General features: G+C 46.9%; 54 protein-coding genes (2 of these 54 running past the window's edge). 24 read left to right on the top strand and 30 right to left on the bottom strand.

From position 1 onward, the window contains the following. Window positions 1-903, top strand: partial view of a Tex family protein gene (locus tag OX890_RS01205; protein WP_107402935.1) — the 3' end only. Its footprint begins 1461 nt before the window's first position; 903 of the gene's 2364 nt are visible here — the last part of the coding sequence; its start codon lies off the left edge, out of view; it ends in the stop codon at window positions 901-903. A 217-nt stretch (window positions 904-1120) separates the two neighbouring features. Then, on the top strand, window positions 1121-3085 hold the full coding sequence (locus OX890_RS01200; RefSeq protein ID WP_115335808.1) for an LTA synthase family protein: 1965 nt from the start codon (window positions 1121-1123) through the stop codon (window positions 3083-3085). A gap of 97 nt (window positions 3086-3182) precedes the next feature. Here the strand turns inward: OX890_RS01200 and OX890_RS01195 are convergent, their stop codons facing one another. Then, window positions 3183-3740 carry a hypothetical protein gene (locus OX890_RS01195; protein WP_268649961.1) on the bottom strand — a complete coding sequence of 186 codons (558 nt, stop codon included), beginning with the start codon at window positions 3738-3740 and terminating at the stop codon, window positions 3183-3185. Window positions 3741-3801: 61 nt separating this feature from the next. Further along, window positions 3802-4596, bottom strand: coding sequence for a pimeloyl-ACP methyl ester esterase BioH (bioH, locus tag OX890_RS01190; RefSeq protein ID WP_268649960.1), 795 nt, complete (start codon window positions 4594-4596; stop codon window positions 3802-3804). A 32-nt stretch (window positions 4597-4628) separates the two neighbouring features. Between bioH and OX890_RS01185 the strand changes: the two genes are divergently transcribed. The 7 genes from OX890_RS01185 (at window position 4629) to nfuA (ending at window position 11886) form a co-directional block, all read left to right on the top strand. Further along, complete coding sequence (locus tag OX890_RS01185; RefSeq protein ID WP_268649959.1) at window positions 4629-5420, top strand: ComF family protein; 792 nt, start codon at window positions 4629-4631, stop codon at window positions 5418-5420. A 173-nt stretch (window positions 5421-5593) separates the two neighbouring features. Then, entirely contained in the window at window positions 5594-6340 is a 747-nt protein-coding gene (locus tag OX890_RS01180) for a helix-turn-helix transcriptional regulator (RefSeq protein ID WP_006084629.1), read from the top strand. A gap of 2 nt (window positions 6341-6342) precedes the next feature. Continuing rightward, entirely contained in the window at window positions 6343-7020 is a 678-nt protein-coding gene (locus tag OX890_RS01175) for a response regulator transcription factor (protein WP_268649958.1), read from the top strand. Beyond that, a complete protein-coding gene (locus OX890_RS01170) occupies window positions 7007-8254 on the top strand; it encodes a sensor histidine kinase (protein WP_268649957.1) in 1248 nt (415 codons plus the stop codon). Before OX890_RS01175 ends, OX890_RS01170 begins: the two co-directional genes overlap by 14 nt. Before the next feature lie 195 nt (window positions 8255-8449). Continuing rightward, window positions 8450-9214, top strand: coding sequence for an outer membrane protein OmpK (locus tag OX890_RS01165; RefSeq protein WP_268650584.1), 765 nt, complete (start codon window positions 8450-8452; stop codon window positions 9212-9214). A gap of 105 nt (window positions 9215-9319) precedes the next feature. Continuing rightward, the gene (gene urdA / locus OX890_RS01160) at window positions 9320-11068 is read left to right on the top strand and encodes a urocanate reductase (protein WP_268649956.1); all 1749 of its coding nucleotides are present in this window, start codon (window positions 9320-9322) and stop codon (window positions 11066-11068) included. Window positions 11069-11307: 239 nt separating this feature from the next. Beyond that, window positions 11308-11886 (top strand): Fe-S biogenesis protein NfuA, encoded by a 579-nt coding sequence (nfuA, locus tag OX890_RS01155; protein ID WP_006079591.1) that lies wholly within the window; start codon window positions 11308-11310, stop codon window positions 11884-11886. A gap of 84 nt (window positions 11887-11970) precedes the next feature. On the opposite strand, the gene OX890_RS01150 is transcribed toward nfuA, so the two are convergent. Together OX890_RS01150 and OX890_RS01145 are read right to left on the bottom strand one after the other, a co-directional pair. After that, window positions 11971-13908 (bottom strand): alpha/beta hydrolase family protein, encoded by a 1938-nt coding sequence (locus tag OX890_RS01150; protein ID WP_268649955.1) that lies wholly within the window; start codon window positions 13906-13908, stop codon window positions 11971-11973. Window positions 13909-13988: 80 nt separating this feature from the next. Beyond that, a complete protein-coding gene (locus OX890_RS01145) occupies window positions 13989-15356 on the bottom strand; it encodes an MATE family efflux transporter (protein WP_268649954.1) in 1368 nt (455 codons plus the stop codon). A gap of 22 nt (window positions 15357-15378) precedes the next feature. On the opposite strand from OX890_RS01145, the gene OX890_RS01140 reads away from it, so the two are divergent. After that, window positions 15379-16425 (top strand): polysaccharide deacetylase family protein, encoded by a 1047-nt coding sequence (locus OX890_RS01140; RefSeq protein ID WP_268649953.1) that lies wholly within the window; start codon window positions 15379-15381, stop codon window positions 16423-16425. Here the strand turns inward: OX890_RS01140 and OX890_RS01135 are convergent, their stop codons facing one another. The 5 genes from OX890_RS01135 to OX890_RS01115 form a co-directional block, all read right to left on the bottom strand. Beyond that, a complete protein-coding gene (locus tag OX890_RS01135; RefSeq protein ID WP_006084621.1) occupies window positions 16426-17058 on the bottom strand; it encodes an SCO family protein in 633 nt (210 codons plus the stop codon). A 47-nt stretch (window positions 17059-17105) separates the two neighbouring features. Beyond that, window positions 17106-18011 (bottom strand): heme o synthase, encoded by a 906-nt coding sequence (cyoE, locus tag OX890_RS01130; protein ID WP_268649952.1) that lies wholly within the window; start codon window positions 18009-18011, stop codon window positions 17106-17108. A gap of 14 nt (window positions 18012-18025) precedes the next feature. Continuing rightward, window positions 18026-19003 carry a COX15/CtaA family protein gene (locus tag OX890_RS01125; RefSeq protein WP_268649951.1) on the bottom strand — a complete coding sequence of 326 codons (978 nt, stop codon included), beginning with the start codon at window positions 19001-19003 and terminating at the stop codon, window positions 18026-18028. Continuing rightward, window positions 19003-19548, bottom strand: a complete 546-nt coding sequence (locus OX890_RS01120) for a hypothetical protein (protein WP_268649950.1) — start codon at window positions 19546-19548, stop codon at window positions 19003-19005. The genes OX890_RS01125 and OX890_RS01120 overlap by 1 nt, the downstream gene beginning before the upstream one ends. 91 nt (window positions 19549-19639) lie before the next feature. Then, window positions 19640-20404 (bottom strand): SURF1 family protein, encoded by a 765-nt coding sequence (locus OX890_RS01115; RefSeq protein WP_115335800.1) that lies wholly within the window; start codon window positions 20402-20404, stop codon window positions 19640-19642. Here OX890_RS01115 and OX890_RS01110 point away from each other — a divergent pair. Continuing rightward, a complete protein-coding gene (locus OX890_RS01110) occupies window positions 20403-20621 on the top strand; it encodes a DUF2909 family protein (protein WP_115335799.1) in 219 nt (72 codons plus the stop codon). The genes OX890_RS01115 and OX890_RS01110 overlap by 2 nt on opposite strands. 4 nt (window positions 20622-20625) lie before the next feature. Here OX890_RS01110 and OX890_RS01105 read toward each other — a convergent pair whose 3' ends face one another. The 6 genes from OX890_RS01105 to lexA all read right to left on the bottom strand — a co-directional run bounded on the left by OX890_RS01105 (window position 20626) and on the right by lexA (window position 26771). Continuing rightward, window positions 20626-21501, bottom strand: coding sequence for a cytochrome c oxidase subunit 3 (locus OX890_RS01105; protein ID WP_006079601.1), 876 nt, complete (start codon window positions 21499-21501; stop codon window positions 20626-20628). Further along, the gene (locus OX890_RS01100; protein WP_006079604.1) at window positions 21498-22079 is read right to left on the bottom strand and encodes a cytochrome c oxidase assembly protein; all 582 of its coding nucleotides are present in this window, start codon (window positions 22077-22079) and stop codon (window positions 21498-21500) included. The genes OX890_RS01105 and OX890_RS01100 overlap by 4 nt, the downstream gene beginning before the upstream one ends. A 1-nt stretch (window position 22080) precedes the next feature. Further along, window positions 22081-23673, bottom strand: coding sequence for a cytochrome c oxidase subunit I (gene ctaD / locus OX890_RS01095; protein WP_006084616.1), 1593 nt, complete (start codon window positions 23671-23673; stop codon window positions 22081-22083). 9 nt (window positions 23674-23682) lie between these two features. Next, a complete protein-coding gene (coxB, locus tag OX890_RS01090; RefSeq protein ID WP_268649949.1) occupies window positions 23683-25239 on the bottom strand; it encodes a cytochrome c oxidase subunit II in 1557 nt (518 codons plus the stop codon). Between the two features lie 402 nt (window positions 25240-25641). Next, window positions 25642-26154 (bottom strand): cell division inhibitor SulA, encoded by a 513-nt coding sequence (locus tag OX890_RS01085; RefSeq protein WP_006079607.1) that lies wholly within the window; start codon window positions 26152-26154, stop codon window positions 25642-25644. Next, a complete protein-coding gene (gene lexA, locus OX890_RS01080) occupies window positions 26151-26771 on the bottom strand; it encodes a transcriptional repressor LexA (RefSeq protein WP_006084613.1) in 621 nt (206 codons plus the stop codon). The genes OX890_RS01085 and lexA overlap by 4 nt, the downstream gene beginning before the upstream one ends. 160 nt (window positions 26772-26931) lie before the next feature. Here lexA and plsB point away from each other — a divergent pair, with 160 nt between their 5' ends. From plsB to OX890_RS01065, 3 genes are all read left to right on the top strand, one after another. Next, window positions 26932-29355 carry a glycerol-3-phosphate 1-O-acyltransferase PlsB gene (plsB, locus tag OX890_RS01075; protein ID WP_006079610.1) on the top strand — a complete coding sequence of 808 codons (2424 nt, stop codon included), beginning with the start codon at window positions 26932-26934 and terminating at the stop codon, window positions 29353-29355. Continuing rightward, window positions 29355-30611 carry a tryptophan permease gene (mtr, locus tag OX890_RS01070; RefSeq protein WP_259542751.1) on the top strand — a complete coding sequence of 419 codons (1257 nt, stop codon included), beginning with the start codon at window positions 29355-29357 and terminating at the stop codon, window positions 30609-30611. Before plsB ends, mtr begins: the two co-directional genes overlap by 1 nt. A gap of 149 nt (window positions 30612-30760) precedes the next feature. After that, the gene (locus OX890_RS01065) at window positions 30761-31534 is read left to right on the top strand and encodes a VOC family protein (protein ID WP_126493558.1); all 774 of its coding nucleotides are present in this window, start codon (window positions 30761-30763) and stop codon (window positions 31532-31534) included. 80 nt (window positions 31535-31614) lie between these two features. Here the strand turns inward: OX890_RS01065 and OX890_RS01060 are convergent, their stop codons facing one another. Then, window positions 31615-32784 carry a ribonuclease T2 family protein gene (locus tag OX890_RS01060; protein ID WP_126493175.1) on the bottom strand — a complete coding sequence of 390 codons (1170 nt, stop codon included), beginning with the start codon at window positions 32782-32784 and terminating at the stop codon, window positions 31615-31617. Window positions 32785-33190: 406 nt separating this feature from the next. On the opposite strand from OX890_RS01060, the gene trpS reads away from it, so the two are divergent. After that, window positions 33191-34228: a tryptophan--tRNA ligase gene (trpS, locus tag OX890_RS01055; protein ID WP_126493173.1), complete on the top strand. Its 1038-nt coding sequence runs from the start codon at window positions 33191-33193 to the stop codon at window positions 34226-34228. Window positions 34229-34339: 111 nt separating this feature from the next. Here trpS and OX890_RS01050 read toward each other — a convergent pair whose 3' ends face one another. The 6 genes from OX890_RS01050 to OX890_RS01025 all read right to left on the bottom strand — a co-directional run bounded on the left by OX890_RS01050 (window position 34340) and on the right by OX890_RS01025 (window position 41045). Further along, a complete protein-coding gene (locus tag OX890_RS01050) occupies window positions 34340-37477 on the bottom strand; it encodes an efflux RND transporter permease subunit (protein WP_126493171.1) in 3138 nt (1045 codons plus the stop codon). Between the two features lie 9 nt (window positions 37478-37486). Beyond that, on the bottom strand, window positions 37487-39028 hold the full coding sequence (locus OX890_RS01045; protein ID WP_126493169.1) for an efflux RND transporter periplasmic adaptor subunit: 1542 nt from the start codon (window positions 39026-39028) through the stop codon (window positions 37487-37489). Window positions 39029-39049: 21 nt separating this feature from the next. After that, on the bottom strand, window positions 39050-39310 hold the full coding sequence (locus tag OX890_RS01040; RefSeq protein ID WP_126493167.1) for a heavy metal-binding domain-containing protein: 261 nt from the start codon (window positions 39308-39310) through the stop codon (window positions 39050-39052). A 268-nt stretch (window positions 39311-39578) separates the two neighbouring features. Then, window positions 39579-40016 carry a hypothetical protein gene (locus tag OX890_RS01035; protein ID WP_006079621.1) on the bottom strand — a complete coding sequence of 146 codons (438 nt, stop codon included), beginning with the start codon at window positions 40014-40016 and terminating at the stop codon, window positions 39579-39581. 109 nt (window positions 40017-40125) lie between these two features. Further along, window positions 40126-40581 carry a DUF2057 family protein gene (locus OX890_RS01030; RefSeq protein ID WP_126493165.1) on the bottom strand — a complete coding sequence of 152 codons (456 nt, stop codon included), beginning with the start codon at window positions 40579-40581 and terminating at the stop codon, window positions 40126-40128. Between the two features lie 101 nt (window positions 40582-40682). Continuing rightward, the gene (locus OX890_RS01025) at window positions 40683-41045 is read right to left on the bottom strand and encodes a hypothetical protein (RefSeq protein WP_126493163.1); all 363 of its coding nucleotides are present in this window, start codon (window positions 41043-41045) and stop codon (window positions 40683-40685) included. Between the two features lie 435 nt (window positions 41046-41480). Between OX890_RS01025 and OX890_RS01020 the strand changes: the two genes are divergently transcribed. Then, on the top strand, window positions 41481-42044 hold the full coding sequence (locus OX890_RS01020) for a NapC/NirT family cytochrome c (protein ID WP_006079625.1): 564 nt from the start codon (window positions 41481-41483) through the stop codon (window positions 42042-42044). A gap of 102 nt (window positions 42045-42146) precedes the next feature. Here the strand turns inward: OX890_RS01020 and OX890_RS01015 are convergent, their stop codons facing one another. Beyond that, window positions 42147-42431 (bottom strand): DUF1145 domain-containing protein, encoded by a 285-nt coding sequence (locus OX890_RS01015; RefSeq protein WP_012588824.1) that lies wholly within the window; start codon window positions 42429-42431, stop codon window positions 42147-42149. Further along, window positions 42406-43074 carry a 16S rRNA (guanine(966)-N(2))-methyltransferase RsmD gene (gene rsmD, locus OX890_RS01010; RefSeq protein ID WP_259542832.1) on the bottom strand — a complete coding sequence of 223 codons (669 nt, stop codon included), beginning with the start codon at window positions 43072-43074 and terminating at the stop codon, window positions 42406-42408. The genes OX890_RS01015 and rsmD overlap by 26 nt, the downstream gene beginning before the upstream one ends. A 213-nt stretch (window positions 43075-43287) precedes the next feature. Here rsmD and ftsY point away from each other — a divergent pair, with 213 nt between their 5' ends. The 4 genes from ftsY to rpoH all read left to right on the top strand — a co-directional run bounded on the left by ftsY (window position 43288) and on the right by rpoH (window position 47956). Beyond that, a complete protein-coding gene (ftsY, locus tag OX890_RS01005; RefSeq protein WP_268649948.1) occupies window positions 43288-45195 on the top strand; it encodes a signal recognition particle-docking protein FtsY in 1908 nt (635 codons plus the stop codon). A gap of 3 nt (window positions 45196-45198) precedes the next feature. Then, window positions 45199-45912, top strand: a complete 714-nt coding sequence (gene ftsE, locus OX890_RS01000) for a cell division ATP-binding protein FtsE (protein ID WP_006079632.1) — start codon at window positions 45199-45201, stop codon at window positions 45910-45912. Continuing rightward, entirely contained in the window at window positions 45909-46874 is a 966-nt protein-coding gene (gene ftsX, locus OX890_RS00995) for a permease-like cell division protein FtsX (RefSeq protein WP_006079633.1), read from the top strand. The genes ftsE and ftsX overlap by 4 nt, the downstream gene beginning before the upstream one ends. A gap of 224 nt (window positions 46875-47098) precedes the next feature. After that, on the top strand, window positions 47099-47956 hold the full coding sequence (gene rpoH / locus OX890_RS00990; RefSeq protein WP_006079635.1) for an RNA polymerase sigma factor RpoH: 858 nt from the start codon (window positions 47099-47101) through the stop codon (window positions 47954-47956). A 100-nt stretch (window positions 47957-48056) separates the two neighbouring features. On the opposite strand, the gene menE is transcribed toward rpoH, so the two are convergent. From menE to OX890_RS00965, 5 genes are all read right to left on the bottom strand, one after another. Beyond that, complete coding sequence (menE, locus tag OX890_RS00985; RefSeq protein ID WP_268649947.1) at window positions 48057-49469, bottom strand: o-succinylbenzoate--CoA ligase; 1413 nt, start codon at window positions 49467-49469, stop codon at window positions 48057-48059. A 1-nt stretch (window position 49470) separates the two neighbouring features. Beyond that, window positions 49471-50571: an o-succinylbenzoate synthase gene (gene menC / locus OX890_RS00980; RefSeq protein WP_268649946.1), complete on the bottom strand. Its 1101-nt coding sequence runs from the start codon at window positions 50569-50571 to the stop codon at window positions 49471-49473. A 26-nt stretch (window positions 50572-50597) separates the two neighbouring features. Continuing rightward, a complete protein-coding gene (menH, locus tag OX890_RS00975; RefSeq protein ID WP_268649945.1) occupies window positions 50598-51392 on the bottom strand; it encodes a 2-succinyl-6-hydroxy-2,4-cyclohexadiene-1-carboxylate synthase in 795 nt (264 codons plus the stop codon). Continuing rightward, window positions 51392-53113, bottom strand: a complete 1722-nt coding sequence (gene menD, locus OX890_RS00970; RefSeq protein WP_268649944.1) for a 2-succinyl-5-enolpyruvyl-6-hydroxy-3-cyclohexene-1-carboxylic-acid synthase — start codon at window positions 53111-53113, stop codon at window positions 51392-51394. Before menD ends, menH begins: the two co-directional genes overlap by 1 nt. A 181-nt stretch (window positions 53114-53294) precedes the next feature. Continuing rightward, complete coding sequence (locus tag OX890_RS00965) at window positions 53295-54263, bottom strand: LysR family transcriptional regulator (protein ID WP_006079640.1); 969 nt, start codon at window positions 54261-54263, stop codon at window positions 53295-53297. Between the two features lie 409 nt (window positions 54264-54672). Between OX890_RS00965 and OX890_RS00960 the strand changes: the two genes are divergently transcribed. The 4 genes from OX890_RS00960 to nrfD all read left to right on the top strand — a co-directional run bounded on the left by OX890_RS00960 (window position 54673) and on the right by nrfD (window position 57322). Continuing rightward, window positions 54673-55149, top strand: a complete 477-nt coding sequence (locus OX890_RS00960; protein ID WP_006079641.1) for a DUF2726 domain-containing protein — start codon at window positions 54673-54675, stop codon at window positions 55147-55149. A gap of 77 nt (window positions 55150-55226) precedes the next feature. Then, the gene (locus tag OX890_RS00955) at window positions 55227-55688 is read left to right on the top strand and encodes a nitrite reductase (protein WP_268649943.1); all 462 of its coding nucleotides are present in this window, start codon (window positions 55227-55229) and stop codon (window positions 55686-55688) included. A gap of 9 nt (window positions 55689-55697) precedes the next feature. Then, the gene (locus tag OX890_RS00950; RefSeq protein WP_268649941.1) at window positions 55698-56384 is read left to right on the top strand and encodes a 4Fe-4S dicluster domain-containing protein; all 687 of its coding nucleotides are present in this window, start codon (window positions 55698-55700) and stop codon (window positions 56382-56384) included. Beyond that, complete coding sequence (gene nrfD, locus OX890_RS00945) at window positions 56381-57322, top strand: cytochrome c nitrite reductase subunit NrfD (RefSeq protein WP_006079644.1); 942 nt, start codon at window positions 56381-56383, stop codon at window positions 57320-57322. Before OX890_RS00950 ends, nrfD begins: the two co-directional genes overlap by 4 nt. A 278-nt stretch (window positions 57323-57600) precedes the next feature. On the opposite strand, the gene OX890_RS00940 is transcribed toward nrfD, so the two are convergent. Next, on the bottom strand, window positions 57601-57671 hold the end of the coding sequence (locus OX890_RS00940; protein ID WP_006079646.1) for an Lrp/AsnC family transcriptional regulator. Its footprint extends 361 nt past the window's final position; the window shows 71 of its 432 coding nt (coding positions 362-432); the start codon falls outside the window, past its right edge — the gene reads right to left on this strand; its stop codon occupies window positions 57601-57603.

The following is a 57671-nucleotide window of genomic DNA, read 5'->3' as shown; positions in this document are numbered from 1 at the left end:
CTGGAAGCCGTGGTGGAAGACTGTGTAAACGGTGTGGGTGTGGATCTCAACATGGCCTCTGCGCCTTTGTTGTCGCAAGTGGCTGGTTTAAACAAGACGTTAGCGAAAAATGTGGTTGATTACCGCGATGCCAATGGTCAGTTTAAGAATCGTAAAGAGTTGCTGAAAGTGCCACGTTTAGGGCCTAAAGCCTATGAGCAAGCGGCGGGCTTTTTGCGTATTCGTGAAGGTGACAATCCACTCGATGCCTCGTCTGTGCATCCAGAGGCTTATTCGTTAGTGGAAACTATCGCTAAGACTAAGCAAGTGGAGCTGGCGAGCCTGATGGGTAACTCAGATCTACTGCGCAGCATCAAACCTGAAGAGTTCATTACGGCGGAGTTTGGTTTACCTACTGTGACGGATATTTTGGCCGAACTGGATAAGCCAGGTCGTGATCCCCGTGGTGAGTTTAAAACCGCCAAGTTTAAAGATGGTGTGGAAGAACTTAAACACTTGAAACCTGAAATGGTGCTCGAAGGCGTGGTGACCAACGTGACTAACTTTGGTGCCTTCGTCGATATTGGCGTGCATCAAGATGGACTGGTGCATATCTCTTCACTGACCGACAAGTTTATCAGCGATCCCCACACAATCGTGAAAGCGGGTGATGTGGTCAAAGTTAAAGTGATGGAAGTGGACGTCGAGCGTCGTCGTATCGGTTTGAGCATGCGTTTGGATGAAGCTATCGATCAAAGTAAATCGCAGCAAAGACCACATAATCCTGCCAGAACTCATAATGGTAAGGCACCACAGTCGACGAAACCTGCTGCACGTCCTGCACAAAAGCAAGCACCTAAAGCACCTGCGAACGCGGCCATGGGCAATGCCTTTGCCGATGCCTTCGCTAAGCTGAAAAAGTAAGCGTTAACCGTTAAGACTCGGACTTAAGCCATGTCCGAGTCGACTTTTTTACATGTTACTCACAAAATTGTTGCATCAATATCGTCTTAGGGAATATAAAGTCGGCATTTAATGCAACGTTAAGCAAAATCGGTTGTCATAGCACAGCTTATTCACCGATTTTTTTCAAATTGACACTCCAACGCTGAGTGGCTCTTTATACGTTTTGGGGTAACACATGCAATCTGGTTTATCACCTCGCGGGCACAACAATGCCCATGGGCCTTTCCGCGCCATCTTTATTTTCTCGCTATTAGTGCTTTTTATTGCCACCGCGAGCCGTATCGCTTTAGGGCTGTGGCAAGCCGATCGCGTGGCCGCTGTTGATGGTTGGTCGCATCTCTTAATCCAAGGTTTACGCGTCGATATCGCGACCCTGTGCTGGTTATGGGGTATTGCTGCCTTAGGAACCGCATTATTTTCGGGTGATCATTTTATTGGCCGTCTGTGGCAGCCGATTTTACGGGTGTGGTTAACTGTCGGTCTGTGGATCATCCTCTTTTTAGAAGCATCGACCCCTGCGTTTATTGAAGAATACGGTATTCGCCCGAATCGCCTGTATGTGGAATATCTGATCTACCCGAAAGAAGTGCTTTCTATGCTGTGGGCGGGTCGCAAACTTGAGCTGATCTTCTCCGTGCTATTAACTATCGGTACGCTTTGGGGGGGCTGGGTGTTAAGCGGTAAGCTCACTAAAAATCTACGTTTCCCGCGCTGGTACTGGCGTCCTGTATTGGCAGTGCTTGTTATCGCCATGACGTTATTAGGTGCGCGTTCAACCTTAGGCCATAGACCGATTAACCCTGCTATGGTGGCGTTTGCCGACGATCCATTAGTGAACTCTTTAGTCATCAACTCAGCCTATTCATTAGTGTTTGCCATCAAGCAGATGGGTAGTGAAGAAGATGCCTCTAAAGTGTATGGCAAGTTAGATAACGCTGAGATTATTGCGACCATAAGACAGGAAAGTGGTCGTCCTGAAAGTGTATTTACCTCAACGGATATCCCATCGCTAAGCTTTAACCAAGCCAGTTATACCGGAAAGCCAAAGAACTTAGTGATCCTACTGCAAGAGAGTTTAGGCGCACGTTTTGTGGGGAGTTTAGGTGGTTTACCCCTGACTCCGAATATCGATGCCTTGTCCAAAGAAGGTTGGTATTTCGATAACTTGTACGCCACTGGCACTCGTTCAGTGCGCGGGATAGAAGCCGTAACGACAGGTTTTACCCCGACTCCAGCTCGTGCTGTGGTGAAACTGGGTAAGAGCCAAGTTGGCTTCTTCAGCATAGCTGAATTACTTAAAAATCATGGCTATACCACGCAGTTTATTTATGGTGGTGAGAGCCATTTCGACAATATGCGTAGCTTCTTTTTGGGTAACGGCTTTAGTGACATCATAGATCAGAAAGATTATAAATCTCCGGCCTTCGTGGGTTCGTGGGGCGCGTCAGACGAAGACTTAATGCGTAAGGCGAATAGTGAGTTTGAGCGTCTACACAGTGAAGGTAAGCCTTTCTTTAGTTTAGTGTTTAGCTCGAGTAACCACGATCCATTCGAATTCCCTGATGATCGTATCGAGCTGTACGAGCAACCTAAGCAAACCCGTAATAATGCGGCGAAATATGCCGACTATGCGATTGGTGAGTTTTTCAAACTGGCGAAAAATGCGGACTACTGGAAAGATACGATTTTTATCGTGGTTGCCGACCATGACAGTCGAGTAGGTGGTGCGGATCTGGTGCCAGTGTCACGTTTTCGTATTCCTGGTTTAATCCTTGGGGATAATTTAGCGCCAAAACGCGATCATCGTATTGTGAGCCAAATTGATTTACCGCCAACACTTCTATCATTGATTGGTATTTCAGACTCTTATCCTATGCTGGGCCGAGATTTGACTCAGGTCAGCGATGATTGGCCTGGACGCGCGTTAATGCAATACGATAAAAACTTTGCCCTGATGGAAGGTAAAGATGTAGTGATCCTGCAGCCAGAAAAAGCGGCTCAAGGTTTCGAATATAACGAAAAAACTGAGCAGTTAACGCCTTATGCGCCAGCTGCGGCAGCGTTAGAGAAGAAAGCCTTAAGTTGGGCATTATGGGGCAGTTTGGCCTACCAGCAAGAGCTGTATCGTTTGCCTAAATAAGCGTTAAACAGCATAAGAAATGCCGCTATTTAGCGGCATTTTTGTTTATTATTTTTGTTCATCTTGTGCGGGAAAAGATTAATCCGATTGGAATAAGTTAAATCCACGTCGACATGATAGATTCTTGCTCTGGCTGAGTCTGTTGTTGATAGAACTGACCAATGCGTTGTCCAAGCTGTTGATAAAATTGAGTCGATTCACCTTGAAGCGATTGACGCGCCGCACTGCTGGTATTCGCTTTGGCGTTACTGCTGGCATAATTTGCCGCACCTTGACTGACCTTTAAGCGGATATCCTTACGTTGCAGCGCCGCTTGACCGCGTGCGGCAATTTTTAGCGTCTTAGGTAAAACTCGCTCGGCCACCACAAGGGGGGCTTTTTTCTCTTGTTGCTGTTGGCTTTGTTGCTGCGAGGATTGCTGTTGCTGCTGTTTTTCTTGAACTTGTTGCTGATTATTCTCGAGCGTTTTGGTTTGTTGCTGAGTTTGATCTGCTGTGCGTTCATTCTGCGAATTAAAGGCACGTTCTTCATGGCCTTTAGTGGCAGCTTGTGGGGGAATGACCACAGGTTTCAGTTGGTTGTCGACCCGAGCCGAGTCCGTTGCGACATTACTGGTCGCTAGTGGGACTTGGGGGTAGTTACTGACAACTAACATGGAAAATTCCTTGGTGCACTAATGGTTAAATACTAGTCATTAATCGGTCAAAGATAAAGCGTTAGCGTGTCTGTAACGCTAACCAAGGCATAAATATCTGCAAAAACTCCTGTTGATGGGAAATAAACGGCGCATGGGAGGCTTTGGCTAGCATCACATCTTCAATTTGCGGCGTGATCGGCATCTTAGGTTGTACGCGTTTGGGGACGAGTCCATCGAGTCGGCCCCAAATTCTAAGCCAAGGTTGCTGTAACCCTGTTAGTTGTTGCCTTAAGTCGATGTCGGTCAGCATAGTCAGACCTTGAGTTAAGGCTCTGGCATCGGGTAACGGACGCGCAAGCACAAGATCGCGCAGCCGTTTGATATCTTCCTTGGCGGTTTCGCTGCCCATGGCTTGAATCGCCAGAAATCTCTCTATGGTTTTAGGTAAATTTTGCCCAAGTTGTTCACTAAATTGACTCAGCACTAGGGGGGGAATGCCTGGCCATGCTTCATCCTCTCTCGCCATAAAGCAGGGTGATGAAGCGATAGTGATCAAGCCTTTGATTTTTTGTGGATAACTCAGTGCTGCCTGAGTCGCCACAAGTCCACCAAGTGACCAGCCGGCCCAAATAGCGTGTTCTGGTAATGCGGCGACTAAGGCATCGACCCAAGCTAATAGATCACCTTCCACCATCTGACTATGGCCGAAGCCCGGCAAGTCGACATAGTGCACCCTATACTGAGACAGTGACTCATGTAATGGCGTAAACACAGCGCTATTGACTCCCCAACCGTGAAGCATCACCAGATCTGGCCCTTGGCCTCTGATTTCAATATGCAAATTTGCGTGGTTTGTGGATGTCACTTGGCTCACTTGAGTGCCTCAAAAATGGATTAGGTGAATGTATGCCGCACTTTGTCAAAAGGATTTGGCCGCAATCTGCTTTGCGGATAATGCGTTTAGGCTATCAAGTCAGCACAAGGTGGTTGGCGGGCAGTTTACCTAACCGTTGCCTGCTGTGCCACCAATCCATACCTATCCCTGAGACGGGTATTTGCGCCGTTTGTCTTCAATCTGGCTTATATCATGGACTTATTTGCTTAGGCTGCGGTAAGTCGATGCAAATCGAGGTCGATTATTGCGGGGAATGCCAAAAGCGTCAGCCGCGTAAAGTCGTTGCCCCCTGCAGTTACCATCAAGGTTTAGGTGCTTGGGTTGGCGCGATTAAATATCAAGGGCAACTTGCCGCTTTACCCGTGCTATGCCGTGCCTTAGTGGCGCGAATTCAGCTATTAGAACAGCAAGGATTAATCACCTTGCCGCAAGCGATAGTGCCAGTTCCATTGCATCCAAAACGCTTGCAACAACGGGGATTTAATCAGGCGTGGTTAATTGCCCATGAGTTATCACAGCTATTACAACTGCCATTAGTGAGCGAGGGATTAACGCGCCAGCAAGACACTCGGCCGCAGGCCGGACTTTCAGGTGCACAGCGACGACGCAACTTACACGATGCCTTTATGTTAGCGGATGATTTTGCGTTCCAGCGTATTGCACTGGTGGATGATGTGGTCACGACAGGCACCACAGTCTCTGAAATTGCCCGCTTATTCGAAGCGCGATACGTACATGTGCAGGTATGGTGTCTGGCAAGGGCAGAGGCGCCAGGCTTGTTGGATGATGTTGACGCTGTTTAAAACATAGCGGTCACATCATTATATCTATGTGTATGTCAAAATTATGTCAAAAATACTGAGTGAAAATGAATAAGTTTTAATTCTGAGACAAGGTGTAAGTATCTGTATCAATAAGTTTTATTTGTTAATTTTATTGATGTACCTTCCTATGTTATTTCGTTTGGAGGGTATTTATGGACGCTAAACAGGCGCTATCAAATGCAAATGCGGCATCTACGCTGAAAGATGTTATTCAGGCGATAAGCTATTCTTTGAAGCTGCATGGTATCTGTGGTTTCTGGTTTCAGGGAGTTCCACATTGTGCGTATGAAAATTATCACTTTCCAAAAGATACCAATCTGTTCTCTCCTACGGCGTTACGAAAACCTATCGCCAGTATAGCTTCTTCCCCTGTTGTCGCTGAATTACAGCGTTTTTATTTAAATCAGGTTGCAGCCAATGATTTCAATTTTGGATTTTCATTAGATACTTCAAAATCTTATATGTATAGATTCACGAGTGAAAAAAATGATAAGACCAGCCTACTGTTTAGTAAGCATAATATTCAAAGTGTTTTGAGCTGGCCCATCTCATGCCACACTAATCGTCATTGGGCAGGCCGCTTCATACTACTCAGCCATCTTAGCGACTCAGAGATAGCATTAGAGGGATTGGCTGATACTTTAAAGGAAGCCCAAAACAAGCTGTTTGAATGTAATAAACAATTGTTCAATCCATTTCTACAAAGCTCGCTACTTAAAGATAATGCGAGAGATATCCTGCTCATGGTCGCAAACGGCCTTCAGAATGACGAAATTTCAACTCAGCTCCCGATAAGTGTCAGAGGAGTTGAATATCATATGGAAGCTATGCGCAAGAAATTTGGGGCTACAAATAGAGCAAACTTAATCCATTTAGCCCATCAATATGAGTTGATCTAAATATGTTGATATTACTGGTTGAAGATAATCGACTTCTCTCTAACAACATCATTCAATATCTTGAATTGAGTGGCATAGAGTGCGATTACGCTTTCAGCCTAGCTCAGGCTGATATGCTAATTAGCCAGCAGCAATTTGACGCTATTATTCTCGACCTAAATTTGCCAGATGGTGATGGGATTGAAGCATGTGAACGCTGGAAAGCACAGTGCATTACTTCGCCCATAATAATGTTAACCGCACGTAGCAGTCTGAATGAGCGCTTGAATGGGTTTGCTGTTGGCGCGGATGATTATTTAGTAAAACCATTTGCAATGGAGGAGCTCGTCGCGCGATTGAAGGTGGTTGCTCAGCGTCGTCCGGCGCCTCAAAGGCTAGTCATTGGTGAGCTAGAAATTGATTTTGGAAACCATAGGGTATATCGCCAAGGACAGCTTCTTGCTTTACCTAAAACAGGCTGGCAGATCCTTGTTTTATTAGCTCGGCGTAGCCCAGAAACTGTGAGTAGAGAAGAGATTGAGCGAACGATTTGGCCCAATAGTGCACCTGATAGTGATAGTTTACGCAGCCATATCCATCTGTTACGAAGGGTGATAGATCGACCCTTTGAACGACAAATATTGCATACGATTCGTGGAGTCGGTCTAAGCCTTAGGGATGACATCAATGCAAGCTCCTAAGCTTAGCCTCAAGCGGAGCTACCAAGTATGGGGTGTTATTTTTCTATTAATAACATTAGGTATTAATAGCTTTATACCACTGTGCATGATGTGTGCAGGTATGATTTCTATGCATGAGGTCACCATACATAATGCAGGGCAAGCTGCTGAGTCATTACTGACTATGGCGGAACATGCTCAACCGCAAAAACAATTACTTAATCAGCCGATTCTAAAAACTGATAACTTAACCGTCTATCTTAATTGGTCAGATATCCCTCCGCTGATTCGACAATTAAGTAATGATGAAGTCTTAACTGATGCGAATACAATTCTGTATGAGCATGCAGAAGGTCCCTTTGTTGATGCTTTGAGTGTGTACTACACACAGAGTGGCCAGCCACTCTATGTTTGGCTGCAGTACAGCGTTACCCATGACTTGCAATTTGCACCTAAAAACATGACTGCAATCTTGCTTCTAGTATTGATAACCTTCTGTGCAAGCGCAAGCCTTGCGTTTTATATGCAAAGTAAAGTGATTACACCTGTCCATCAAATTAGCCATGCGATTAAGCAGCATGATTGGGAGGGAGGAGGGAAACTTAGCTTACCGAAACAAGAATATGCTGAATTAAAGGCTATTGTTGATGCTTTAGATAACTCAATTTTACAACTTCAAGAGGCTCAGCAGCGGGAGCTAAATTTTCTGCGATTTGCTAGCCATGAATTACGTACGCCTGTTGCAATATGCCAGTCTTCATTCGAAATCCTCGCTTTACAACAAGGTGAACTCACTGGAGCGACTTTGTATGCTTCTCAAGCGACTGGACAAATGAAGTCTCTTATTGAAACACTGCTATGGTTAACAAATAAAGAGTGTTCCACCCTAGAAAAAGAAAGCGTAGCTCTGTCACCTTTACTTCTCAGTATTATCGAGGAGCAGCAACAAGTACATGGTCATGAGCAAAAAATACAGTTATTAGCTGATGATACTTGTTTGCTAGTTCAGCTCCAGCCTTTAAAAATAATAATAAGTAATTTATTAAGGAATAGTATTGAACATGGTGGAGTCGATATTAATATTACTCAAGAAGGTCATTGTGTTGAAATTATTAATTCCTACAATAGTAACTGTCATAATGGATTCGGTTTAGGATTACTGTTGGTTAAACGGCTGGCAGATCAACTCGATTGGTTTTTTACAACATCATCAAAAAATGGCATGTTTATAGCAAAATTAATTATAACTAAATGACTTAAATATATTTCATCGATGTTTACTACATTTAACCACACACTTTTTAAATCTAACAGCGCCTTTGGGTCTAGATCACATAGCCTTCATGTTAGCTATAGTAAATTAATCCAATAAAGTTTATCAGGCATGGATAGTATTCTTTTTTTTAAAAGAACATTGTCTCAAATAATATATGGATATGTGAGAGGTTTTATGTGTAACAAGAGTGTTATAACAGCTTTGTTTGGCGCGATTTTTGTCAGTGGTTCAGTATATGCTGATGTGAATAAGACTAGCGTAGATTTAGGTTATAAATTCTACACAAACGACACGAAAAATGATAACCCAGGCGTTTTTAATCAACCTTTTGTTAAGTTAAATCATCTGGGAATTGCAGACTGGGGATCATATTTTGCTAATGTTAAGTTAGAAAATCCTGCCGAACTCGCTGAAAATCAAAAAAACATAGATGGCAAAACTACAATTAAGTCGTTAATGATAATAGAAAATAGACTAGGAGACTCTCAGTTTAATTTTTGGACGCAAAACTTTGTCTCAGCGAGTGAAACTTTAGTTGAGGATAATCTTTATTTTGGTCTTACCCATAATGCTAAATTCAAAGATTTATCATTAAATTATGGTGTTGGTTTGAACTATACATTTGGAAATTTTTCACCTGCATCAGCGAAGTTTAACGATTTATCAGGCTACGCTGTCGTACTGAATGCAAAGTATCCATTTGAATTTTTGGGTTTTAACCACAGTTTAAGCTTAAATTATGAGGCTCAAATCGATAGGGATGAAGTACATCAAGAGCTTTTTTCATACAACAGTTATGGCCACCAAATCATAACAACTATACAAACAAAACTAACAGATTCAATATATTCTAAGTTGCATCTAACTCATTATGATAGTTGGGGTTCGCAATATAACGATGGGCTTGAGTATGGTATATCGATTGGTTATCAATTTTAACTATTAATCAGAGGGTCTGATGTTTTTCAAATATACGGCCTCATCTCTATTAGTGATTATTTCAAATATTCAATCTCTTTATAAAATTTGATAAGGGAAGCAATAATGCATTATAAAAAATCCATGATAGGTCTTACTGTAACTGCGATAGCTATTATTGCTGGCTGCCAAGTTACGCATCAAATAATAAAAAGCCAAGGTACTGCTCAAGGTAAGCATGGCGAAGTGCAGGTCGAAACAACATTCAAAGACGGGCATATTGTTGCGATTGATGTACTTAAGCAAAAGGAAAATAAAGTCCTTGCAGGTGCCGTATTTAAAAATGTGAAACAGGCAATTATTGATAACAACTCTATCGAGGTTGATGGTATCACTGGTGCAACAGTGACGTCTAAAGCGCTAAAAGAAGCCGTGGGCAAGAGTATTGAAGCCGCAGGGGTAACACTAGTTGCTGTCGCTTCAGCTAAAAAAAGTGAAGCATTAACTCCTGCAGAATATACCTATGATGTCGTGGTCATTGGCTCTGGTGGTGCAGGCTTTAGTGCAGGCTTAGAAGCAATGGCCGCAGGCCGAACTGCCGTTATTATTGAAAAAATGCCAATTATTGGTGGTAACTCATTGATCTCGGGTGCTGAGATGAATGTTGCTGGTAGTTGGGTACAGAAAAATATGGGTGTGACTGATAGCAAAGACCTGTTTATTAGCGATACGTTAAAAGGTGGCGATTTTAAAGGTGATCCTGAAATGGTTAAGACCATGGTCGATAATGCTGTAGGGGCTGCAGAGTGGTTAAGAGATTACGTCAAAGTAGAATTTTATCCCGATCAGTTATTTCAGTTTGGTGGACATAGTGTTAAACGGGCCTTAATCCCTAAAGGTCACACTGGCGCTGAGGTGATTAGTAAGTTTTCTATTAAAGCTGAAGAAGTGGGTTTACCGATCCATACTAATACTAAGGCTGAAAAGTTAATCCAAGATCAAACGGGTCGAATTGTTGGTGTAGAAGCGACTTATAATGGAAAAACGATTACATACCATGCTAAACGCGGTGTTGTGATTGCTACGGGTGGATTCTCATCTAACATGAAAATGCGCAAAAAATACAACCCAGAGTTAGATGAACGTTATGGTAGCACTGGCCATTCAGGTGGTACTGGTGACGGTATTGTGATGGCAGAAAAAATACATGCAGCAGCTAAAAATATGGGATATATCCAGTCATATCCTATTTGTAGCCCAACCTCTGGTGCTATTGCCTTGATTGCAGACTCTCGCTTCTTTGGTGCAGTGTTAATCAACCAGAAGGGCGAGCGCTTTGTTGAGGAATTAGAGCGCCGCGATGTTATCTCACAAGCCATTTTAGCCCAACCTGGCCGTTATACTTATGTGTTATGGAACCAAGCTATTGAAGATGTTGCCCATACCGTTGCTATGCACCAAGGAGAGCTAAAAGAGTTCACTAAAGATGGTCTGATGCATAAAGTTGATACATTGGAAGAAGCGGCGAAGGTTTTCGATATTCCAGTGGAAAAACTAGCATCGACTATCAAAGATGTTAATCATTATGCTGCTATTGGTAAGGATGAGGCTTTTAATCATCGCTCAGGATTGGTTGATTTAAGTAAAGGACCTTATTGGATTTTAAAGGCTACACCTTCTGTGCACCATACAATGGGTGGACTCGTGGTTGATACTCATACTCGTGTATTGGATGAGCAAGGAAATGCTATTCCCGGCTTATTTGCCGCAGGTGAAGTGACAGGATTAACACATGGTACTAATCGTCTTGGTGGCAATGCCTACACTGATATTATTGTTTTTGGTCGTATAGCAGGACAAGAAGCGGCTAAATAAGTTGTGTTTTATGTCTAGCTTAAGCGACCCAATTGGGTCGCTTTTGTTTGTAAAGAATACTTGTTTATTCGTGCATAATACGGTGTTTATAGTCTTATTTATGATGAGTAAATCGTGATCGCTACGGCAAAAATCCACAAACTTGCTACCCAAGGGACTACAAAGCAAAGGTGAGTCGGAGTATCATACGGCTAATTCTTACTAAAACACTCAGGTATCCCCTGACGGAGCAGGTTTTCATGATTACCATTTCCGATGCGGCTCAAGCCCATTTTGTTAAGTTGTTAGCAGATCAACCTGAAGGCACTCATATTCGCGTATTTGTGATCAGTCCAGGAACCTCGCAAGCCGAGTGTGGTGTGTCTTATTGTCCACCGGATGCAGTAGAAAGTGATGATATTGAAATCGAGTTCACTGGCTTCAATGCTATGGTCGATGAGAAGAGCGCACCTTTCCTTGAAGATGCCACTATCGATTTTGTGACTGACCAATTAGGTTCACAACTCACGCTCAAAGCTCCTAACGCAAAAATGCGTAAAGTGTCTGGCGATGCACCTTTAGTCGAGCGTATCGAATACGTGATCCAATCTGAAATCAACCCTCAGTTAGCCGGCCATGGTGGTAATATCATGCTGGTTGAAATCACTAAAGAAGGCGTAGCTGTACTGCAGTTCGGCGGTGGATGTAACGGTTGTTCTCAAGTTGATATCACCCTGAAGGATGGTATCGAGAAACAACTGTTAGACATGTTCCCTGGTGAGTTGACTGGCGTACGTGACGTGACAGATCACCAACATGGTGAACATTCTTACGCTTAATCTTGTTTGTTGAGCTGAATAAAAAACGCGACCTTAGAGTCGCGTTTTTTATATTTGGCATTCGCTTAAAGTGCTGCTGTTCAGTTATAACTTAGGGTTGAGATTATCAGCTAAGAACTTATCTAAGGCTTTAAACGTCGCGAGTCTGTTGTCGTTATTGCTCAAGTAATGATCGCCATTTTCCAGCTCAATATACTCCACTGGTTTTTTCAGTGATTTGAGTTCGTCATACATTTCTCGGCTATGTTGAACCTTAACCACTCTGTCCTTATCGCCATGTAGCAGTAATACTGGGATGTTAATTTTATCGGCTTTACTGATCGGCGAGCGGTCATAGAGCGCATCAAAGTCATCCCCTATTTGCTCTTTAACCACTTTGTAGTTAGTAAATCTTCGGCTCGATTTCACTAGATAGGCCACATCGGTGACACCCGCTACACTCACGGCGCAGCGGTAGAGATCGGGAGTCATGGCTGCACCCATTAAGGCCGCGTAACCACCATAGCTAGCCCCGACAATACAAATACGTTTAGGATCGCTAATCCCTTGATCTATTAGGTAGCGAGTCCCGTCTTCGACGTCGTTTTGCATTTCGAGTCCCCAGCTTTTTAGACCAGCTTTCATAAACTCATAGCCGTAACCTGCCGAGCCCCTGAAGTTCATCCGAAATACCGCATAACCACGATTAGCGAAGAACTGTGCCCAGTAGTCGAAGTCGTTGCTGTCGTAACTGATGGGGCCGCCATGGGGGAAAATAATCGTCGGCAGTTGCTTGGCTTCAAGACCTTTTGGCACGGTTAGGTAAGCATCGATTTTGAGCTTATCCCTTGCCTCATAAGTTAAATATTGGGTATCGGCGAGGAATTCACTCTTGAGTCTGCCGTATCGGTTAGCGATTGGATAAAGCGTTTTTTCGTCCCTATCGCCAAAATAGTAAGTGCCGGGCTCGGTCGAGCTAGTGGAATACACTATGTAGCGGCGTTCATCGGCACTGAACTGAGTAATATAGTTGTGTGCGTTGGGTAACACGGCTTTTAGGCCATTTTGTAGGCCCACATATTCTTTTTCCCAAAAGGTGTATTCTTCGCCGTCACCTTCACTGATACCAATCACTTTTTTCTTCAGTTTCGAATAGAGTAAATTACCCTCAACGTCAGTATCTTCATTGGCGTAGACCAACTCTTTTGTGAGCTTAGGATCGGTCAGATTGACTTTAAATATGGCTTCGAAACCTTGGTGATAGGCGCGAACGTAAAGAATATTGGGGTCAGCATCAAAACCTAATGGCCAAACACTGTCCTCTGAGAAGGCTTTAAAGGTCCAAAGTAAACGTGAATCTCTCTTTTGCTCGGCCTGTTCATAAATGCGGTACTCAGTATCATCGTTATAGATAGAAATACGGACCTTGTGTTGCCTGTCAGTAATCCAACTTATGATCTTCTTTTTAGCATTTTGGGTGTAACTGGATTTACCCTGCGCTAAATTGACTTTCAGTACACTATCTTCGCCTACGTTTTCGCCCATTCCGTCTAATGACAGTAAAATATTGTCGGGATCATCTGCCATCAGATCGATAATTTGCCCCTGATGTTGCGGGATCCAATTGAGACGATCTAAGACACTTCGCGGAAGAACACTCGAGGTTTTTTTAGTGGTCAAATCATACTTAACAAGGCGGGTTTCGGTTGTCGGTGTACCGTAACGGTTAGCCGGAAACTTAGCACTGATCAGTAAGATATTATCGTTTGCCCACTGCAGAGACAGGATGACAAATTTTTGATTATCTGTGTGTAGCGGAATGCTTTTTTCGCCTGTTTCTATATCTTGGATACTAACGACAGTACCTTTGAGTTTGGCTTGGTCGACGCGTACAACCGATGCGAGTTTTTTGCCGTTAGGCGAGAGCTGTACAGAGCTCACATCTGGGATGCTGGCAAAGGCTTCAACGGGTAATTGTGGCGCTGTGTCGGCAACGGCATGGTTGCATAGCCACAGGAAAAGCAGCGGTAAAATCCTTTTCATTATAGAATCACATCTTTGTTACAATTGTAAAATCAACATCATAGTGATTTTGATATTTGTAAGCTACTGTCTTTACAGATTTAATTATTCAAAAAGTCTTTGCTGAAATAATAGTGCCCCGCAAGCGTTAGGCTTCTGGCGATCATAAAGACACTCATGGCGGCCCAAAGGGCGTGGTTACCTTGCTCAGGCAATAATAGTTGCTGCAGCAAATACCAGGTCGGGAAAAATGCACCGAAGGTGGCGAGTATCATGCTATTGCGCATCACTTTGCCTTTAGCGGCACCAATATAAACCCCGTCGAATAAATACGAGCTAAAAGACCATAAAGGCAAAAATATCAGCCAGATAAGATAGGTCTGTGCTGTGGCTCTGACCTCATTAATGCTGGTCAATAACGCGATAATATTGCTACCAAAAAGACTGAATACAGCGCAGAACCCTAACGCAGTAATGGCCGACCAGCTCCAGGCTAAGATCACTGCTTCCCGTAATTGCTCCGCCTGTTTTTGGCCATAGGCTCGGCCGACTTCTGCCTCGGCATAATAGGCAATGCCATCGAGTGCATAGGAGATTAACAGCAGTAAATTCAGTAACACGGCATTGGCGGCAACGGTATTATCACCCAGACCAGCACCATGAAAAGTCATAAAGGCAAAGGCCGCTTGCAGGCAGAGGCTACGGATAAAAATATCTGTGTTGAGCCTCAGTAATTTGCCGTACCCCGTCAGGGTGACATGGGGTAATAGCTGGGATAAGTGAAAATCGGCTTCGCGCTTGAGTTGCTGTAACACCATAGTGAGTGCGACTGAGAAAGCGGTGATATCGGCAAAGACTGAGGCGAGGGCGGCGCCTTTAACGCCCCAGCCTAAGCCGAGGACAAACACCACATCGAGAATAATATTGGCAAGGTTGGCTAATATAAGCTGCCACATGGCGGCTTTAGGTTGCTGACGTCCCAATAGCCAGCCAAGCATTACGAGGTTGAGTAGGGCGAAGGGCGTTGACCAAATTCGTACCTGAAAATACTCGCGGCAATAGCGCTCGACTTCGCTACTCGCTTCGGATAATCCTAGCGCTAAATTTAATATTGGGACTTGCAGCGCGATAACGCCAGCGCCCAATAACACAGCTAGCATAGCGCCTTGGACTAAGAGTTTATGCTGGGCGTGAAGATCATTTGCACCATAGGCCTGCGCGACTAAACCTGTGGTCGCCATACGCAAAAATCCCAATAACCAAATGATTAATGTGATAATCGTTGACCCGACAGCGACTCCCCCTAAATAATAGGCTTCACTCAGATGACCTATGACAGCCGTATCGACTAAGCCCAAAAGTGGGATAGTGATATTGGAGAGTATCATCGGCAGGGCAAGCGCCAGTAATTGACGATTTTTCGCGCCGTTAAGCATTAGGTCGAGCCAAGTTGATTTAGCAGTATTCATTAATTTCAGAGGTGTTCACATTATGGTTAAACGTGTGCTGTTGGCACTCATAGGGCTAATGACGTTTTCTGCCCATGCTGTGGTCATTCTGCAATATCACCATGTGTCAGAAACCACTCCGGCGGCCACAAGCGTGACGCCCGCGCAATTTCGTGAGCAAATGCAGTTTCTAGCCGATGATGGCTTTAAGGTGATCCCGCTTTCTCAGGTAGTTGAAGCGATAAAGCAAAAACAAGATTTACCTTCGAAAACAGTCGCGATTACCTTCGACGATGGTTATCGCAGCATAGCCACTACGGCGCATCCTATCCTAAAGGAATTTGGATTTCCCTACACCTTGTTTGTGGCAATTGAGCCGATTAAACAAAAGTTTACCGAGATGATGACTTGGGATGAGCTGATAACGCTATCCAAGGAAGGCGCCGATATTGCTAACCACAGTTGGGCGCACGAACATTTGATCCGCGCCTTAGAAAATGAATCACAGGCGCAGTGGCTAGCGCGGGTAAAGGCCAATATTTTAGACACAGAAAAAGCGATTGCAGATGCCACAGGGCACAATTTCAAAATGCTGGCTTATCCCTACGGTGAGTACAATCAAGCCTTGCAGGATATGTTAACCGAGAATGGCTTTGTTGCCTTGGGGCAACAATCGGGTGCCGCTGGGCCATATTCGCCATTAACGGCGCTGCCGCGTTTCCCTGTTGCAGGACAATATGCTGATTTAAAAAGCCTTAAGGCCAAGCTATACAGTTTAAATATGCCTGTGATTGCGCAGAGTCCTAGTGATCCTGAGTTAAAGGGCGGCCATTGGCGCCCAGAGCTTAAAGTCACCCTAGATATGAGCGATATCTCGGCTAAGCAAGTGATGTGTTATATCCAAGGCCAAGGTTCAAAACAGCCGACTTGGTTGAGTGAGAGCGAGTTTAGTGTTCAAGCGGATTTAGCCTTACCTGCGGGTCGTTCGCGTTACAACTGCACTGCGCCGAGTAAGGCGCGCAATGGCTACTATTGGTTTTCTCAGCCTTGGGTGAGGCCAAAGGACGATGGCTCTTGGGTCAAAGAGTGATCAACGACTAGGTTTGTATTGCGCCACTATTTTTCTAAAATCGCTAATCATTTCATCATTTAACACCTGCGGCGGTTTGCCTAATGCGGCCGTAGGTTTAAACACTGCGACTCGCGTTCCCTGCGGCGACACCAACACATAACCCGCACTATGGTCGACTTGGTAGTTTTCCCCTTCACCGACCATGGCATAGGTCAGCCCTAAGCTGCGGGTGAGCGGGAAGATTTGTGTCTGCTCGCCCGTGACCGCTTTAAATTCTGGATTGAAAAAATTAACATAGGTCAGGAGTTTATCCGGTGTGTCCCGTTTGGGGTCGACGGATAGAAACACCACCTGCAATGGCGCAATTTTGTTTAGATCGGGATAAGCCGCCGCGAGTTTATTTAAAGTCGTAGGACAAACGTCGGGGCAAAAGGTAAAACCGATAAAGAATAAGCTCCATTTCCCCTGCAAGCTGGCGTTGGTAAAAGCCTGCTGATGTTGATCAACCAATTCAAAGGGCGCTAATTCATAGGCCTGCGGAAACAAAAAACCACTCTCTAGCTCGATAGGTTTCGGGGGATTAAATTTCACCGCAAATAGACCGCCAAGGCCGATCAATAATATGGCGATGACTAAAATTCTTTTCTGCATTATTGGCTCCATAACGACAGGTTAGCGCGACAAACGAGTTGCATACACTAGTTCCACAAATAGTGGTCGAGCAGTAATGCCATAAATAACAACATCAAATGATAGATAGAGAAGCGGAACACTTGCATCGCCAAGCCATCATGATCCCGATATTTAAGTTGCCATGCTTTATAAATAAATCCGGTGCTGAGCAAACTAGAGCAGACGAAATATACAGGCCCACACATGCCAACCAGCACAGGTAATAGACAAGCAATCGCCAGCAATACTGTGTAAAGCAGAATACAGGTTTTAGTAAACTCGACACCGTGGGTAACGGGCAGCATGGGAATATCCACTTTGGCATATTCGGCGCGTCTGTGAATGGCCAGAGCCCAAAAATGTGGCGGCGTCCACGTAAAAATGATGATCACTAACAACAGCGCATGACCATGAAATTCGTTCGTCACTGCCGTCCATCCCAGCAAGGGTGGCATGGCTCCCGCAAGGCCGCCGATCACAATGTTTTGTGATGTCGCGCGTTTCAAATAGGCAGTATAAACCAAGGCATAACCAATCAAGCTGGCAAAGGTGAGCCAAGCCGTGAGTGGATTAACTAAGGAATATAAGACGATAAAGCCAAGGCTACCTAAGCTGGCAGCGAAAATTAAGGCGCGCGTGGCCGAAATACGTCCTTTAGGTAGTGGGCGATTGTAGGTGCGCGCCATTAAGCCATCGATACGGCGATCGATCAGATGATTCAACGCCGCCGCCGAGCCCGCCATCATGGCAATGCCCAGCATACCAGCGAGTAAAGGTTGAACGGGCACCGCATGGGGCACGGCCAAACACATGCCGACTAAGACAGTGAGCAGCATAAGTGCGACCACTTTAGGTTTGGTCATTTCAAAATAGGCGCGCCATGTCACGCTGAAAGTGGGTAGGCTACTGGTGATTGAGATTGGTTTTGCCATCTTGGATCCCTCGCTTATGCTTTGCGCCATAAAAAATAGTTGATTGCGACTAAGGTCAGCAGCAGTAATGCCGCCCCGCCGTTGTGAGACACGGCAATGCCGAGTGGTAAATGCATCACTACGTTAGAAATACCTAAGCTCACTTGCAGGATCACTAACCCTACCAATAAGAGACTTAAGGCCCTCATCCCAGCAGCGCCAACAAATAATCGATAGGCGAGCACGAGTAATAAACTCGCGGTAACGATAGCGCCAATTCGGTGGGCGATGTGGATAGTCATACGAGCTGGGTAATCGAGCACTCCAAATTCGAAACTGTGGTGTTGGCCTTGGAATGGCGAAAAGGCCTCCGCTATTGCCAAGTTATCCACCCAGTTGCCTTCGCAAATGGGTAATGCGGTGCAGGCGAGCGCCGCATAATTAGATGATGTCCAAGCGCCCAGCATAATCTGACCTACAAGAACGAATAAGCTCACCAGTGCCAGCGGTGCCAGATTGCGGGCATGGGTTTCGCTATTAAAGATCCGCTGTGGTCGGGTTCGCAGATAGAGGAGTAACAGCAGTGAAATCAGGCTGAAGCCACCAATAAGATGCGACATCACCACTATAGGCATGAGTTTCATCGTCACTGTCCACATGCCGAGTGCCGCTTGAAAGAGGATCAATAGCACTATGATGAGCGGCAATTTTTTCGGTGCTTCCGGCGTTTTCAAACACAGCACTAAGATGAATAACACCAGTAAGCCAAGTCCGCCGGCGATATATCTGTGGATCATCTCCAGCCAAGCTTTTTCTGGGTGGATATCGTGATCGGGGAAGATGGTTTGTGCATGGGCGATTTCATGGTCTTGGGTGGGCACCTTGATATGGCCGTAGCAACCCGGCCAGTCGGGACAGCCAAGCCCCGCATCCGATAGGCGAGTGTAAGCGCCCATTAAGATCACCAACAAGGTAAAGACTAAGGTTAAGCGTAGGACCCAAGTTAGCTGCATCAATCTACCCTCGACAGTTTTAACAACTTACGCAGATCCGCAACCAAGGCCTTGCCTTGAGCTAAATGGGCTTCTCTGCCCTGCACTTGGGGATAGCGCAGCACTAAGCTGCCTAAGGGATCGACTATGATCAGCTGTTGTTCATCTAGCCAATGGCTTAAGCCAGCATTGGCGGGACGTGTGTTGAAGTGAAAGGCGCTTAAAGCATTGAGATCGCTGTCGGGATGGGTGAGGATCAGCGGTTCGACTCGTGCCTGATCTGGCCCTAAAGCAGTGTGACTTTGGCGTAAAATATACAGGCGTTCGCGGCAAGCATCGTCGCATTGGGCGGGCAGTAAATACAGCAGTTGCCATTCTTTGGGATTGGGATTTTCAACCCCAAGGCTGGTATAACTGGTCTCAGGATTGATCAGCTCGCCATGATTAGTGGCGCCGCCGTGGTATAAATTCAGGCTCAGCACTAGCTTGGCTATCACCACGGGCGCGATAAACGCCAGCAACAACAAGCCCAATGCTTTGTGTTTAGATTTATTCTGGGAGTTCATGCTTGCTCCTCTCATTCAAATTATCCCTAATTTATTGTTTTATATTTATTTAGTTTTTATTTGTGTCTTGCTAAGTATGGTACGAATTTCCCTATTCGCTCCTTGAGTTTGCGATTGTTTCGGCACTATGGCGTTTTACATACTTAATCCCTTGCCACAGCATGAGCCCAGCAAACACGGCTGCCATCGAAAACCACTGCAGCGCATAACCCCAATGTTTTTGCGCCGACAGTGGGAAGGGCTGCCAAGGATGTGGCAAGGCGAGGGCGGGTAGCTCATCCGGTTGCAGCACTGCATCGAGCAAGGGATGGCCTAACATCTGCGCCATTTCCGGTATATTCAAATTCTGAAAGCGAACACTTGTCCCTGTTTCTGCCATTAAAGCCTGACTCAAAGGATTGATTTGCTTTTGATAAAGCCGACCTTCGATATTCAATTCACCGCTAAGTGGGCTGATGTGGGGCAACTCATCACGGTGGGAACTGGCTGCGACAAAACCTAATTCGACAAGTACCCAAGGTTGACCCGCTGCCACTTGCAGGGGCTGAAAGGCTAAATAGCCCACTTGGCCCTGATAGATTTGATTATCCAGTAGCCATATTTGCGAGCTCGCGGGTATGGCGTGCACATGCAGTCGATAACCTGTTACGCCTTCCTTATCGATTTTGAGTTGGAGCTGCTCAAAACTTAATGGCAGCAAGGATTGTCTTGCCTCCATTTGGGCTAACAGCATGGTTTTTTCTTCGCCGCGGGCTAATTGCCATTGACCTAACTTGACCAACATCACGAATACAGCCACAGTCAATATCAGTAAAAAAACCGTTAATTTATTCAGCAGAACATAAGGATATTGCATGAATACCCTATTCATTTTTAAATTGGTCTTAGTTCTGCTGTTGCTGTTCATCATTTTTAATCTAGGTAGGGCCTTGTTTATTATGGTTAAAGGTGACAACCAAGTGCCTATGAGCCGTTATCTTGGTCGCCGGGTGATTTTCTCGGTACTCGTTATTCTGTTACTGCTGGTGGCCTTAGGGACTGGGTTAATTAGCCCCAATCCCACGCCTTACTAAAGCCTTAAAGTACGTAGACGAAAATAAACAAACACAGCCAGACCACATCGACAAAGTGCCAATACCAACTCCCAGCTTGGAAAGCAAAATGCTTATCTGCGCTAAAGTGCCCCTTCAACACTCTGAAAAACAACACTAATAAAAACAGGGTGCCAAGCGAGACATGCATGCCGTGAAAGCCAGTTAAGAGGAAGAAGGTGTTGCCATAAACCCCTGAGGTCAGAGTGAGCCCCATTTCATGGTAGGCATGCATATATTCTTCGGCCTGCAAGGCAAGGAAACCCATACCCAAAAGTATGGTGATCCCGAGCCACAGTGTGATGGCCGAGCGCTTGCCTTTCTCTAGGCTGACATGGGCAAAATGTAAGGTGACTGAGGAGGTCAGCAGCACGATAGTGTTGATTAACGGCAGGCCATTCCACGGCATCGCTTCGGTTTTGGTGCCATCTGGCGTAGTGAGCAACGGCCAAACGGCTTCGAATTGTGGCCAGAGTACTTCATGGGTCATGGCATTATTGGAAGCGCCACCGAGCCAAGGCACTGCGACCATACGGGCATAAAATAACGCACCAAAAAATGCGCCGAAGAACATCACTTCTGAAAAAATAAACCAGCTCATACCTTGGCGAAAGGATCTATCCATTTGGTGCGAATAAAGCCCAGTCATAGATTCGTTGATCACGGTTCTAAACCAGCCAACCAGCATAAAGAGGATCACGGCGATACCCGCTAGCAGGATATAACCGCCACCCGATGCGCCCGATTTTAGTTGATGGACAAAGTGCCCTGCACCCAAGGCGATTAGAAACAATCCTATAGCGCCAATGATGGGCCAAGCACTTTGGGCGGGAACATAGTAATTTTCATGTTTTGTGGTCATTTTGCAGCTCCTTGCTCTATGGCAGACGCTAACTGCTTGTCGGTAATGTCGTAGAGGGTGTAAGAGAGGGTCAGAGTGTGGATGGATTCAGGTAACTGAGGATCCACAAAGAAAATGAGCGGCAACTCAGCGCTGGTCGAAGCCGCTAAGTGCTGTTGGTTAAAGCAAAAACATTCCGTTTTATTAAAATATGCCGCGCCTTGCCCAGGTGATATTGAAGGTATCGCCTGACCGACCGTGGCCCTGTCTGACACATTGCGTGCCAAAAATGCTGTGTGTATCAGTTCGCCGGGGTGAACTTCGAGCCGCTTGGTTTGCGGCTCAAATTTCCACGGCATACCCGTTTGCACTTGGGAGATAAATTCCACTGTGACAATACGGCTAGTATCTATGGTTATCGCTTGATAACTACTGGCGGTATTGGAGGTTTTACCGTTAATCCCCAGCTTTTCACATAGCACATCGTATAGCGGCACCAGCGCGAACCCAAAACCAAACATACCAATACAGCCCATGACGAGCATGCTGATAAGCTTTCGATTTGACTTAGGTTTTTCTGGCTGGTGATGGTTCGTCATTTCATTTCACCTCAGGTGGTGTCGTGAAGGAGTGATAAGGCGCTGGGCTTGGCAATGTCCACTCTAAACCCTCGGAACCTTCCCAAGGTTTAGCGGGGGCTTTTTCGCCGCCACGGATGCACTTGATCACTAACACTAAAAAAATCAATTGCGATAAGCCGAAGGCGAAGCCACCAATCGAAACGATTTGATTAACATCGGCAAATTGAATCGAGTAATCGGGGATACGCCTTGGCATACCTGCGAGCCCAAGGAAATGCATCGGGAAAAACAGTACGTTGACCGAAATCACCGAACACCAGAAATGCCATTGCCCCAGTCGCTCGTTGTACATGTGCCCCGTCCATTTAGGGAGCCAGTAATAGGCTGCCGCCATGATGGAGAAAATCGCCCCAGTCACGAGCACATAATGGAAATGCGCCACCACAAAGTAGGTGTCGTGGTATTGGAAGTCGGCTGGCGTAATGGCGAGCATTAACCCCGAAAACCCGCCAATGGTGAAGAGTATGATAAAGGCCACGGCGAACAACATAGGGGTTTCGAAGCTGAGTGAACCACGCCACATAGTCGCGACCCAGTTAAACACTTTCACCCCCGTTGGTACCGCAATCAACATAGTGCAATACATGAAGAACAGCTCGGCAAACACTGGCATGCCTGTAGTGAACATGTGGTGCGCCCACACGAGGAACGACAGAATTGCAATACTGGCAGTGGCATAAACCATTGATGCATAGCCGAATAATGGTTTACGGCTGAAAGCGGGTACTATGGCGGAGATGATGCCAAAGGACGGCAAAATCATGATGTAGACTTCAGGGTGGCCGAAGAACCAGAAAATATGCTGGAACATCACAGGATCGCCACCGCCAGCCGCTTCGAAGAAGCTAGTGCCGAAAAACTTATCGGTCAGTACCATAGTCACAGCGCCCGCGAGTACTGGCATCACAGCGATCAGCAGGAATGCTGTGATAAGCCAAGTCCACACAAACAGCGGCAGCTTCATCCATGTCATGCCGGGCGCACGTAAATTCACTATGGTTACAATCACATTGATCGCACCCATGATCGAACTTATCCCCATGATATGAATAGAGAACACGAAGAGTGCCGTGCTGTCAGGACTATAAGTGGTAGACAGTGGCGCGTAGAAGGTCCAACCAAAGTTAGGTCCGCCGCCTTCCATAAATAGCGAGCTGAGTAGAATGGTAAAGGCGAAGGGTAAGATCCAAAAACTCCAGTTATTCATCCGTGGCAGCGCCATATCTGGCGCACCAATCATCATAGGGATCAGCCAGTTTGCTAGCCCAGTAAAGGCGGGCATTACCGCGCCGAATACCATGATCAGCCCATGGACTGTGGTCATTTGGTTAAAGAAGTTGGGCTCGACCAATTGTAATCCGGGCTGAAAGAGTTCAGCGCGGATCACCATGGCCATAGCGCCACCGGTTAAAAACATAATGAAGCTGAACCATAAATACAGAGTACCAATGTCTTTATGGTTGGTGGTTAGCACCCAGCGCATGATGCCCTTTGGCGCACCATGATGATGGTCATCATGGGCTGCGGTTTGATCTTGAGTCGTTGTGCTCATCATAATCCCCTACTGTCCATGGCTTGCGATATCAGCAGGTTGCACTGTATCGCCGGTATTGTTGCCCCAAGCATTGCGCTCATAGGTAATGACTGCTGCGAGTTGCTGTGGGCTGAGTTGTTTGCCAAATGCTTGCATAGCCGTGCCAGTTTTGCCGTGCATCACAATATCGAGATGATTGGCGACAGGCCCTGTGGCGATAGCACTGCCAGCGAGGGCGGGGAAGGCGGGTGGTATGCCAGCTCCCGTCAACTGATGGCAGGCCGCGCAAGTGGTGGTGTAGACAGTTTCACCTTCGGCCATCAGTGCCTCATGGGTGAGAGTGGGGAGACTCGCCGGATCGACTATGGTTGCGGAGTCGACAACTGCTGCGGGCTCAGTTGTAGGTGCGGGAGTTGGGGCCGTGTTGGCTGGTGTGGTAGCAGGTGCCTGTGTGCCAGCACTGCCGTTTATGTGCTTGTTGACGTCTTTGGCCTGCACAGCATCGCCAGTATTATTGCCCCAAGCATTACGCTCATAGGTAATCACAGCGGCAATTTCTTGTGCGCTCAATTGCTTGCCAAATGCTTGCATAGCCGTACCCGTTTTACCGTTGAGCACGATTTCAAGGTGGCCGCTGAGCGGTCCCGTTGCTATCGGGCTGCCTTTGAGGTGTGGGAATACGCCTTGTAACCCCTCGCCATTGGGCTGGTGGCAGGCTGCGCAGTGCCCGAGGTAAACTTGCTCACCTTGGGTCATCAGATCATCTTTGCTAAGAGTCTGTGATAAAGCGGCTTGAGCGGCTTCTGCCGCCGCACCTGCGGCTTGTTTTTGCTCCGCTACCCAAGCTTCAAACTCGGCTTCGGGTATGGCTTGCACTACGATCGGCATAAAACCATGGTCTTTACCGCAAAGTTCGGCGCATTGACCACGGTAAATACCGGGTTTGTCTATGCGAGTCCAAGCCTCATTGATAAATCCTGGGTTGGCATCTTTCTTCACGGCAAAAGCAGGTACCCACCATGAATGTATGACATCTTCAGAGGTCATCAAAAAGCGGATTTTGCGATTTATCGGCAGAACGAGCGGCTTATCGACTTCCAATAGGTAGTTTTCGCCTTTGGTTTCGGTACCGTCGATTTGTGCTCTGGGGGTTGCGAGTATGCTATAAAAATCAATGTCTTGATTGAAATAGCTGTAATGCCATTTCCATTGGGAACCCGTGACTTTAACGGTCAGATCGGCGTCGCTGGGATCTTCCATCGCAATTAAGGTTTTTGTCGCTGGAATCGCCATTAAGATCAAAATGATAAATGGCAGAATCGTCCAAGCGATTTCAACTTTAGTGCTTTCGTGAAAGTGGGACGCGACAGCGCCTTTGGATTTTCTGTGGTTGATCATGGCGTAAATCATCACGCCAAAGACCACAAGGCCGATGGCGCAGCAGATATACAAGATGGTCATGTGCAAGTGATAAACCTTGCTACTGATCTCGGTTACGCCAGGGGTCATGTTGAACCGCATGTCCGCGGCGGCCAACGGTGGTGCGAATAACACCACGAGTAAACAATACAACAATTGCTTCACAAGACTTCTCCTCTGCCAATTGCGAATAGCAACTACAAAGAAGAGCAACACAGTAAGTCTCAACTCTATGCAAACTCTTCAGTTCCCAAAAAAGCTTTTTTGACTTCAACGTGCGTTGGCGGCTGTTACTTTTAATTAAGTATTATTACTGCTGGTATTAGCCACGCTGGCACATACGACTGAAATAAATCTGTTCTCTATTTTTAGTGGCATTTTGAACTCGATAACGGCTCGATTTATTTGCCACGGGCGGCGATATATCATCGCCGACTAAACCAACCATACTTGCTGTTTAAATATTGATCAAGATCACTTATTTATCTAATTGTCTGAAAAATTGCTAAAAAAAAGCCTCACATTCATAGGCGAGGCGGCTTTCAAGGTAAAAAATTAAATGAATATTTAATGTACAGCGCTAAAAAAAGATTGTTGGCCGAAGAGGCTACCTTGCTCAATGCGTACGTCGCCATGTAAGTGACTGTTTACGTCTTCTAGCACTATGCCCATGGCGCGGGCACTTTTAGCGACAATTTGCAGGCGACGATTATCGCGTGCATCTAATGATTGGGTCCAAGTAATAACCGCACTGGACGTACCACTTGTTAAGGCTTTTTCCATCGCCCACAGAGTTTCCACCTCATCTTTCGCGTGCACCAGCAAGACTCTATCCATACGCACGCCAGCGTTGGCGAGCATTTGTTTGTAGCCAATACTCGGTGGGTTGATGAGCACTAACCAACGGCCCTGTTGGCTTAACTGGGCGAGTTGCGCGCTCAGATGAATTAATTCTTGGCGACCTTGAGTCTTCGTTGGCATGCAGGCGATAGGTGCATGGTGCCAGTCATAGTCGGCATCACGTACTTCATCGAGCCACAAGCCCGGATGGCGGGGTGCATTGCCAAGTAGTTTGTTCATAGCCAATCTCCATTACGGATCACACCGACGGCGAGTCCTTCAATTGTTAAACTTTGATAGCCTAAATCCACTTTAATCGGGGAATAGTCTTCATTTTCGGCGTGTAGATAGACCACATTACCTTTTTTTTCGAAACGTTTAACAGTGACATCGTCGTCGACTCTAGCGACAACCACTTGACCATTTCTAGCTTGTTGTACTTTATGAACTGCCAGCAAATCTCCTTCGAGAATGCCAATATTCTTCATGCTGTCGCCTTTAACCCGCAGTAAAAAATCGGCGGCGGGATGGAACATGCTTGGGTCGACTTGGTAGTACTGTTCAACATGTTCTTGGGCGAGAATAGGTTCGCCAGCAGCTACTTGACCGATAAGCGGTAAACCTGTTTCAGTTACTTCTTCGACTTCCGCAGTCAGACGAATGCCCCGCGATGTGCCTGGCATGATCTCAATGCAGCCCTTTTTCGCCAACGCTTTAAGATGCTCTTCAGCCGCATTGGCGCTCTTAAAACCTAAACGGGTCGCGATTTCTGCCCGAGTGGGTGGCATGCCAGTATCGGCAATATTTCGTTTAATTAGCTCTAAAATTTCAGCTTGGCGTGGCGTCAAAGGTCTCATGGTGTTTCCTGTTTTTCTATACAGTTACTGTTAGTATATACAGTATTATTTGCAGCGCAAGTATTAACCACTTTTTAGCTATGTTGGAGAGAATTAGCGAATATTACCCATAGTCTGGTATTCTACCGGGCTAGTAAACGTACTTAATTGCATAAGAATAATGCCTAAACACGACTCTCTTTGGTTGAAATCATTACGCTGGATCCAAAAACACTTAGTGCACACTATTGTTGTGCCTCAGGATCCCTTTGCCGATCTGAATCTGGATGCCTCCAGACCCCTTGCTTATGTGATGAAAACGGAATCGCTGAGTGACATCGCTGCCCTGAGCGAAATTACGGCTAAGTTAGGACTGCCGAGCCCCTATGAGCCTTTAGTGGCAAATGGTGTTATTGCGCCTCGGGTTGTCTGCCTTCAAGGGCGTAAGCCGCTGTTTGGCGAGCGTGCCGGTAACGAGCCTTTCCTCGAATGCTTTATGCGTTTGTTGGCCGTGCATAAGGAACGCCCTGAATTAGACATTCAACTGGTGCCCGTGAGCCTGTATTGGGGCCGCACGCCAGGGAAAGAAGACGACACTATGAAGGCGGCTGTGTTTGAGCGGGAAAACCCGACTTGGCTGCGCAAATGCTTGATGATTCTATTCTTAGGTCGACATAACTTCGTGCAGTTTTCAAATGCGGTATCTCTGCGATACATGGCCGACGAACACGGCACTGACATGGGGATCGCCCATAAGTTAGCGCGGGTCGCGCGGGTGCATTTCCGTCGTCAACGTAAGGTGATGACAGGACCTGTGTTGCCAAATCGCCAAGCACTGTTTCATTCGCTGCTCAAATCCGAGTCGTTGCGTAAAGCGATTCAAGAAGAAGCGGCCAACAAAAAGATTTCTGAGACCCAAGCGCGCGAGACGGCTATTGAGTACCTTGATGAAATCGCAGCAGATTACTCAGATAGTTTAGTGCGTATTGCCGAGCGTTTCCTAACTTGGTTGTGGAACAAGCTTTACAGCGGGATCAACATCAAAGGCGCCGAGCAAGTTCGCCAGTTGCACCATGATGGCCACGAGATTGTCTATGTGCCTTGCCATCGCAGCCACATGGATTACCTGCTGTTATCGTATATTTTGTATTATCAAGGCATGGTTCCGCCGCACATTGCTGCTGGTATTAACCTCAATTTCTGGCCCGCTGGACCTATGTTCCGTCGCGGTGGTGCCTTCTTTATCCGCCGTAGTTTTAATGGCAATAAACTGTACACCGCAGTATTCCGTGAATATTTAGACCAACTGTTTGCTAAAGGTTATTCGGTGGAATACTTCTCCGAAGGCGGCCGCTCACGTACCGGTCGTCTATTGGCGCCAAAAACCGGCATGATTGCTATGACGATGAACAGTGTGCTGCGCGGTATCGAGCGTCCGGTAACATTGGTGCCTGTGTATTTAGGCTATGACCATGTGATGGAAGTGGCGACGTACCATAAAGAGTTAAGTGGTAAGAAAAAGAAAAAAGAATCTGTGTGGCAGGTGTTTGGTGCGATTCGCAAACTTGGTAATTTCGGCCAAGGTTATGTGAACTTTGGCGAGCCTATAACCCTGCAAAACTTCTTAAATGAGCGCGCGCCAAACTGGCGTACTGAGTTGGCCGATGATCCTGAGCAAAAACCAAGCTGGTTAACGCCAGCGGTAAACGTGCTGGCGAATCGAGTGATGACAAATATTAACGATGCTGCAGCGGCGAGTTCGGTGACCTTGACGAGTTTAGTGTTGCTGGCGACAGATCAAAATGCCTTAGAACGCAGTCTGTTGGAGCGTCAGCTTGATCTGTATCTGACCCTACTCAAAAAAGTGCCTTACACTACTTATACTTCGGTTGCCGAAGGTGATGGTAAGCATTTAGTGCAGCAAGGTTTAGAGCTGAACAAGTTTGTTGTTTGTGCCGATCCTTTAGGTGAAATCGTGTCTATCGAGGCGAGTCAGGCTGTGTCCATGACTTACTATCGTAACAATATCATCCACTTATTTATTGTACCGTCATTAATTGCGAGTTGTTTAACGCATAATGAGCAGATCCCGCGTCAGCAAGTGGTGTCAATCGTTGCCGATTTTTATCCACTGCTGAAAGCCGAACTCTTCATGGGCATTAAGGATGTACCTGCCTATGTCAATCAAGTGCTGGATTTCTTCATTGAACAAGGGTTAGTGGTTGAGACTGATACCTTAACCGTCGTGCCTGAGCACACTAGCCAACTATTATTGTTAGCCAGTTCAGTAAGCGAGACTCTGCAACGCTATGCCATTATTTTCAATCTGTTAGCGAACAGGCCTAAGATGGAGCGCTCAGAACTTGAGTCTGAGAGTCATCTACTCGCCCAGCGTTTAGGCGCTTTGCATGGCATTACCGCGCCTGAGTTCTACGATAAGAAACTTTACGGCACCTTGAGTGTTAAGCTCAAAGAATTGGGCTATCTAGCGGATAACCAAGATAAGTCCAATATCAATCGCATACGAGATCAAGCCAATAGCTTATTACGTCCGTCAGTGAAACAAACGATAGTGGCGAGTGTCACCGCGGAGCATACAGTTTAATGGCAAATCATATGAATGCGGCTAAGCATAAGCCCGCAGGTAAGTCCTTGCTCGGCGGCGCCATGATTATTGCCGGCACGACCGTAGGCGCAGGGATGTTTTCTCTGCCCGTGGTCGGTGCAGGTATGTGGTTTGGCTATTCGATTTTAATGTTATTGGGCATTTGGTTTTGCATGTTGATGTCGGGCTTATTGTTGCTCGAAACCAATTTGCATTTCGAACCCGGTGCCAGCTTCGATACTTTAAGCAAGCAAACCTTAGGGCAGTTTTGGCGGATAGTGAACGGCGTTTCTATCGCGTTCGTGCTGTATATTTTGACCTATGCCTATATCAGCGGCGGTGGTTCGATTGTGAATCACAGCTTGCAGGGCATGGGAATTGAGTTGCCGCAAAGTGTGGCAGGGCTGGTGTTTGCCATAGTATTGGCGAGCATAGTGTTGATCAGCACTAAGGCCGTGGATCGCATTACCACGATTATGCTCGGCGGTATGATCATTACCTTCTTCCTTGCTATCGGCAATTTACTGATCGAAATCGATGTGACTAAGTTGCTCGAACCCGATGGTAATAGCAGCTTTTCACCTTATTTGTGGGCGGCGTTGCCCTTTGGTCTTGCCAGCTTTGGTTACCATGGTAACGTTCCCAGCTTAGTGAAGTATTACGGCAAAGATTCCGCCACCATTATCAAGGCGATTTTCGTCGGCACCTTTATCGCGCTGGTGATTTATGCATGTTGGTTAGTGGCGACTATGGGCAATATTCCCCGCAGCCAGTTTATCGATATTATTGCCCAAGGCGGCAATATGGGGGTCTTGGTGGGCGCTTTGTCTGAGGTGATGGCGAGTAGCTGGTTGAACAGTATGTTAACGCTGTTTGCTAACTTGGCCGTGGCTTCATCTTTCTTAGGGGTGACCTTAGGTTTGTTTGATTATCTCGCCGACTTGTTTGGTTTTGACGATTCTCGCTCGGGCCGGATGAAAACCGCGTTAGTGACCTTTGTGCCGCCGACGATTTTAGGATTATTGTTCCCCGACGGCTTCTTGGTGGCGATTGGCTTTGCGGCATTAGCGGCGACAGTGTGGGCGGTAATCGTCCCCGCACTGATGGCCTATAAATCGCGGCAGTTATTCCCCGAGAGCACAGGTTTTAGAGTGATAGGCGGTACGCCGCTGATTATTCTTGTGGTGTTATTTGGCATAGTCACGGGTGCTTGTCATCTGCTCGCGATGGCAAATTTACTGCCGCAATATTCCTAATTTGTTTCGATGATTTAAGCCCTCTGCGTGAGGGCTTTTTTGTATTTAGCGATTGAGTTTTAATCCTGCAGATCTTTTTTATCTCGACACTGGACAGAAGCTCGAACTCAGGCTTAACTCGAATAATTGTAAAAACGAAGGAGCCAATGATGAAAATTACTCAGTACGCACAAGGACATGCATGTTGGGTTGAACTCGCAAGCCACGATTGGCAAGCTGCTAAGACATTCTACCAAACGTTATTTGGTTGGGATTCAGTAGACATGCCGATCCCAGAAGGTCATTTTTCGCTATTCAATTTAGCGGGGGATGATTTAGGTGCCATGTACCAAATCCCCGAGTCAGAGTCGCAGATCCCTAGCCATTGGCGTGTCTACTTTGCCGTTGATGATATGGATGCCAGCATTGCAGCGATTCAAGCGGCGGGTGGCCAAGTGCACATGGGGCCGCATATTGTTGCTGACGCGGGCGTGATGGCGCAGGTGAGCGATCCACAAGGCGCACGTTTTGCGCTGTGGCAAGCGAAGAATCATATCGGTGCTCGCCGTCAGGGTGAACTCAATACTCTTTGCTGGGTTGAGCTGGCATGTAAAGAACCACGCGCTGAAGAAGCTTTTTACTGCAAAATATTCCCTTGGACTAACTCGCCCAGCGACATGCCGGACATCGAATATTCTGAGTGGCAAGTTGATGGTCAATCCATCGGCGGCATGATGACCATCATGCCCGAATGGGGCGACATCTCTCCCCATTGGCTGCTTTATTTTGCAGTAGCCGATTGCGATGCATTTGCAGAAAAAGCCCAAGCGTTAGGCGCGCAAGTGTGTATTCCACCCAGTGATATTCCCGATGTGGGCAGATTCTCTGTAATAGCCGACGCCCAAGGCGCCACCTTTGCGGTGATCAAGCTTAATCAGATGTGACAGCTATATTTAGGACTAGTCACATTTAAGATTAAAAACGGCGACACTTAGTCGCCATTTTTATTCGTCTAACCATTTGTTTAATTAGCATTATCGATCATGATTGTCTCAGGGCAGGAGCCTCTGCCTGCCTTGTTAGCTTTGGCGAGTAGGCTAGGCAAGGAGTCTGAGGCTTTAATGACCTTGGGCAAGTTAATGCGGATTTCACTCAGTAATCCCTTGCCACATTCTAGACTCATTTTAGTGTGAGCACCTTGACCGAAGCTGCTATCAAAACTTTGGTTTAACTCACTTTTACTGACACTCTTACCTATGTTGTCATGAATAAATTTTTGTACCCATGCCGAGGCATTGACCGCTTGGGTCAGCTGGGTTGCCAATAAAAAGTACTCGTTAGGGTCTTGGCTACGGCAAGTGCCGTGTTTCCACCATTCGTGGCGTTCTAAACAGGTGCCATATTGGGCGCTTGGCATGACTTCTTCTAAATTTTTGCGCACCGATGGGTTAAGTTCAAGCTCAGGATAAGTACAGAAATCATTTGGTTGCAGTTTGACTGTGCTGCAATAGCCATAACGTGTGCCGCATTGTTGTTTATTCGGCCACAGTCCGTGCAGGCTGAAGTGTTGCCACTGGCTCGATTCTGGCGTTTGGCTGAGGGCGCGGCATTCGGCTTTGCGGCGGCCATAGAGTTCACAAAAGGTGCTTTGCCAGCTTAATGCCAGCACGTTGGCGTCAAATTCACCGCCGATTCGGCATTGATCTCCTTGACGTTTTTCTGGTGCGCCATGCTCTTTAAGGCCGTCTCGGCTTTTGGCTTTGATATCCGATGCTGTAGTGGTTTGCGCGGGTTCTACCGCTGTTGCAGGTGTCGATACATTACTGCCTGCAACATTGGAAAGATACTGACCACAAGCGCCACTGATCCACCGCATGGGAGACTTCACTGCGTTGGTGCGCACTCGCAGCCAATCAGGTTTGGCGCTGTTGCCGAGGATTTCGAGTACCGGATAGCGCTCACCAATATTGCTCTGCCATTGATCTGGATTCGTCTGCTTATTTTTCGATTGAAATAGCTCACAGCGTTTATCGGCAACGAACTCACCGGTTGCGGGCGCGGCAACGGCAGGTGCTGCTGAAATGATTAGCGCAGCGCATAAACCGAACGCCGCAAGTAACGTACGCGATAGGCTTTTAAGGGAAAGTGCTTGCGGCCATATCCGGCGGATGGTCAAACAAAATGGCTTGGTCATGTGATGGAATCCTTTCTTCTCTAGCAATTAATCAGAGCAAGGCTAAACGGACGCTTGCTGGCAAACCATTTTGCAGGTAATTCAACGAATTCGCTAATGAGATTTGGTTTAGTGACAGTAGGATTGTTAGCGTGTTTGATTGGATTCAGTACAGTTTTGAAAGCAGTGGAAGTGCTGGGTATATCTAGTTTACTGCTTTTTATATTTGCAATGAGTTAGCTATTTAGTTAAGGTCAAATGATGAAAAAATATTCTATGTCTTTCATATCATACACTTTCGTAACTACTTGGTGGCACTCATTCCTATAGAGCGGCGCTAGGATTCTTATATTCAAAAGCTGCCGGAAGGCAACTAGTGAATATCCATTATTGTGTCTCCGGTTGGTTAATTTATCGGAGATATAACATGCAAATTAGTTCATCAAAACCGCTTTTATCCTCAAATACTCAAGAGAAAGTGCTTACCGGTGATAGGGCGACAGGGCCTTTACATCTGGGCCATTATGTTGGCTCGCTCAAGCAAAGAGTCGAGTTACAACACAGGTTTGACCAAACTATCCTTGTCGCCGATATGCAAGGCCTAACGGACAATGGGCATAACCCTCAGAAAGTGGCATCGAATATTTTAAATGTTGTAGCTGATTATCTCGCTATCGGAATTGACCCCAGTAAAACCACTATATGTTTACAGTCAGCTATTCCAGCATTGGCTGAGCTGACTATGTACTATGCAAACTTAGTTTCTATTGCCAGACTGGAACGAAATCCGACCGTTAAAAGTGAGATAAACAATAAAGATTTTGGTCGGGCCATTCCTGCAGGTTTTTTAACCTACCCCATTAGTCAGGCCGCTGATATTACCGCCTTTCGTGCGACGCTTATTCCTGTGGGAGATGATCAGTTGCCTATGTTGGAGCAGACGAATGAAATAGTTAGGAAGCTTAATTCGATAGCACAGGATGAGGTGCTACTGGAGTGTAAGCCGTTATTGAGTAATGTATCACGCTTACCCAGTGTTGATGGCAAAGGTAAAATGTCTAAGTCTATGGGTAATACCATAATGTTAGGGTCAAGTGCGCAAGATATTTCAAAGGCAGTTAAGGCTATGTATACCGATCCCCTGCATTTGAATGTGAATGATGCGGGACGGGTCGAAGGCAATGTCGTTTTTACTTATCTCGATGCTTTTCACCCTGACATAGAATATGTGGCTGAGCTCAAATCGCATTACCAAAAAGGCGGCTTAGGTGATGGTAAGACTAAAGCTATTTTAGAGGAGTGCTTACAAGAGTTGCTTGCGCCAATTCGTGAGCGCCGGGCTTTACTCTTATCTGATAAAGCTCAGTTAGTGTCGATACTCAAAGTTGGGACGGAACAAGCCCGTGAAGAGTCTGATGCTGTATTGCGACGAGTTAAAGCTGCGTTTGGCCTAAATTTGTTTTGATGCAGCACTATTTTTGCTGAAGAAGGCTCGGGTGAATTTTATGAATCTGAGCAGTGCTAAATAATAAAACCCCTAGAGTTTTGAGGACGCTAGGGGTTTTATTTCAAATATCTAAGCGTCTTTCTTTAATTTACGCGAGTAAATCAGTAGATAGAGTGCGGGCAGGACAAATAGCGACAGTATGGGCGCTGTGACCATGCCGCCGACCATAGGCGCGGCGATTTTCTGCATCACATCGTTACCCGAACCCGCACCCCACATTATGGGCAGTAGGCCGAAGAAGATGGTTGCCACTGTCATCGCTTTGGGGCGGATCCGCATGACGGCGCCTTCAATCAAGGCTTCTTTCAAGTCATTGACGCTGTGGTAATTATCTTTTTCTTGCCTGTGCTTGATGGCGTTATTGAGATACACCAACATCACCACCCCAAACTCGGCGGCGACACCCGCTAAAGCAATCATACCGACAGCAACGGCCACTGAGATGTTGTAATCCAGCAGATACAACAGCCAAGTGCTGCCGACCAGTGCGAAGGGGAGGCTGAGCATAATAATGCTGGCCTGAATGGTGGATCCGAAGGTCATCATCAGCAGGATGAAGATCACGGCTAACGCCATAGGGATCACTTGTTTAAGCTTGGCATCGACCCTTTGCATATATTCGTACTGGCCTGCAAAGCTATAGCTGTAGCGGGGCGGAACAACGAGTTCGGCATCTAAGGCCGTTTTCGCGGTGGCGATATACTCACCGATAGATGTGCCCTCGATATCGATAAACACCCAAGAGATTAAGCGGCCATTCTCACTCTTTAACATAGGCGCGCCATCGTTAATTTCGATGTCGGCCAAGTTACGTAGCGGCAGATAATGCCCCGACTTAGTGATCACGGGCAGCTCGCGCAGTTTCTCGATGTTGTCGCGCAGTTCACGGGGATAACGCAGGTTGATTGGATAACGTTCGGCGCCTTGTACCGACTCACCAATATCCATACCGCCAATGGCGTAACGCACCACATCTTGAATATCCTGCAGCGTCATACCGTAACGTGCGGCCACATCCAGTTTCGGACTGATATCGATATAACGGCCGCCGCCACTGCGTTCGGCATAGGCCGATTTGGTGTGTGGCACTTTGCTTAAGATAGCTTCAATCTTAGTGCCAATGCTTTGCAGTTCGTTGACATCGGCCCCGGTGATCTTAATGCCGACAGGGGTTTTGATCCCCGTCGAGAGCATGTCGATACGGGTTTTGATGGGTTGCACCCAAGCATTGGTGAGTCCAGGTACTTTTACGGTTTGCTGTAGTTGGGCAATAATGCCATCTAAGGTCATGCCTTCACGCCATTCGTCATGGGGTTTAAGCATGATAGTGGTTTCAAGCATGGTCAGCGGCGCGGGATCGGTCGCGGTTTCGGCGCGGCCTACTTTGCCAAACACGCGGGCCACTTCGGGCACGGTTTTGATTAAACGGTCGGTTTGCTGTAACACTTCGGCGGCCTTGCTGGCACTGATGCCGGGCAACGCCGTTGGCATGTAGAGCAAATCGCCTTCTTCGAGTGCGGGCATAAACTCGCTGCCCATGCGGGTCATAGGATACCAAGCGCTCGCCAGCGCGATTAACGCTAACATCAGGGTGACTTTAGGGAATTTCAGCACCAGTTTTAGTGAAGGTTGGTAAATCGCGATCAAGAAACGGCTGATGGGATTGCTACGTTCGCTGGGGATTTTACCGCGAATAAAGTAACCCATCAAAATCGGCACTAAGGTAATAGATAAAAATGCCGCCGCTGCCATGGCGAAGGTTTTAGTGTAGGCCAGTGGCGCGAATAATCGACCTTCCTGCGCCTCGAGCGCAAACACAGGTACAAAGCTTAAGGTGATAATAATTAATGAGAAAAATAACGCAGGGCCGACTTCAATCGACGCTTCGGTGACGATGCGCCAATGCTCTTTCGTATCGGGTTCGCGATCATGATCCGCTTTAAAATGCTCTAAATGTTTGTGCAAGTTTTCGATCATCACAATCGCGCCGTCCACCACGGCGCCGATGGCAATGGCGATGCCGCCAAGGCTCATGATATTGGCGTTAACACCCATTTTATTCATCACGATAAAGGCGATTAGGATGGATAGCGGCAGGGTGATAACGGCCACGAGTGTGGAGCGCGCATGCAGTAAAAACAGCAAGCAGACTAAGCCTACCACCAACATTTCTTCGACGACCTTGCTAAACAAGTTGTCGACGGACTTTAGAATCAAGTGGGATCTGTCATAGGTTGGGATAATCTCAACCCCATCGGGCAGGCCGGCTTTGAGTTCTTCGAGTTTTGCTTTCACCGCATCAATTGTCGCTAAGGCGTTTTCGCCGTAACGCATCACCACAATTCCGCCAACGACTTCACCTTCACCGTCGAGTTCGGCTATGCCGCGGCGTGAAGCTGGGCCTTTACGCACAGTGGCAACATCTTTGAGGGTTAAACCTGTGCCAGAAGGACTGGTAATACCAAGGGGGATTTCACGAAAATCCTCTAGCGTCTGGCGATAGCCTTTGGCGCGCACCATGTACTCGGCTTCGGCCATCTCGATCACTGAGCCGCCAGCTTCGCTGTTAGCTTTATCAATGGCTTGTTTAATGGTGGCGATATCGAGCTTATAGATCGCCATTTTGTCGGGCTCAAGCACTATCTGATAGGTTTGCTCCATGCCGCCGACGGTGGCGACTTCAGACACGCCTGCCACGCTTTGCAGCTCTAGCTTGAGATACCAATCCTGCAGACTCTTGAGTTGCGATAAATCTAAATTACCGGAGCGATCGACTAGCGCATATTCATACACCCAACCGACACCAGACGCATCGGGGCCGAGGGAAGGTTGCACATTTTGTGGCAAACGGCTGCTGATCTGACTCAGGTATTCAAGCACCCGTGAGCGAGCCCAGTAAATGTCGGTGCCATCTTCAAAAATCACATACACGTAAGAGTCGCCGAACATGGAATAACCACGCACGGTTTTAGCACCAGGTACGGCTAACATGGCGGTCGACAAGGGATAAGTCACTTGTTCTTCAACCAATTTTGGCGCTTGACCCGGATAAGGGGTTTTAATGATCACTTGCACATCGGATAAATCCGGCAGCGCATCGAGCGGCGTTTTTCGCAGCTCCTGTACGCCCCAAACAGTGATCATGATGGCGATAATCAACACCATAAATCGCTGCCTGATGGACGCCTCGATAATATATTTCAACATAACGCGCTCCTAGTGCTGATGACCGCTGCTTAAACGCATTAAACTGCCCTTGAGGCTAGCCTCGGAGTCGAGTAAGAATTGCCCCGAAATCACCACACGTTCACCTTCATTCAGGCCTGAAATAATCTCGGCCTTACCTTGGCTCATCATGCCGACGGTTACGGCCTTGGCGGTAAAGCTGTCGTCAGTTTGCTTGACGATCACGCGGTTTTCTTTGCCCGTTTGAATTAAAGCTTCCTGCGGGATCACTAGCACATCTTTATTCGGGCCACCGAATAGTGAGACTTTGGCGAGGGTTTTAGGTCTTAAATCTACCTCGGTATTGTTGAGCACTACTCGTACTCGCAGGCTGCGAGTGACAGGATCAAGCTCAGGGTAGATGTAATCGATCGTGCCTTCGATGCCGCTGATATTCATGGCGGGAACGGCAATTTCGGCCTTCTGACCTTTGGCAATCCAGCTTTGCTCGTTCTCAAAGACGTCGGCAATCACCCAGACTTTAGAGAGATCCACCACAGACATGACTTCGGTCGACGGTTGAATATACATGCCATCGCGAATGTCGAGGGCTTTCACTATGCCGTCTTCTTTGGCGTAGAAAGGTACCCTATATTGGGTTTGATGTGACTCGGCTAATTGTTTGATTTGCCTGTCGTTAAAACCAAGGAATGATAAGCGTAAGCCCGCATTGCGCACCAAATCTTTGTAGCGGCCTTGGCCGTTTGCTTTGGCGGTGTCCATCGCAAGCAAGTAGTCATCTTGGGCGTTGATTAAATCGGGGGAATAGATCTCGTAGATCAGCTGGTCTTTCTTGACGGTATCGCCCACGGATTTGATCATCAGTTTTTCAATCCAGCCAGTAACGCGGGCATGGATATGGGTGATTTGGCTTTCGTCATAGTCGATTTGACCGACGGTTTCGACAAATTTCCACAGAGTGTCGCGTTCAACCTTGGCCACCTTTAACGCCAACGCTTGCTGCATGCTGCCGGATACATTGATGTTGATTTCTTGGGTATTACCGCCCGTTTCGACCTTTTCTAAGTTCATACCGCAGATAGGGCAAGTGCCGGGTACGTCACTGATAATGTGGGCATGCATAGGGCAAACATACTTGATTGTTGTTACATGATTTTGGGCTTTAACTAAACTGTCGGCCTTAGGTGTTGGGGTATCAAATACCTGACTCGCAGCTTTGGCGGCAGAGGTTTGCGCATGCTCAGAGGTTTGGTGATCTGCGACTTGATGCTGTGCATGCTCGGCCACAGGGTTCGCGGCATCGAGTTTCTCAACTAAAAACATATTGCACTTAGGGCAGCGACCCGGCTCATAGCTGATCACTTCGGGATGCATAGGGCAAGTGTAGGTTTTCACTTGATTTAACGGATTATTCTTAGGCGCAGTTGCAGAATTTACTGCCGCTTCGGTCGCCGTGGGCTCTTGTGTGTTAGCCAGCTGGGCATGGCTCAACCAAGGCGTACTGATGAGTAAGCTACTCAAGATCAGTACGGCCTTAGGGGCCTGCTTTTTTACTGTATTAAATTGGTTCATATGCCTCATCTCCAGCCTAGCTTAGTGGTGTTCGTGCGCGTTGTGCATCGTACCTTCAGCCGTTTTTGCTTCCGTCGCTTTTGGCTCTAAATCCATACCACATTTAGGGCAGGAATCGCCTTTAGTGCCTGTTACTTCGGGGTGCATAGGGCAAACATAGGTTTGTGCTTGTTGCTGCGGATTTGCATTGTCGTGTTGATGTTCGTGCGGCGTAGCCGTGGCAAACACGTTAGTGCTGGTCAGCAAGAATGCAATTAAGGCGAGATTAGTTAGGGTTTTCATATTATTCACTCCATCGGATTAACGGCCGAATATGAGCGCATAAACGTCTGTGAGCACAGTGGTTCAAAGCGGTTCGCTTTGATAGACGGATTGATGCCACAACTTGGCATTCGGCTCAGTTATCAACGTTTTGCTAGACTCGGGTGCACGATTTAACGATAAGGCACCACAATAAACGGCTAAATTTGGCGTTAGCTTAGGGCTAACTGGATTGTCGTTTTAGCTTGGCTTCTTTAAGGGCGATTTGCCCATTAAGCGCAAAGTAGGCCTAGGCTATCGGTGGTTTAAAGGCCGAAGACAAAGAGATCGAGTGGAAATGAGGCATAGGAGTGGCCATTGCAGTATCGCTCATGCTCACACTTGGCCAGAGGTGTGGGCTGAATAGAGTGCCAGCGACTGAAATCGTCAAACAATGACCACAATCATTTGAACATGATGTGGTGCCATCACAGCAATGCTGTTTCGCGCCGGGAAGCATTTTATCGTTGCAGCAATCCGCGTTGGCCATTGAATGTGAGTCAGAAGGGTTCTCAGTGTTCATCTGCATCATGGCAGCATGGTGCATTTGGGGGGAAGCTTCATGATTCATCGCACTCATATCCATAGTGTGTGGCACCATGGCGTGACCATTAGACACAACACTTTGCCCGACGAGTGCGAGTAAAGTGAACATGACTAAAAAGTAACGACCGAGTGTGTGATGCATAAGTATTCCAAATGATGAACGGCTCGAGTCTAGCATAGAGGCATTATGCTGTAATGATTTAACTCACATTTCAGCACATGCCTCAGATTAAACATTTAACTCGTCTAAATTAGAAAGCGGGATTGCTGACTAACATTTTCGCCATCAGTTGGCTGTGGCTTTGCAGTGGATATTCGCCCGCTTTGTCACCATTAATACTGAGTTGAATCGTTGGATATTTAATAAATTGACGCGCTTCAGCTTCAGTCATTATTTTGGGCTGGGTGATTTGGTAGCTATCACTCGCCTTCACATCCAGCACTAAGTAAAGCGGCGCTGATTTAACCCAGTTGCCACTATCATCGGCGCGATAATCAAATATATCCTGATATTTTAGCTCGAGCAGTACTTTCCCTGCGGAGAGTTGGATGGGTTTAAAGGGCGTGGTTGGCACACCATTGATACTGATAACACTGAGCGCCTCTGTACTTTTTAAGCTGGCGGCTGTAACTGTGGTGCTACTTAATAAGGCACCGATAACGAAAGTAAGGCCTAGTAAGCTTTTGTTCAATAAAGTGGTTTTCATAATAAACTCCAAAAATTCTCTGTACCTAGTTGCAGTGCGAATATGCAGCGGCGCAAGCTAAGGTGTTTAGTCGGTTTTACGTTGTAAAAAACGAGTGACGTTTACAGTGAATAGGAGGTGGGAGGCGGTGTGGTGAGCCCGAGGTCGGCAGTTTGCATCGCCCAGCCTTGGATGGCAATACGCTTGCTTGCTGGGTTAGCGAAGGCCAGTTCTAGCACTGCAGGCTCAAGGTAAAGTGATGATAGGCAATGGGTTTGACAATGATTTGTCATACTATCTTGGCAGTGTTGCAAGCAATCGGATGCAGCACAATCTGGCATGGTGCAGTTCATTTCTGCATCCATCATCAGCATGGTTTGACTGCTGTGGCCATTGGTTTTGGCTGAAGTTGGCATAGCACTCACCATCGCCGATTGGGCGATTAGCGAAAATAACACTGCTATGGTGATCCAAAATTTAGCCATGATAACTCGGAAAATTGATTGCTTACCCTTAGAGACCTTAGTTAGCCCGATAAAGTTTCATATACGGTTCAAATTTTAATTTTTAATGATTTATTTCTCCGCCTCCTTCAATAATTAAACAAAACCTCGACCGGATCACATTTCTATTTTCTAGAAATGATTTCAATAGTTATTGATTCTCAAAGGGGAAATCTCATCGCGATAATCGCTAACTTGCGATTATGGGGTGATTGCATTAGCTTTAGTTAAAGTGCATTGCAGCTCAGCTAGCGGTTTTTACCAAATGTCGTCCTAATAGTTAGAGCTAAGTCTCATTTTGCGCTTTTATGGTTAATTTAATCGGCAAATTTCGGCTTAAAATCAAATTTCTAATAAATGAAAGAACATAAACTAGTCTTATAAAAACTAATTTTGACAATTTTTGGAGATAGAGTGATGAACTGGCGTGCACTATTTAAACCTAGCGCAAAATATTCAATCCTGGCGCTACTGGTCGTCGGTATTGTTATCGGTGTTGTGGGCTATTTCGCAACCCAAACAACCTTACATGCAACCAGCCAAGACGCATTCTGTATGAGCTGCCACAGCCAGCATTCATTGAAAGATGAAGTGATGGCGTCTGCCCACGGTAACAACCGTGTCGGCATCGTGGTTCAGTGTCAGCAATGTCACATCGCACAGGAACCATTCCAATACCTGAAGAAAAAGATCATCGTTTCTAAGGACGTTATTGGTTTCTTAACTATCGATGGCTTTAACACGCAAGCATGGTTAGATGAAAACCGTAAAGAACAAGCTGAGTTAGCGCGTGATTACCTACGTGCAATCGATTCTTCAACCTGTCAAAACTGTCACAACCGTATTTATGAAAACCAATCAGAAAATATGAGCAAAATGGCAGTGAGAATGCACAGCAATAACTTCAAGAAAGCCCCTGAAGACAGAAAAACCTGTATCGACTGTCACAAAGGCGTCGCTCACCCATACCCTAAAGGATAAGGTTTAACGATTAACTTACGTTATCGTTAGTCATTAAAAAGCCCTCTGTTGAGGGCTTTTTGCTGTCCGTGTCTGAGTACCTGATGGTGTCTAAATGTTAGGTTAACTCGCTGGAGTCATCACTTTTTGTCGATAAGCTAACAGGCTAAAAATACCGAAGATAAATACTTGCAGATAATCAAGCTTTGTTAATGGCAGTAAGGTCTTAAATAGCATGTGGAAAATGGCCACTTGGAAGCAGTGCATCATGCAGGTTATGCCAAACAGGATATTCAAAATAATTGCCACATTACCTTCAAATGGCATAACCAAGTTGTAGGCCATCATCAACCAAGCGATGAGGGTAATGGCTTTACCTAGGTTAATCAGCAAGGGCATGGCTTTCATCTTCGATAGGCTCGGCAGTGTTTTCGGCTTGATATTGATATAAGCGGTAACTCACTTGCCCCGCATTCTTTTCTTTCAAGGCGTGCCAGCAAGGTGGAATGGCCAGTTGGGTTAATTCAGATTCGATCTCGACATAAATCAGCGCGCCATCATTGAGCCAAGCTTGAGTATCGAGCAGTTGAACGGTCTTTTCTGCCAATCCCTTGCGAAAGGGCGGATCGATAAACACCACATCGAAACCTTGCTCGCAGCCCCTTTGCAACACCACTAAAGTATCGGCGTTGAGCACTTCGGCCTTGTCGCATTTTAGGGTTTGCAGATTTTCTTTTAATTGCATGGCTGCGCCGCGTTGCAACTCGATAATCTTAGCAAAACTGGCATAGCGAGATAGGGCTTCGAGAGCTAAAGCGCCGCTGCCGCCGAAACAGTCGAGCACTCGCGCATTAACTAAGTCATTGGCAAGCCAGTTAAACAGGGTTTCGCGCACTCTGTCTGTTGTCGGGCGTAAACCTTCGAGATCTTGAATAGGTAAACGACGCGAACGCCATTGTCCCGCGATGATCCGCACTTGACCGCTACCGGGTTTATTTTTGGCTGTTGGACTTTTGGTCACATTATTTTTGACCGTTCGATTCTTAACCAAAGTGCCCCCGTGATTTTGCCTGAAGAAAGAAAGTGGTAGACTATGCCACCTTAATAAAGGCCACTATTTTATATCAAAGTCTCACTAAAAGGTGAGAAGGCTGAGTGAGCTTAGCTAATTGCCGACTTTTTGGGCGTAATTGCCGAGGCAATCTGGTATAACATCAGGGTCTTATTCAAAATTCAACACTGAAGTAGAGCGCTGGAATCACACATGGCAAAGAAAGGTTTTTTCTCCTGGTTTCGTAAAGATAAGTCACAAGATGAGGTCGTCGCTGAAACTCCAGTTGTTACTCCAACACAAGACACTGAAGCAGCAGAGCGTTTAGAACAGGAACGCGCAGAGGCGCAACGTTTAGCTGCTGAGGCAGAGGCTCAAGCGGCCGCAGCAAAGCTGGCAGCAGAACAGTTAGCTGCCGAGCAGGCGCAAGCCGAGCGTATTGTCCAAGAACAAGCCGTAATCGAAGCTCAGCGTTTAGCCGAACAGCAAGCCGAAGCGGCACGTCTGGCGGCTGCTCAGTTAGAAGCGGAACAACTTGCGAAAGTGCAAGCCGAGCGTATTGCTCAAGAGCAAGCGCAAATTGAAGCCCAGCGTTTAGCCGAACAACAGGCCGAAACGGCACGTCTGGCGGCTGCTCAGCTAGAAGCTGAACAACTTGCAGTTGATAAGTTAGCCGCTGAACAAGCAGCTGCAGAGCAATTAGCCCAAGCGCAAGCTAAGGCTGAAGCCGAGCGTATTGCTCAAGAACAAGCGCAAATCGAAGCCCAGCGTTTAGCCGAACAACAAGCCGAAACGGCGCGTCAAGCTGCCGCTCAGCTAGAGGCTGAACAACTTGCAGCAAATAAGTTAGCCGCTGAACAAGCAGCTGCAGAGCAACTTGCTCAAGCCCAAGCTAAGGCTGAAGCCGAGCGTATTGCCCACGAACAAGCACAAATCGAAGCTCAACGTTTAGCCGAGCAACAAGCTGAAGCGGCACGACTGGCGGCTGCTCAGTTAGAAGCTGAACGACTCGCTGCTGAACAAGCTGCAGCCGAGGAAGCTGAAAGTGCTCGTGTTGCGGCCGAACAAGCTGCCGCTGAAGCATTAGCAAGTGAGCAAGCAGAGGCGTTAGCGAAACAACAAGCCGAAGCTCTGCAAACCGCTGGGCCCGTGACTGAATTGCAGCCAGAGCCGCAGGCGAGACCCGTTAAAGAAGGGCTATTTGCTCGTCTGAAACGCGGCTTGATGCGTACCAGCGAGAATATTGGCAGTGGTTTTATCGGTCTATTTCGCGGCAAGAAAATCGATGATGATCTGTTTGAAGAACTCGAAGAACAGTTATTAATCGCCGATGTTGGCGTCGAAACAACCACGCGTTTGATCAAGAATTTGACCGAGCAAGCGTCGCGTAAGCAATTGAAAGATGCTGAAGCTTTATATGACTTGCTGCGGGAAGAAATGCAGAAGACGCTCGACCCAGTCGCAATTCCGTTAGTGCCAGACAATGCAAATGGCCCATTTGTGATCTTAATGGTCGGCGTTAATGGTGTGGGTAAAACCACCACTATCGGCAAATTAGCCAAACAATATCAGAGCCAAGGTAAGTCAGTTATGTTAGCCGCGGGCGATACTTTCCGCGCGGCCGCAGTCGAGCAGCTACAGGTTTGGGGTCAACGTAATGATATTACTGTGATTGCCCAACATACAGGTGCCGACAGTGCCTCTGTGCTGTTTGACGCTTTGCAAGCGGCCAAGGCACGTAAAGTGGATGTGTTGATCGCCGACACTGCGGGTCGTCTGCAAAACAAAGCGCACTTGATGGAAGAATTGAAGAAAGTGGTGCGAGTGATGAAAAAGCTCGACCTTGAGACGCCGCATGAGGTCATGCTGACACTAGATGCGAGCACGGGGCAAAATGCGATTAGCCAAGCGCAATTATTCCAAGAAGCCGTAGGTGTAACGGGTATTACCATTAGTAAGTTAGACGGAACGGCTAAGGGCGGCGTGGTGTTTGCGATTGCCGACAAGTTTAATATTCCGATCCGTTACATAGGCGTGGGTGAGCAGATTGATGATTTGCGAACCTTCAATTCGAAAGAATTTATCGATGCCTTGTTCACTCAAGAAAAAGCGGATAGCTAATTTATGATTGATTTTCAGCAGGTCAGTAAGATTTATCCTGGCGGCCAAATGGCGCTGGAAGATGTGAATTTTCATCTACAACAAGGTGAAATGGCATTTTTAACCGGCCACTCAGGTGCGGGTAAAAGTACGCTGTTGAAATTAATCACGGTTATCGAGCGGGCGACGACCGGTCGTGTCGCCATCAATGGCCACGACATCGCCAAAGTCAGCCCTAAGCATGTGCCTTATTTGCGTCGCAATATCGGCATGATTTTCCAAAACCATCACCTATTGATGGACCGAAGCGTGTTCGACAATGTGGCCTTGCCGCTGGTGATTGAAGGTTTCTCCCACGGTGAAATCCGTAAGCGAGTGGCCGGCGCCCTCGACATGGTGGGTTTGTATGGCAAAGAGCGCCATAACCCGATTATGTTGTCCGGCGGTGAACAGCAACGTGTCGGCATTGCCCGTGCGATTGTCAACAAGCCGCCCTTACTGCTCGCCGATGAACCAACGGGTAACTTAGATCCTAAATTATCGATGGATATTTTGCGTCTGTTTGAAACCTTCAACGATGCAGGAACCAGCGTGTTAATCGCTACCCACGATTTAGGCTTAATCGCGCGGATGAAATATCGCACTTTCACCCTCAAACAGGGTCGTATGCTGGGCGCACAGGAGTTGCATCCTAGCGTGCATACGCGTGCGCCGACGAATAGAGGTGAAGGGCAATGAGCGACAGCGCTAAATTAACCCGCAGTAAGTTACCTCTGTCTGGGCGGATTGTGATGTTCTTTATTCGCCACGTACAGCAAGCGATGGCGAGTATGGGAGAACTCTGGCGCAACCCAGTGTCTTCCGTGATGACAATGGCGGTATTGGGTGTGAGCCTGAGTTTGCCTGCGGCATTGCAAGTGTTAGTTAAAAACGCTGAGACCATTACCAGCTCGTGGAACAGCGCTGCGGAGATCTCTTTGTTTATCGAAGACAATCGCAGCGAACAAACGATTCAGAGCCTGCTGACGCGGATTCGGACTTATTCCGAAGTGGATAAAGTGCAGTACATAGATAAAAACCAAGCCCTAGAAGAGTTTCAACGCTTATCTGGTTTTGGTGAGGCCTTGGCCTATTTAGATAAAAACCCTTTGCCAGCGGTCATTACCGTCACACCGACACCGCGTTACTCAACGCCAGTGGGCGCCCGTGAACTGTTAACTAAGCTAGAGCGCGAGCCTGAGATTAGCTTTGGCCGTTTAGATATCGAATGGCTAGAGCGGTTACAGGCGGTAGTGCGTCTTCTTGAACGCACTGTGATGGCGATTGCCGCATTACTCGTGCTGGCTGTGGTCTTAGTGATAGGTAATACGATTCGCTTAGCGATTATGAATCGACGCAGCGAAATCGAAGTGATGAAGCTTGTTGGGGCAACCGAAGCCTTTATTCAGCGTCCATTCCTCTACACTGGGATTTGGTATGGTGTGATTGGCGGCATATTGGCTTGGCTGATCATTAACTTATTAGTGTGGTATCTCGATTCGGCTCTTGCCGAGCTGTTGGGCTTGTATGGCAGTCAGCTCGAGATGAAATCGCTCACTTTTACTGAACTGCTGCAATTGGTTGGACTGGCATCATTTTTAGGCTGGTTAGGTTCGTATTTATCTGTACGCCAGCATTTACGGTCGATTGAACCTTCATAATAATCAGTCGATTAAACTAAAAAAAGTGATGAAAAAAATGCTGAGGAATGAACTTTTGTTCACTTGCAATGTCTACTTCAGCGAGGTAAAAAGGGTATCCGCAAACGAGCTGAGGTTGACATACTCTGTCAATTAGCCGATAGTTCGTGAGCTTATTCTTAGGGTATTTTGTTATTGAACCTTAGAATGCACTCGTAAGTAGTCTGATAAATGTAGGAGAGCGAATGACCTTTCAAACGCAATCAATGGCACTGACAGTCCCACAGGGCGCCAGTAGTCTAGAAGCTTATATCCATTCAGTGACTAGCATCAGCATGCTGGACGCTGAGGCTGAGTATGAGTTGGCCAAGCGTTTACAGGAAACGGGTGATCTACAAGCTGCGAAGCAACTGATTATGTCGCACTTACGTTTTGTAGTGCACGTTGCAAAGGGCTATTCAGGCTATGGTTTGCCACAGGCAGACCTGATCCAAGAAGGCAACATAGGCTTGATGAAAGCGGTTAAACGCTTCGATCCCGATGTTGGCGTGCGTCTAGTGTCTTTTGCTGTGCACTGGATCAAAGCTGAAATTCATGAATATGTGCTGAAAAACTGGCGCATTGTTAAAGTCGCGACCACTAAAGCGCAACGTAAGTTGTTCTTTAACATCCGTAAAGCGAAAAAACGCTTAGGTTGGTTCAGCGATGCAGAAGTCACTATGGTGGCTGAAAATTTAGGTGTGTCTAAGGCCGATGTGACCGAAATGGAATCACGTATGGCTGCGCAAGATCCGGCATTTGATTTAACCAATGATCAAGACGAGGAGCATGATTTTGCCCCAGTCCATTATTTGGAAGATCATTCATCGGATTTAGCAGAAAACATTGAAAACGACAACTGGGAATCGAATGCCCAAGGTCGTTTATTATCGGCCATCAAAACCTTAGACGAACGCAGCCAGCATATTCTGCGCGCCCGTTGGTTAGATGACGATAAAACCACACTGCAAGAACTTGCAGAGACTTATCAAGTGTCGGCTGAACGTATTCGCCAACTTGAGAAAAATGCCATGAACAAGCTGAAAGCTTGCATGGAAGCCTAAGTCGCATCACATGTAAAGTGACTGTGATTTAGCCATAAAAAAACCTGCTACGGCAGGTTTTTTTATGGGTGAAATTTGGCTTGATGACGTTGATGATAAATTAGTGTTTAACAAGATTAGCTATCAAGGCTTTTCTATTTACTTTCAGCCCTGTCTGCTCATGATTTTCTGGCCATACATAATATTGTCTTGGGCGTTTGAAGCGGGCGATTTTGTCGGCGAGGAACAATTCGAGTTCATTGGCAATCGACTCTGTGAGATGAGTTAAACTGCCGCGAAGGATAGCGGCGGGGAGATTGCCAAATTGTGCATCGGGGATGGCGAAAACGATAGCATCATCTATTTGTGGGTGCTGTTTAAGCGCGGCTTCGATTTCTTCTGGTTGGATATTTTCGCCGCCACAAATGAACATGTTATCGACGCGACCAAGGATGTGTAGATTGCCATTTTCGTCCCATTCGCCCCTGTCTTTAGTATAAAACCAGCCTTCTTGAACAACGCCAGCTTGTATTCCCTCAGGGGCGAGATAGCCCATAAACAGGCATTCGCCGCGCACCCAAATCACACTGTCTTCGATTTTAAGCTCACGCTTGGGGAGTAATTTGCCACTGCTGCCGTCGCTTAATGCGGGACCTGTGGTGATCTGCGAGCCCATTTCTGTCATGCCGTAACTCGTGTAGCTGGCGATATTGCGTAGCTTAAGCTCGGCGAGTAAGTCTAGCGAGACTGCACCGCCGCCCAGCAATAATGCTTTGATGCTTTTAAGTTTGCTGCTTGTGTCGGCTAATAACTTGCTCAGTTGTGCTGGTACTAGAGAGAGGTGGGTCAGCTTATCTTGGTCAATTTGCTGACTAAGACTCTGCGCGTGATCTGGCATTACAACAGTGGCACCGACTAAGGCACAGCGGTTTAATATCGCTAGACCACCGATGTGGAATAATGGCAATGAGAGCAGCCAAGCATCACCTTGTTCGAGCGCGATTAAGCTGCGAGCGCCTTCGGCATTGGCAATATGGTTGGCTAAGCAATGGACCGCCGCTTTTGGAAAACCGCTAGAACCCGACGTTAAAATCACATTGGCAGGGCGGGTAATATCGACAGGCTGAGCTAGCTCGTTGCTGAGGCGATTAAAATCTAAGGCTAATTGGCTGCAATTCTGCAGATCAGAAATCTCAGCACGCCAAACATAGCGGATCTGATGTTCATCGATTAAACCTTGGATCTGCGCGAGAGGAAAACGAGGTGAGATAGGAAAAAAGATCGCCCCGATATCGATGCAGGCCCAATAGAGGCAAATCATCTCGAGATTATTCAATGCAATACAGGCGAGTGGCTCACCCTCTGCGATGCCTGCTGCTCTTAGCTGCTGACCCAGTGCGATAACGCGCTGGCTAAGCTCAGAGTAACGAATGCCTTGTCCCGCCAATTTGATGGCCGTCTGCTGTGGAAACGCCAGCGCGGCTTGGTGCACGGGTGACAGTGCTAGCGACTGCGATAGGCGGATGTCAGACAAACTAGTTTTCCTCACGCTTGGCTACGCCCACATCACTTTGCGGCGTTGAATCAATGGCGTGTTGTGCAATGAGTTCAAGTTGGGCGAGTGTGAGGCAGTGTTTTTTACCCGATGACACGACTAAATCTTGGCTAAAGGCGCTTAGGGTATCGAGTCCTGGGATTTCATCGGGAGTGAGAATCGCGGCTAAATGGGCCAGATCGCTAATGCCTAAACTGCTTTCAAGACTCGAACTGATAATGCAACGCACGCCATAGCTTTGCGCCGTCTCGATTAAGTTAGCTAGCTTTTCAATACTGCCGAGCAGCATAGGTTTGATGACGAGCGCAGTCAGGCCATTTTGCATTACAAACTGATAATCGGGATCGTTAAGCGATTCATCGAGGGCGTAGGGCATACCAATCGCTTGATAAAATTCCAGATTATCCTGTGGATTCTGGCAAGGTTCCTCTATGTATTCGATGGTGTCTAGGGGCAAACAAGCGGCAAATTCGATCGCTTGTTCCAGTGTAAACCCTCGGTTTGCGTCTAAACGTAGCTTGAGATCGGGGCGGGTACGTAAAATGCCATAAATCAGACTCAGCTCGTCTTCGATTGAGGTCTGCGCGACTTTAACTTTCACCGAATGAACATGCATGCCGAGCGCCGCAATCTTGTTATCGAGCAAGTCGTTGCCCGCATCCGTTGGATGATAAATCAAAGGGACTGTGGCGGTTTGTGGGCGGATAGCATCGAGCTTACCCATTAACTTGGCATGCAACAGACTTAAACCGAAGGCCAAGGAAGGGTAAGGACTTTGCTCGGCGTAATCCAGCAGGGTATCGATATGCTGACCGCCGAGTAGGGGCAATAACTCAGTTAACGCCGTTTGCACTTGCGCCAGTGCTTCGCGGCTAAATCCCACTAAGACTTGTTCATCGATATCTATGCCAGAGAGTGGGGCGATTTCAACTTCGACTTGTCTGTATTCGCCACCAACATTCGCGCTGGCGCAGGCTTGCAATACTAATCCTGCCCTGTGGTCGATGCGTTGCTTGCCTACGGGCAATAATACATCGAGCGGTAGTCGATATTGATACAGGTTAAGCGAAGTTAAGATCATATATTTCCTACATTTAGTTCTGTCATTTATCCTAGCAGCTTAACTATTGTTGCGATTAATGCCTCGGGAGCTGCTTGGTGTATGTTGTGTCCGGCGCCGCTAATACTGTGGACGAGAATAGGTGCGTGTAATTGCCACTCTTGGGCGAGGGCGTGAAACTTGGCATCTTGGCTGCCCGCAAAGAAATGGCATTCACAGGCAAGCTGCGAAGGCACATCCCACATCGATGCTTGGCGCGCAAGTGAAGTGGCTAAGAATACCTCTTTAAGCAGCTGTTTGGGATGCTGATCTAAGACGGCAGATCTCTGCTCGATTAAGGCTTTACGTTTGGCCGCAGTCATGTCGGCAAACACGGGCTGCTGATACCACAAGTTTAAAAAATCTTTGCTAGCCAGATGTAATAAACGCTTGGCCCACTGGGCATCATTCTTGGTTCTGGCCGTTTTTTCTTGCGGGTCTACCAGCCCTGGGTGGCAGGATTCGAGGTTCAGACTTAACAAGCGCTGCGGATAGGCTTTTGCAAGGTGCAAGGCAATACGCCCGCCTAAGGAATAACCGTAGAGATGAAACGGTTCGGGACTTGGATTAAGGCTGTCGAGCCGCGTCACTATGTTTTCGACGCAAAAGTCAAAATCGAGCTTAGCTTCAGTCGACCCTTCAGCTTGATTATCTCCATGGCCCGGCAGATCCAAGCAAATACAATAAAAGTGCTGGCTTAGCGCTGGCATTAACGGCAACCAGTCGGCCTTAGTGCCTAAAAAGCCGTGCAGTAGCACTAAGGTCGGTAGTGAAGGATCGCCGTAACGGGCCATGGTTGGCATTAGCTTTGTTTCACCCAAAGGTTGAGCGCGGCGATTTGGTCGCTGGCTTGGTTTTGGCTCACATTGACTTCAATGATCGAAGCCCCCTGAAAATCCAGCGCTTCATTATAGCTATCTTGAAAATCAGCTAAATTATCTACTTGATTATAGGGCAAATTAAACATGGCTGCGGCGTAGCCAAATTCTAAGCCGTGGCTGAGTCGATAATAATCACTGCGGACTTGTTCATTGGGAACCGGCAATAAGTTAAAAATATTGCCGCCATCGTTATTGAGGATCACGATCACCAGTGGGCTGGTTAAGCCTTTGGCGATGGCCAGCGAGTTAAGATCGTGCAGTTGTGATAAATCACCGATGATCAAACTGGTAGGTTTGCCTTTGTGGGCCGCAATGCCGCAGGCGGTGGCGAGTAAGCCGTCAATACCCGAGGCGCCACGGTTGGTATAAGTGGTCGCTGTGCAGCAACTGACAGGGGCATACATGTCGTACAAGCGTACAGGCAGGCTGTTGCCGATAAAAAGCTGCTGTTCTAAGGGACGAGTGTTGGCGATAGCGCGTATCACCTGTGCTTCACCAAATTCCCCTTGATCGATATTGCGCACAAATAAGTTATGCAATTCATCGTTATAGGTGATTAAGGTATTCGCCCAGTTCGCCGAGGATGAACGATACCAGTTCAAGGCCGCAAACTGCTCTGCATTGGCATGCCAAATGTGCTTTGCATTGTGACTCGGATCTAGCCTGTCTTGCTCGGGTAACACCTGCCAGTAACTGTGCCAATTCTGCTCGGCGAGATAACCGATGACGCGTTTTGACAATAAACGCCCGCCGAACACGAGTACGCGATCCGCTTCCTGTAATAGATTGCGCGCCCTTGGATGTTGCAGCAGTTGGTCGATGTTGCCTATTGCTGCTGGATGTTGGCGTAGTTGCGACTGGGCATCGGTAAGCAAAGGCCAGCCAATTTTTTGCGACAGAGCGATAAGCTGCTGTGGATCTTGCTCGGGCGTGAGTGTACCGACAACGATCACGCCTTTACCGTGGACGAACCGCATAATGGCATCGTCACTGGGGCTGCTTAGTTGCTTGCACTTGCCGTATTGGGTATACGGGCGGGCGAGCTGCAGCCAAGTTTGCAGTGGTTTGAGGTAAGGCGATTCGGCATCGAGAATCACGCCACCGAGTTCACTCGGATACAGGGGCTCACGGTACATGCAGTTGATGTGCACCGGACGAGTTTGATTCGCCACCGCTTCATCCACTGTGGTGAGCAACGCCTGCGGTGCGATATGCGCATCTGGCGTTGGCAAATTCACTTGTGTGGCGTAATTCGCAAAAATCCCCGGTTGGACTATGGCTTGATTGGCGCCGCAGCCGAGTAATTCGGGTGGACGATCGCCGCTTAAGACGATCAAAGGCACGTGGGTTAGCCAAGCTTCAACAATCGCAGGATACAAGTTAGCGACCGCAGTACCCGAGGTGGTGATGATAGCGACCGGTGCGCGGCTGGCTTTTGCCAGACCTAAGGCCATAAAGCCGAGTCCACGTTCGTCGAAATGCAGGTGACGCTGGAGTTTAGTTTGCTGGGCGGCGGCGAGGGTTAACGGCGTCGAGCGCGAGCCCGGTGCCATACACACATGTTGCACGCCAAGACGTGCTAACTCCTCAAGAATAAGAGCGCCCCAAATAAGATTAAGAGTGGCTGTATTTTCGGTCCGCATAGCTGAATCTATTAGGATAAAGATGGGCTTAGTGTAACGTGTTTATGCCCCAAGATGTATGCTTGGCTTAACAATTCTCGGCGGGTTTGTATGGGGGCTGAGGTGGAGCCTAAGCTAAGGCAAGGGATGCCTATCACCTCTGTACAGTGGCTAGTCTATGGGTTGTGCAAGCTGCTTTGGGCTAAATAATATGGTCAACAATCTTTTTAATCTGTCCACTTAGCCACACTAAATCATCATTCACTTTGTTTGGCTGATTTTTTTGCACTAAGAAAATGGTTGGCGCTTCGGCGTGAGCATATAAACGTTCGGCTTCGAGTTGCGACAGCTGGCATGTGTGCAGCTCAGCCACATCACTCACCATCTCGTAAACCACGCGATAGGGCAATAACGACAGTGCCTGACTCTCTCCTAGGTATTCAAACAAACTTGAAATACTAGTAATGGTAATTTCAGTATTGAGTTTAATGTTGCTCTTCAGACAAAACTCTTGGTAAGGACTGAGCTTAGAACTGGGATTACCGAGGTCGGTATTCACATAGGGATATTCTGCAATCGTCTCTAAAGTGATTTCCCGTTTGAAAATAGGATGATTACGGCTCGCAAGAAGGTAAACCTTATCCATGCTTTGCAGAGTGGTTGTCAGTAGTTTATCGCCAAAGGCGGCCACATCAGCCGTGCTTTTATTGCAGCAAATGCCCAGCGTAGTATCACCGTTAATAATGTCTTGGGTCGTATGCATAGACCAAGGGGTGATATTAATGTGCATCAGCTTCTGTTCATCTTTAATGGCCTGCATTAACGCTTTCGGAAAAGCGTAAGCAATCAAGCCGGGAGCAGCAATCTCGATATGCGTTTTCACTAAGTTAGCATTTGCGGCTCTGGCCTTATGAAACTTATCAGTACATTCAATGGCTTCTTTCGCGATTGGATATAAATGGGTCGCAAACTCATTGGGGAATAGTCCGTATTTACGACGAATGAAAAGTTCATCACCAAAAATTTCCCGTAGATTTTTAAGGCTACGACTAATTTTAGGAGCCGGAATATCAAGAGCCTTAGAGACATAAGTTGCAGACTTGTTCTCATATAATGAAACGAGTATTTTCAAACTCAGAATATCTAGGCCATCCATGTTACTAATGTGCATTTTTTATATCCCTTTTATTGAGCAAATACTTTAAAGAACGATTAATTATGGCGTCATTAAATAAATTTAATGTGAAACATATCTCAACTTCAAAACTATAATATCGCAGTCTGCTAGTGTCGTTTTTAGATTTAATATTTTTTATATTTCAAAATGTGATAAAGATAAATTTGGAATTTTAAAAGGTGAAATTCATTTAATTGAATTTCACATTGGCGATTATCAATTATCTATTTTTACATTCAAGATTTGCGCTAAATGGTAATGAGATCGAATTCTTAACTTATTGTTTATTATTAAATTGCCATTGTTAAATGTGATCGTGTTCAAAAAAAATAAAACGCTTCACGTTAATACTAAAGTTGCGTTAAAAGAGATAACAAAAAATAAATAGGTTATTGGAGGCGTTATGAATACTTCAGTCATTCTCAGCTATGCGTTTATGTATTTCGTGCTGTTTGTAGCAGTGCCATTTGTTTTTGTCATGTTCGTCATGACCTGCATTAAGTTTTTTAAAGCAGGCCCCGATGAGGCAGAACATCATGAAATGAAACTTAAACCAGTACTGTTCGATAAACAAAGTTTTAACTTTTTTAAATCGCTAAAAACCGTAGTGGAAGGCAAATACGATGTTTGCTGTAATGTCCCGCTAGACACCGTATTTGAAATGGACCAGCATGACGCTGATTTAAATCACGAGTGCCGACTAGACTATGTGTTAATAGATCATGACTCATCTGAAGTGAAAATGGTGATCAGTGATTTTGGCAAAGAACACAACTCGCCAATGAAAAAGCTGTTTAGTAAGTTCAATATCAACTTTATTGAAATGAACCAACATAAACAGTGGGATACACAGAGCCTAAAGCAAGCGTTAGCCGTCTGATCCGACCGTCGGGTTCGGAGTTATCCGAACCCTGACACTCCTCTTCTCCCTTCCCAAAATAAATGTGAGGACTCCCTATGTCCAAAAGACAATGGCTGTGGTCGATTCGCTTGGGTGCAATTGCATTGCTTTTAAGCTTTGGTGCGACAAGTGCCGAGTCGGCCCTTCAAATTAACAGTGACACGACTTGTATGAAGTGCCACAAACGTAATGGTCAAATGTTAGGGCATCACGGCCAAGATGCGATGAAAATGACCTGTTCAACCTGTCATGGCGAAAAAGGCGACCACCCTAAAAAGCCGAATGATATCGTGGTGTTTGGTATGAAAGATGGCTCGGAGCTTGATACTCAGCTCGCCGTTTGTCACAAGTGCCATACACAGCGAAAACTGGGTGAAACCGAATGGACGCATAATGTGCACGCACAAAAAGTGCCCTGTGCCGCCTGTCATAAATTACATAGCCCAGCCGAACCTATGGCAGACATGACGCCAAAAGTTCGCAGTGAGCTGTGCCGCAATTGCCATAGTGGCCAGTAGGGGTAGGTTATGGAAAATTCAAAAAGAAGATTTCTAAAAGGCACATGTGCCTTATTTGCTGGCGCTACGGGCGCATCACTGCTCGCCACAGTGAATGCCACTGAAGGTGCTAAAGCAGAGTCAGATATTAAATATGCGATGATTCATGATGAAACTAAGTGTATTGGTTGCCGCGCATGTGAAGTGGCATGTCGTGAAACCAATCAAGTGCCAGAAGGCGTTTCTCGGGTCAGGATTGAACAAACTGGACCGTTCGGTGAGTATCCGAATGAGTATTATCACTTCAGCCGTATCTCTTGCCAGCATTGTGAAGATGCACCTTGTGTCAACGTCTGCCCAACGGGCGCAGCCTTTATTGATAAAGAAACCGGCATAGTGTCAGTCAATGCGTGGAAATGTGTCGGCTGCCAATATTGTATTGCGGCTTGCCCTTACAAAATTCGCTTTATTAACCCAGTCACCCACGCGGCGGATAAGTGTGATTTCTGCCGTGAGACGAATCTCGCTCAAGGAAAACAGCCTGCCTGCGTTGAGGCGTGTCCAACTAAGGCGTTAGTGTTTGGCAATTTAAAAGATCCGACGTCTGAGTTAGTACAAGTGCTGCGCGCTAATCCAACTCAACGCGCGAAAGTCGCCCTCGGAACGCGACCTAAGTTGTTCCGTATTCTGGCGAAATCCGGGGAGGTGATACTATGAGTGCCCTACATTTTGATACCTTAGTCTGGCATTGGCCGATTGCGATCTACCTGTTTTTGGCGGGTGTATCAGCAGGGGCTATGTTCTTCGCCGTACTGTTGAAACATTTTGTTTTGAAGCAAAACGCCTATCAGTCTGGCTTTGTGCGAGCCGCCTGTATTGTCGCCCCTGTCGCCGTGATGGCGGGCTTAGGCATATTGGTCGCAGACTTAACTAAACCCCTCGATTTCTGGAAGATTTTGGTGTTTTACAATCCTAAATCTGTGATGTCGATGGGTGTACTGATTCTGCTGATTTACCAAGTGTTTATGTTTATGTGGATAGGGTTAACCTTCCGCAAACCTGTCGATGCTTGGTGTGAATCGCGTTTCCCTATCGTCCTTAAGCTGACGGCTTTGCTAGCTCGGTTTGAGGCGACGATCACGGGATTACTGGTGATTCTATCCTTAGCATTGGGCGCGTATACCGGCTTCTTGTTATCGGCGTTACCTGGTTATCCCATGCTGAAAAATCCTGTGCTGCCTTTACTGTTCTTGGCATCAGGGCTGTCTTCCGGTGCGGCATCTTCTTTACTCGGTGGCGTGTTGATGAATGGCAAACCGAATGACAAAGAGGTGCACTTTATCCACAAAGTGGAAATCCCGCTGATCTTAGTTGAGATTGTGCTGCTGTTTACCTTCTTCGTTGGCTTATTGCTCACCGGAGGACAGAGTAAAATTGCCGCCTTTAATGCCTTAGGTTATGGCTTCTGGGGCTGGATTTTCTGGGTAGGGATTATCGGACTCGGTTTATCAGGCCCGTTAGCGATGAACCTGTTTATGACCACGACGTCGAAACGCAAATGGGCTTATGTGGCAGGGACGGCTTGCTTGAGCTTAATCGGGGTTTTATTGCTACGTAACTTCATACTGTACACAGGACAAATGACGATCGCTTAAGGTGCGAACGCTTCATTCAAGACGAACAAGATGATAATAATCAAGGAAATCGACGGATCGCGGAAACAATGTCAAAGGAAAACATTGTAGATGAGGCTCTTGCGGCGCTGGCTGAGCTCTCAAGGGGTAAGTCTAGTCGCGGTTGGTTGTGTAACAGGGAGGTCGCTGGGCAAGGATGCCATATTTTACACTTCAATATTTTGCCCTGCCTCCAAATGGGCCTCGCCACCTCTATTCCTTAGGGTGGCGTTTCTTGCTTTAGGGCCACTCGATTTAAGTTACTCGCCTAAATTATTAATCCACTCACTCATCACCACATGGGTTTTGATCTTGATGATATCTGTGTGAG

The organism is Shewanella sp. DAU305 (genome assembly GCF_026802235.1).
Lineage (GTDB): Bacteria > Pseudomonadota > Gammaproteobacteria > Enterobacterales > Shewanellaceae > Shewanella > Shewanella baltica.
This window is presented reverse-complemented; position numbering and strand designations above follow the sequence as displayed.

Bases quoted from the DNA above. Each gene is read 5' to 3' on its own strand.
- OX890_RS01200 (WP_115335808.1), top strand. From the start codon at position 1,121: ATGCAATCTGGTTTATCACCTCGCGGGCACAACAATGCCCATGGGCCT.
- OX890_RS01195 (WP_268649961.1), bottom strand. From the start codon at position 3,740: ATGTTAGTTGTCAGTAACTACCCCCAAGTCCCACTAGCGACCAGTAAT.
- OX890_RS01185 (WP_268649959.1), top strand. From the start codon at position 4,629: ATGCCGCACTTTGTCAAAAGGATTTGGCCGCAATCTGCTTTGCGGATA.
- OX890_RS01180 (WP_006084629.1), top strand. From the start codon at position 5,594: ATGGACGCTAAACAGGCGCTATCAAATGCAAATGCGGCATCTACGCTG.
- OX890_RS01175 (WP_268649958.1), top strand. From the start codon at position 6,343: ATGTTGATATTACTGGTTGAAGATAATCGACTTCTCTCTAACAACATC.
- OX890_RS01170 (WP_268649957.1), top strand. From the start codon at position 7,007: ATGCAAGCTCCTAAGCTTAGCCTCAAGCGGAGCTACCAAGTATGGGGT.
- OX890_RS01165 (WP_268650584.1), top strand. From the start codon at position 8,450: ATGTGTAACAAGAGTGTTATAACAGCTTTGTTTGGCGCGATTTTTGTC.
- urdA (WP_268649956.1), top strand. From the start codon at position 9,320: ATGCATTATAAAAAATCCATGATAGGTCTTACTGTAACTGCGATAGCT.
- nfuA (WP_006079591.1), top strand. From the start codon at position 11,308: ATGATTACCATTTCCGATGCGGCTCAAGCCCATTTTGTTAAGTTGTTA.
- OX890_RS01150 (WP_268649955.1), bottom strand. From the start codon at position 13,908: ATGAAAAGGATTTTACCGCTGCTTTTCCTGTGGCTATGCAACCATGCC.
- OX890_RS01145 (WP_268649954.1), bottom strand. From the start codon at position 15,356: ATGAATACTGCTAAATCAACTTGGCTCGACCTAATGCTTAACGGCGCG.
- OX890_RS01140 (WP_268649953.1), top strand. From the start codon at position 15,379: ATGGTTAAACGTGTGCTGTTGGCACTCATAGGGCTAATGACGTTTTCT.
- OX890_RS01135 (WP_006084621.1), bottom strand. From the start codon at position 17,058: ATGCAGAAAAGAATTTTAGTCATCGCCATATTATTGATCGGCCTTGGC.
- cyoE (WP_268649952.1), bottom strand. From the start codon at position 18,011: ATGGCAAAACCAATCTCAATCACCAGTAGCCTACCCACTTTCAGCGTG.
- OX890_RS01125 (WP_268649951.1), bottom strand. From the start codon at position 19,003: ATGCAGCTAACTTGGGTCCTACGCTTAACCTTAGTCTTTACCTTGTTG.
- OX890_RS01120 (WP_268649950.1), bottom strand. From the start codon at position 19,548: ATGAACTCCCAGAATAAATCTAAACACAAAGCATTGGGCTTGTTGTTG.
- OX890_RS01110 (WP_115335799.1), top strand. From the start codon at position 20,403: ATGAATACCCTATTCATTTTTAAATTGGTCTTAGTTCTGCTGTTGCTG.
- OX890_RS01115 (WP_115335800.1), bottom strand. From the start codon at position 20,404: ATGCAATATCCTTATGTTCTGCTGAATAAATTAACGGTTTTTTTACTG.
- OX890_RS01105 (WP_006079601.1), bottom strand. From the start codon at position 21,501: ATGACCACAAAACATGAAAATTACTATGTTCCCGCCCAAAGTGCTTGG.
- OX890_RS01100 (WP_006079604.1), bottom strand. From the start codon at position 22,079: ATGACGAACCATCACCAGCCAGAAAAACCTAAGTCAAATCGAAAGCTT.
- ctaD (WP_006084616.1), bottom strand. From the start codon at position 23,673: ATGAGCACAACGACTCAAGATCAAACCGCAGCCCATGATGACCATCAT.
- OX890_RS01085 (WP_006079607.1), bottom strand. From the start codon at position 26,154: ATGAACAAACTACTTGGCAATGCACCCCGCCATCCGGGCTTGTGGCTC.
- lexA (WP_006084613.1), bottom strand. From the start codon at position 26,771: ATGAGACCTTTGACGCCACGCCAAGCTGAAATTTTAGAGCTAATTAAA.
- plsB (WP_006079610.1), top strand. From the start codon at position 26,932: ATGCCTAAACACGACTCTCTTTGGTTGAAATCATTACGCTGGATCCAA.
- mtr (WP_259542751.1), top strand. From the start codon at position 29,355: ATGGCAAATCATATGAATGCGGCTAAGCATAAGCCCGCAGGTAAGTCC.
- OX890_RS01065 (WP_126493558.1), top strand. From the start codon at position 30,761: ATGAAAATTACTCAGTACGCACAAGGACATGCATGTTGGGTTGAACTC.
- OX890_RS01060 (WP_126493175.1), bottom strand. From the start codon at position 32,784: ATGACCAAGCCATTTTGTTTGACCATCCGCCGGATATGGCCGCAAGCA.
- trpS (WP_126493173.1), top strand. From the start codon at position 33,191: ATGCAAATTAGTTCATCAAAACCGCTTTTATCCTCAAATACTCAAGAG.
- OX890_RS01050 (WP_126493171.1), bottom strand. From the start codon at position 37,477: ATGTTGAAATATATTATCGAGGCGTCCATCAGGCAGCGATTTATGGTG.
- OX890_RS01045 (WP_126493169.1), bottom strand. From the start codon at position 39,028: ATGAACCAATTTAATACAGTAAAAAAGCAGGCCCCTAAGGCCGTACTG.
- OX890_RS01040 (WP_126493167.1), bottom strand. From the start codon at position 39,310: ATGAAAACCCTAACTAATCTCGCCTTAATTGCATTCTTGCTGACCAGC.
- OX890_RS01035 (WP_006079621.1), bottom strand. From the start codon at position 40,016: ATGCATCACACACTCGGTCGTTACTTTTTAGTCATGTTCACTTTACTC.
- OX890_RS01030 (WP_126493165.1), bottom strand. From the start codon at position 40,581: ATGAAAACCACTTTATTGAACAAAAGCTTACTAGGCCTTACTTTCGTT.
- OX890_RS01025 (WP_126493163.1), bottom strand. From the start codon at position 41,045: ATGGCTAAATTTTGGATCACCATAGCAGTGTTATTTTCGCTAATCGCC.
- OX890_RS01020 (WP_006079625.1), top strand. From the start codon at position 41,481: ATGAACTGGCGTGCACTATTTAAACCTAGCGCAAAATATTCAATCCTG.
- OX890_RS01015 (WP_012588824.1), bottom strand. From the start codon at position 42,431: ATGAAAGCCATGCCCTTGCTGATTAACCTAGGTAAAGCCATTACCCTC.
- ftsY (WP_268649948.1), top strand. From the start codon at position 43,288: ATGGCAAAGAAAGGTTTTTTCTCCTGGTTTCGTAAAGATAAGTCACAA.
- ftsE (WP_006079632.1), top strand. From the start codon at position 45,199: ATGATTGATTTTCAGCAGGTCAGTAAGATTTATCCTGGCGGCCAAATG.
- ftsX (WP_006079633.1), top strand. From the start codon at position 45,909: ATGAGCGACAGCGCTAAATTAACCCGCAGTAAGTTACCTCTGTCTGGG.
- rpoH (WP_006079635.1), top strand. From the start codon at position 47,099: ATGACCTTTCAAACGCAATCAATGGCACTGACAGTCCCACAGGGCGCC.
- menC (WP_268649946.1), bottom strand. From the start codon at position 50,571: ATGATCTTAACTTCGCTTAACCTGTATCAATATCGACTACCGCTCGAT.
- menH (WP_268649945.1), bottom strand. From the start codon at position 51,392: ATGCCAACCATGGCCCGTTACGGCGATCCTTCACTACCGACCTTAGTG.
- menD (WP_268649944.1), bottom strand. From the start codon at position 53,113: ATGCGGACCGAAAATACAGCCACTCTTAATCTTATTTGGGGCGCTCTT.
- OX890_RS00965 (WP_006079640.1), bottom strand. From the start codon at position 54,263: ATGCACATTAGTAACATGGATGGCCTAGATATTCTGAGTTTGAAAATA.
- OX890_RS00960 (WP_006079641.1), top strand. From the start codon at position 54,673: ATGAATACTTCAGTCATTCTCAGCTATGCGTTTATGTATTTCGTGCTG.
- OX890_RS00955 (WP_268649943.1), top strand. From the start codon at position 55,227: ATGTCCAAAAGACAATGGCTGTGGTCGATTCGCTTGGGTGCAATTGCA.
- OX890_RS00950 (WP_268649941.1), top strand. From the start codon at position 55,698: ATGGAAAATTCAAAAAGAAGATTTCTAAAAGGCACATGTGCCTTATTT.
- nrfD (WP_006079644.1), top strand. From the start codon at position 56,381: ATGAGTGCCCTACATTTTGATACCTTAGTCTGGCATTGGCCGATTGCG.